The organism is Diaphorobacter sp. B2A2W2 (genome assembly GCF_056730635.1).
Window position 1 is genome coordinate 112492 of the sequence record NZ_JBWZOR010000008.1, and the last position, 56799, is coordinate 169290.

A 56799-nucleotide genomic window follows, 5' to 3' on the forward strand; every position below is an offset into this window, starting at 1 on the left:
CAGGTCGGGCCGGGTCAGTCCCTGCGCCAGCAGCCAGCCGGGGCCGAGCAGGCCGCCGAACTCCTCGTCGTAGGTGAAGTGCAGCTCGATCGCGCCCTGCGTGGGCTTGGCCACCGCCTCCAGCGCGCGCACGGCGAAGGTGAAGGTGGAGAAGTCGCTCTTGCTCACCGCGGTGGCGCGGCCATACATGGCGCCGTCTTCGATCTGGGCGCCGTACGGGTCCCTGGTCCAGCCTTCGCCCGGCGGCACCACGTCGCCGTGGGCGTTGAGGGCGATGGTGCGGCCCGAACCCGCGGGCCCATAGGGCCGGCGCACGATCAGGTTGGTGATGGACTCCATGCCGTAATCCTTGACCTCCTGCGCGGGAACGGCGTGCTTCTCGGCCTCGAAGCCGAAGGCCTGGATCAGTTCCGCGGTGCGCTCGGCATGCGGTGCATTGTTGCCGGGCGGCGTGTCGGTGGGCACCTGCACCAGTGCTTGCAGAAAGCGCACCTGCTCGTCGAAGTGCTGGTCGATCCACGCATCCAGTGCGGCGTAGGTGGCTTGGCGGTCTTGGTTCATGGCGGAGCGTTCCATGGAGGGGTTATTCGGCGGCCAACTGCTGCAGCACATGGCTGAAGGCATCCACCGCCAACTGGATGTCGTCGGCGGTGCTGGATTCCAGCGGGTTGTGGCTGATGCCGCCGTGCAGGCCGCGCACGAACAGCATGGCCTGCGGCATGATTTCGTGCAGTTTCATGGCGTCATGGCCGGCGCCGCTGGGCATGCGGTAGACGGGGACGCCCAGGGCGTCGACGGCCTTCTCCCAGCGGTGCTGCCAGGCCGGGGCGCTAGGGGCTGCGGCGACCTTCATGGCCAGCTCGGCCTTGTACTGCAGGCCGCGGCGTTGGGCGATTTCCTCCAGCTGGGCCAGCACGTCGGCCACCATGGCATCGCGCTGCGCATCGGTGGGCGCGCGCATGTCCATGCTGAAACTGCACTTGCCCGGCACCACGTTGATGGAGCCGCCTGGCACCTGCAGCATGCCGATGGTGGCCACGCTGTCGCCATCGCGCGCGGCGCGCTGCTCCATGTACAGCGCCAGCTCGGCCACGCCCAGGGCGGCGTCGCGGCGGCGGTCCATGGGCGTGGTGCCCGCGTGGCTGGCCATGCCCAGCATCTCGCAGACGTAGCGCACGCCGCCGTTGATGGACGTGACCACGCCCAGCGGGATATCCAGTTCGTTGAGCACCGGGCCCTGCTCGATGTGCACCTCGATGAAGCCCAGGTAGCGGGCGGCATCGCGCCGCAGCTTGGGGATGTCGCCAATGCACAGACCGGCGTGTTGCATGGCCTCGCGCATGGTGATGCCGTCGGCGTCCTTCTGGTCCAGCCATTCGTTGCGGAAGTCGCCGATGAGCGCGCCCGAGCCCAGGAAGGTGGCCTTGTAGCGCTGGCCTTCCTCTTCGGCAAACGCCACCACCTCGATGCCGAACGGCAGGCGCCTGGCCTGGCGGTGCAGCTCGCGCACGCAGGCCATGGGCACGAAGATGCCCAGACGCCCGTCGTACTTGCCGCCGTTGCGCACGGTGTCGTAGTGGCTGCCGGTCATCAAATACTTGCCGTCGGGTGTGGCTGGCTTGTAGCGGCCGACCACGTTGCCCACGGCGTCGATCTCGACCTCGTCAAAGCCGCAGTCGCGCATCCAATGGCTGATGCGCTGGGCGCAGGCGCGGTGCGCATCGGTGAGGTAGGTGACGGTGAGCTGGCCTTTCTCGGCATAGCCCGGGTCGCTGTGCTGGGCCAGGCGCTCGTGCCAGTCCCAGACGTCGTTGCCCAGCACCGGCTCGGCGCCGAACTTGTCGTTCAGGCGGATCTCGGCAATGCGGTGGATGTTGCGCAGTGCCTCGGCGCGCTCGAAGTCGGGGTGGTTGGACAGGCGACGTGCGAACGTGGCGATGATCTCCTGCCTCGACAGTCCCGTGCCGCGCGGCCCGCGCACCGCCAGGATGAAGGGAAAGCCGAAGCGGGCGTTGTAGTCGGCATTCAGTTGCTGGATGCGCGCGAACTCCTCGGGCGTGCAGTGGGTCAGGCCCGCCTGGCTTTGCTCGTTCGTGGACTCGGTCGTCAGCGCCTGCGCCACCATGGCCTTGCCCGCCAGCTCGGGGTGGGCGCGGATCAGCTCCAACTGCCTTTCCATGCCGGCGCTGTTCAGTACCTGCACCATGGCGTACTTGAGCTGCGCCAGCGAGCGGAAGGGGCGCAACTGCAGCGCCGCCTCGGCGATCCAGGGCGAATGCTCGTACAGGCCGTCGAGCATCTGCAGGGCCTCGGGGGGGGAGGCGGCGTTGAGTTGTTCCAGGGTCCAGGCCATCGTGGCTCCTATAGCTATCAAAAAAAGAGCTGTTCGCGCTTATTGGATAAGCGTTGCAGCCCGATTTGGCTTAAATGGCGGGTACGGGAAAGCGCTGCGCCCAGTGGCGCGCGAGGTCGATGCGGCGGCACACCCAGACCTGGTCGTGGTGCTGGATGTGGTCCAGGAAGCGCTGCAGCGCCGTGATGCGGCCGGGACGGCCGAGCAGGCGGCAGTGCATGCCGATGCTCATCATCTTCGGCGCGTTGTCGCCGGCCGGGTCGCCCTCGGCGTAGAGCGCATCGAACGTGTCCTTCATGTACTGGAAGAACGGGTCGGCGTGCGAGTAGCCCTGCGGCAGCGCAAAGCGCATGTCGTTCACGTCCAGCGTATAGGGCACGACGAGCTGGTGGTGCGCGCTGCCGTCGCTCTTGGCCACCTTCATCCAGAACGGCAGGTCGTCGCCGTAGTAGTCGCTGTCGTAGGCAAAGCGCCCGTCGTCGGCTACCAGGCGGTGGGTGCGGGGGCTGTCGCGCCCGGTGTACCAGCCCAGGCCGTGGTCGCCGCCGTGGCCGTAGAGCGTGTTGAAGATCTCCAGGCACTGCGCCATGTGTGCGCGCTCCACGGCCTCGGGCACGTTCTGGTAGTGGATCCACTTCAGGCCGTGGCAGGCCACCTCGTGCCCCAGCTCGGCGAAGGCCTGGGCCACCTCGCGGTGGCGCTGCAGTGCCGTGGCCACGCCAAACACGGTGAGCGGCAGGCCGCGCCTTTCGAACTCGCGCAGGATGCGCCACACGCCGGCGCGCGCGCCGTATTCGTAGATGCCTTCCATGCTCATGTGGCGTTCGGGGTAGGCGGCCGGGTTGAACATCTCGGAAAGGAACTGCTCGCTGGCGGGGTCGCCGTGGAGCACGCAGTTCTCGCCGCCCTCCTCGTAGTTCAGCACGAACTGCACGGCCACGCGGGCGTTGCCCGGCCAGTGCGGGTGCGGGGGCGTGCGGCCGTAGCCGATCAGGTCGCGGGGGTAGGGCGCCGTCGTGTCGTAGGTCATGGCGATACGGAGGAAAGGGCCATCGAAAGGTCGTTGGTCGGCAGGTCGCGGTCGAAGGTCAGGCCCGCCTCCACGTTGTCCAGGTGCTGCTGCATCAGCTGCACGGCCTGCGCCGCGTCGCCCGCGGCCAGTGCCGCGACGATGGCGGCGTGCTCCTCGTGCGAATGCTCGGCGGCGGTGGTGGACTGGTACATCAGCGTGATGAGGGCGCAGCGCGAGATCAGCTCGCCCAGCAACTGGGCCAGCACGTCGTTGCCCATGAGCTCGGCCATGCGCACGTGGAAGTCGCCCAGCAGCTCGGTGCGCTGGCCCACGTCGTTGCCCTCCATGGCCTTCTTCTCGGCCGCCACATGGGCCTTCAGCGCGCGGATTTTCGCGGGCGTGCTCTGCGCCAGGAAGGCACGCACCATCTCGGCCTCCAGCATGCGGCGCACGGCGAACACCTGGCGCGCTTCCTGGACCGAAGGCGCGGCCACGAAGGCGCCGCGCGCGGGCTCCAGGCGGATCAGGCGGTTCTGCGACAGCTGGAACAGCGCCTGGCGCACCAGCGTGCGCGACACGCCGAAATGGTCGGCGAGCTTCTGCTCGGCCAGCTTGGTGCCGGGCAGCAGGCGGTGCTCGACGATGGCGCGCGTGAGGCTTTCGACGATGAAGCCGGTGGTGGAGGTTTCCATGCGGCCATCATAGTCGTGAAAGACAATTTTTGTATACAGTTTCTGTGGACTGTCAGGTGCTCGCGCAGGCAGATCAGCATGTCGTTCGACACCGTCACGCCGGTGATCAAGGACGATACGGCGCGCTTTGCGCAACTGGTCAAGGAAGCCAAGGTTTCGCTGGATTGACGGTAGGGCTTGTGCTGGCCGCGTGCTTTGGATAATGCGCGGCGGAGACAACGACCCATGACCATGACAGCCCCAGACCCCTTGCGCGACCCTCAGGCCTTCCTGCTGCACCTCTACCGCGTGGCGGTGCAGCGCGCCCAGCCCTTGCACAGCATGGCGCAGCATCTGCCGCCGCCACCCAAGGGGCGCACCGTGGTACTGGGCGCGGGCAAGGCGGGGGCCTCCATGGCGCAGGCGCTGGAGGCGCTGTGGCCGCAGGATGCACCGCTGTCGGGGCTGGTGGTCACGCGCTACGGCCACATACCGCCGCGGCCCGAGGGGCTGGCGCAGCGCCTGGAAGTCGTCGAGGCCGCACACCCCGTGCCCGACGCGGCGGGCCTGGCCGCGGCTGAGCGCATCCTGGCGCTGACCCGCGGGCTGACCGAAGACGACCTGGTGCTGTGTCTCATCTCGGGCGGTGGCTCGGCGCTGCTCACGCTGCCGGCCGAAGGCATCACGCTGGAGGAGAAGCAACGCATCAACCGCGCACTGCTGGAAAGCGGCGCGGCCATCGGCGAGATGAACTGCGTGCGCAAGCACCTCTCGCGCATCAAGGGCGGTCGCCTGGCGGCAGCCTGCGCGCCGGCGCGCGTCGTCACGCTGACCATCAGCGATGTGCCGGGGGACGACCCCTCCGTGATCGCCAGCGGCCCCACGGTCCCCGACGCCAGCACCTGCGCTGACGCGCTGGACATCCTGGCGCGCTACCGCATCGACATTCCCGCCGCCGTGCACGCAGCGCTGCAGGCCGGTGCGCTGGAAACCCCCAAGCCCGGCGATGTCCGCTTTGCCGGCCATGCGGTGCACATGATCGCGACACCCCAGCAGTCGCTGCAGGCAGCGGCGGATGCGGCGCGCGCGGCGGGGGTGGCGGCGTACATCCTGTCCGACGAGATGGAGGGCGAGTCCCGCGAGGTGGGCAAGGTGCACGCCGCGCTGGCGCGTGCGGTGGCGCGCCACGGCCAGCCGTTTGCGCGGCCGTGCGTGATCCTTTCGGGCGGCGAGACCACGGTCACCGTGCGCCCGCGCGCCCCGGGCGCGCCGAAGGGGCGCGGCGGCCGCGCGGGCGAGTTCTGCATGGGCCTGGCGCAGGCACTGCAGGGCCAGGAAGGGGTGTGGGCGCTGGCGGCCGATACCGACGGCATCGACGGCGTGGAAGACAACGCCGGCGCACGCGTGGCACCCGACACGCTGGCGCGCGCGGCGGCGCAGGGCGCACGCATCGGCGACCATCTGGACCGCAACGACGCCTACGGCTACTTCGAGCGGCTGGGCGATCTGGTCGTCACCGGGCCCACGCACACCAATGTGAACGACTTTCGCGCGCTACTTGTTTTGTAGCTTGCCACGCCTGCTGTTGCTGGATTTCAGATACGAATGCATCCGAATGCGGCTTCAATAAAGCGCTGGAAGCTCACTTTTTTGATCTGCTGGCGCGGGCGCGCCCTGTCTGAGTGCGCGCGGCCTGCCGGCTGTTCCCCATCAGGCGATCCGCGCGGGAACTGTCCTGGATGGCGCACCACAGGACGTGGCGTTTATCGCGTACAGAAGTTGTATACACTTTGATCGTAGGGAGGGGAGCGTATCAATCGCCTGCCCATTCGCCAGCGCATTCCTCATCACCATCGGCGGGCCGCGGCTTGCCATTGCAGGAGACTTCACCATGGGCCTCAGCACCCACGTTCTTGACACCATGCACGGTTGCCCCGCGGCGGGCATGGTGGTGGCGCTGTATGCCACGCAGGGTGACCAGGCCACGCTGGTCAAGCGCCTGGTACTCAACCCCGATGGGCGCACCGATGCGCCGCTGTTCGACAACGCCAGCCTGCGCACCGGCACCTACCGGCTGACGTTTGATGTGGGGGCGTATTTCAAGGCGAAGGGCGTGATGCTGCCCGAGCCCTCATTCCTGGACCGCGTGAGCCTGGACTTCGGCATCGCCCACGCCGACCAGCATTACCACGTGCCGCTGCTGGTCAGCCCCTGGAGCTACTCCACCTACCGCGGGTCCTGATGCTGCAAGCCCGCGCCGTGTGCCGCGCGGCGCAGGGCAACGCGGAGCCAATTCTTGCGAGTCGCGTATGCCTGCTTTGGGCGGGCTGCGGCGGTGCAGGTGCTCGCAATCGCTACGGCTATTGCTGCGCTTCGCACCTTGCAAACCAGGGCGTGCGCCATCGCGGAAGCCTGTGCGGCGGCGTCTTAGAGCTGGCCCTCGGTCAGCGTGTCGAGCTGAAAATTCCCGGACTTGTCCCACAGCCAGGTGTCGGTGTAGGTCACGCGCGCCATGCGCGTGGGCACGGGGAAGGGCGCTGCCGCGCGCACTGTGCGTTCGATCTCGGCCACCACGTCGGGCGCATGGCGGGGCGCACGCATCCAGCGCAGCGAAGTCACGCGGCCCGCGCGGTCGATGTCCACCTCCAGCACGCCAATGGCATGCAGCAGCGGCGGCAGCTTGCCCTTGTAGATGCGCGCTGCATTCAGGCCATAAATGTGGCTGGCGGCATCCTGCCGGTAGGCGCGCGGGGTGGCCGCGGACGACGCGCGTGCCGAGCCCTGGGCGGCCGGCACCGGACCGGTGACGCGCGCGTCGCTGCCCGGTAGGCGCGAGTCCTGGGCGGAGGGCGCCTCGGGCCCCGACTTGCAGGCCGAGACGATCGCCGCGACCAATGCCATCACCCCGGCGGGCAGCCACCACGTTCGCCGCGCACGGGATGCACGCTGGGCAGAAGAGGACGGGGCAGAAGGCAGCTGTGGCATGGTGTTTGTCGCTATGCTGTACCGCGGCCACGACCAAGGCGGTGGCGCGCATGAATCAAGCTGGAGGAATCAGCGAGTGAAGGCATTGGACTGCCTGTTGGAGCGTATCAAGACCGCACCCGCCTGCCTGGTGACGGTGGAGTCTACCCAAGGCTCGGCGCCGCGGGAAGCCGGGGCATGGCTGGCGGTGTTCGCGGTGGGCGACGACTTCGTCGGCACCATCGGTGGCGGCCATCTGGAACTGCAGGCGCTGCGCGAAGCGCGTGAACGCCTGGCGGAGCACCTGGCTGGCAACCCTTCGGGCATGCCGCTCGTGCGACATGCGCTGGGCCCCAGCCTGGGGCAGTGCTGCGGCGGCGTGGTGCAGCTGCGGTTTGAATGCGTGGGGGCTGCTGACGCGCCGGCCTTGCGCGAGCGCCTGGCACCGCGGCTGCAGCCGGTGGCGCTTTTCGGCGGCGGCCATGTGGGGCATGCGCTGGTGCGGGTGCTGGCGCCGCTGCCGTTTGCGCTGCACTGGATCGACAGCCGCGATGGCGTGTTCCCGCCGCAGGGGGACGGCGCGTCCGTGGTCTGTGAGCAGTCCGACCCGGTACAGGCGGCCGTGCCGGGTGTGGCACCGCAGTCCTTCGTGCTCATCATGAGCTTCAGCCACGCGGAGGATCTGGACATCGTGGCGGCGTGCCTCGCACGGCAGCGGGCGCGCGGCGATCTGCCGTTCATCGGCCTGATCGGCAGCCGCACCAAGTGGGCCACCTTCCGGCACCGGCTGGCGGCGCGGGGGTTCTCGGATACCGAGCTGGCGCAGGTGACCTGCCCGATCGGCGTGCCCGGAATCGCCGGCAAGCAGCCCGAGGTGATCGCCGTGGCCGTGGCCGCGCAGTTGCTGCAGCGGCTGGCAGGAGAATGCGTATAAAAATGGCCGCTGGCGCTTATGGAGCGAGCGCCAGCAGCTATTAATACAGGAGTTGCGTGGGTCACGCCAGCGTATAGGCCGTCTTCACCGTCGTGAAGAACTCCTGCGCATAACGGCCTTGTTCCCGCGGGCCGTAGCTGGAGCCCTTGCGCCCGCCGAAGGGCACGTGGTAGTCCACCCCGGCCGTGGGCAGGTTCACCATCACCATGCCCGCCTGTGCATGGCGTTTGAAGTGCGTGGCGTATTTCAGGCTGGTGGTGGCAATGCCGGCGGACAGGCCGAATTCGGTGTCATTCGCCACGGCCAGGGCTTCGTCGTAGTCGCGCACGCGGATCACGCTGGCCACGGGGCCGAACACCTCTTCGCGGTTGATGCGCATCGCCGGCGCCGTATCCACGAACAGCGCGGGCGCCATGAAGAAGCCTTCGTTGCCGCTGCCCGTGTGGCAGGCCACGCGCAGGCCGCCGGCCGCCAGCACGCCGCCCTCGGCCTTGGCGATCTCCACGTACGACAGGTCTTGCTCCAGCTGCGCCTGGCTCACCACAGGGCCCACGTCGGTGCCCGTGGCCAGCGCATCGCCCACTTTGATTTTCGCCATGCGTGCCTGGAGCGCCTCGATGAACTTCGGGTAGATGCCCTGGGTGACGATCAGGCGGCTGGACGCCGTGCAGCGCTGGCCCGTGGAATAGAACGCGCTCTGTGCGGACAGCTCCACCGCCTGCGCGAGGTCGGCATCGTCCAGCACCACCTGCGGATTCTTGCCGCCCATCTCCAACTGCACCTTCTTGCCGTTCTGCACGCACGCCTGGGCGATGCCGCGGCCCACGCCGACCGATCCGGTGAAGCTGATGGCAGCTACGCCGGGGTGCTGCACCAGCGCCTCGCCGATCACGCGCCCGCGGCCCATCACCAGGTTGAACACGCCGGCGGGGATGCCCGAGCGGTGGATGATCTCGGCCAGCGCCCACGCGCTGCCGGGCACCAGGTCGGCGGGCTTCAACACCACGCAGTTGCCGAACGCCAGGGCCGGCGCGATCTTCCAGGCGGGGATGGCCATGGGGAAGTTCCACGGCGTGATCAGGCCCACGACGCCGATGGGCTCGCGCGTGACCTCCACGCCGATGCCGGGGCGCACCGAGGGCACGGTCTCGCCCGCCAGGCGCAGGCATTCGCCGGCGAAAAACTTGAAGATCTGCCCGGCGCGGGCGACTTCGCCGATGCCTTCTGCGCGGGTCTTGCCTTCCTCGCGCGCCAGCAGCGCGCCCAGCTCCTCGCGCCGCGCGAGGATTTCATTGCCGATCTTGTCCAGCGCATCGTGGCGCGCCTGGATGCCCGACGTGCTCCATGCGGGGAAGGCAGCGGTGGCGGCCGCCACGGCGGCGTCCACGTGCGAGGCGTCGCCCTGGGCGTATTCGCCCACCACATCGGCCAGGTTGCTGGGATTGGTGTTGGGTGCGGCCTGGGACGTGGAAACCCATTCGCCGTTGATGAGCAGGCCGTGGGGGGAGGAAGCAGACATGGGAATCCTTGGGAAGTGCGTGGACGGAGAAAAGGAGAGGCGGGCACGGCCGTGAAGGCGTGTCATTTGAAATATTGGAACACTAATATATTAGTGCACGAATGCGAGAATCCACGTATGCCCATACTGACCAAGTTCCGCCTTGACCGTTCGCGCCTGGCCGCCCCGCAGGTCTTCGAAAGCCTGCGCGAGGCCATTCTGACGCTGGAGCTGGTGCCCGGCGCGATGCTGGTGCGCAGCGACCTGGCCGGGCAATTCGGCGTGAGCCAGACGCCCATCCGCGAGGCGCTGCTGCGCCTGGAAGAGGAGGGCCTGGTGGAAGTCTTTCCCCAGCACGCCACGCTGGTCAGCCGCATCGACGTGGCGGCTGCGCGCGAAGCGCACTTCCTGCGCCGCTCCATCGAGCTGGAGATCGTGCGCACGCTGGCGCTGCAGCCGCCCCCCGGCCTGGTAGTGCAATTGCAGGCGCAGTGCGCACTGCAGGAATCGCTGGCCGCCGCGCAGCGCTATGACGACTTTCTGGGAGCGGACCATGGCTTTCACCGCCTGATGTATGAGGCGGCCGGCGTCATGGGCCTGTGGGCGCTGGTGCGCCGCTACTCCGGCCATGTGGATCGCTTGCGCCGCCTGCACCTGCCCACCGCAGGCAAGACGGGCGTCATCATGCGCCAGCACCGGGCCATCCTCGACGCCATTGACCGGCAGAACGCTCCCGCGGCCCAGGAGGCGTTGCGCGAGCACCTGTCGGGCACGCTCAGCGCGGTGGACGACGTATGCGCCCAGCATCCGGATTACATCCTGCAGGGTTAGGGACAATCCCTGGGCCATTCCAGCGGCCGTTGCCAGAAAAGTGCATACACTCCTGTTCACAAAACGGGTCGCAGCGGTGCCCCGGCAGCTTCCTGCCACGGTGCGCGGCCCCTCTTTTTCTGCTCAGAGCGCCCGCAGTGGTGAGCAGCTTGCAGGCGGCCCGCCGGGCCGCCGAGGTTGAAACACGATGGAAAGCTACTTCCTCGACTGGGCCAATCTGCTGCTGCGCTGGCTGCACGTCATCACTGCCATCGCCTGGGTAGGCTCCTCCTTCTACTTCGTCTTTCTGGACAGCAGCCTCACGCCGCCGGTCGACGAGGACCTGAAGCGCCAGGGCGTGAACGGCGAGCTTTGGGCTGTGCACGGCGGGGGCTTCTACCACCCGGTCAAGTTCAACGTGGCGCCCCCGAAGCTGCCGGACCATCTGCACTGGTTCTTCTGGGAGAGCTACACCACCTGGCTCAGCGGCTTTGCGCTGCTCACGGTTTCGTATCTGTGGAACGCGGGCATCTACCTGGTGCATCCGGCCGACCCGCTCATGTCGCCCGCCATGGCCATCGCGGCGGCACTGGCCTTTCTGGTGGTGTTCTGGCTGCTGTACGACGGCATCTGCCGCGTGTTCGGCCAAAAGGCCAACGGCGATGCCATCGTGGGGACGCTGGTGCTGGTCCTGGTGTGCATCGCCGCGTGGCTGGCCTGCCGCATTTTTCCCGGCCAGGCGGCCTTCCTGCTGATGGGCGCGATGCTCGCCACCTCGATGAGCGCCAACGTGTTCTTCTGGATCATTCCCGGCCAGCGCAAGGTGGTGGCGGCACTGAAGGCCGGCCAGCCGGTGGACCCGGTGCATGGCAAGCGCGGCAAGCAGCGCAGCGTGCACAACACGTACTTCACGCTGCCGGCGCTGTTCGCCATGCTCTCCAACCACTACGGCTGGCTCTACAACCATGGGCAGAACTGGCTGGTACTGATCCTCATGATGTTCGCAGGCGCGGCCATTCGCCAGTTCTTCGTGATGCGCCACGGCTACAAGCTGGGCCGCAACGGCCATCCCTGGCCCTATGCGGCCGTGGGCGTGGTGGTGCTGGTGGGCGTGGTGGTATGGCTCAAGCCGGCTGCGCCGGCCGTGTCCGCCGCCGTGCCGGCCGCCGCAGGCTACGAACAACTGCACGCCGTCATACAAAAACACTGCGTGGTGTGCCACAGCGCCAACACCATCGCGCAGAAGAACGTGAAGTTCGACACCCCGCAGGACGTGAAGAGCCACGCGCAGCAGATCTACCAACAGGTGGTGCAGCTGCGCAAGATGCCATTTGGCAACCCGGGCGCACTGTCCGACGAAGAGCGCGAAACCTTCAAACGCTGGTACGAAAACGGCGCCAGCATCGCGCCCTGACGCCCCCCGGTATTGCGGGCATCATCCGGGGCCATGCACCTTTACCGATCTGCGCTCCTGCGCTTTGCCGACGACGGCACGGCCCTGTACGAAGAAGACGGCCTGTTGGCCACCGCGCCCGATGACCGGGGCGTGCAGCGCGTGCACGCCGCCGGCGCGTGGCGCGCGCTGGCGCCCCTCTATCTTCCTCAGGCCTCGCAGCCGGTGACCCACTGGCCCGGCCGCATCATTGCACCGGGCTTCGTGGACATGCATGTGCACTATCCGCAGCTGGACGTGATCGGCTCGCCCGCCGACGGCCTGCTGCCCTGGCTGGAGAACTACACCTTCCCGCACGAATCGCGCTTCGGCGACGCGGCCTATGCCGCCGAGGTGGCGTGCTTCTTCCTCGACGAGCTGCAGCGCAACGGCGTGACCACCGCGCTCACCTTCGCCACCTCGCATCCGGGCTCGGTGGATGCGCTGATGGCGCAGGCACAGGCGCGGCGGCTGCGCCTGATTGCCGGCAAGGTGCTGCAAGACCGCCACTCGCCCGACGGCGTGCGCGACGCGACCGAGCAATCCCTCATCGATACCGAAGCGCTCATCCAGCGCTGGCACGGCAAGGGGCGGCTGGGCTATGCGATCACGCCGCGTTTTGCCCCCACCAGCACGCCGCAGCAGCTGAGCGGCGCGGGTGCGCTGGCCGCGCGCTACCCCGACGTATGGGTGCAGTCCCATGTGGCGGAGAACCAGCAGGAGATCTGCTGGGCGCGGGAGCTGTTCCCCGACGCGCGGAGCTACCTGGATGTGTATGCCCGTGTCGGCCTGCTGCGTGAGCGCGCGGTGTACGCGCATTGCATCCATTTCGACGACGAGGACCGCGCCGCCATGCGCGAGAGCGGCGCGGTGGCTGCCGTGTGCCCCACGAGCAACCTGTTCCTGGGCAGTGGCCAGTTTGACTTTGCGGGCGCGGACCGCATGGGCTTCGGCTACGGCTTGGCCAGCGACGTGGGCGGCGGCACCAGCTTCAGCCCTTTCCACACGATGCTGGCCGCGTACTACGTAGGCCGGGAGGGGCAGACCAAGACGGGACTGAGCCTGGCGCCGCAACGGCTGTGGTGGCTGCATACCGCCGGTGCCGCGCGGGCGTTGGGGTTGGATGGCGTGGTGGGCAACCTGCAGCCGGGTTGCGAAGCCGACTTCGTGGTGCTGAATCCTGCAGCGACCCCGCTGCTGGCGCGGCGCACGGCGGGCGCAGCCCACCTGGACGAACTGCTGTTCGCGATGATCGTGCTCGGCGACGACCGTTTGATCGAGCGCACGGTCATTGCATGAAGTATTTGCCTCTGACGCTTATGTATCAAGCGCCAGCAGCTATCATTTAAGTAGCTTTCATTCACCTAGAATACGCGCCAGGAGTACCCCATGAGCATCAAGAGCGACAAATGGATCCGCCGCATGGCCGAGCAGCACGGCATGATCGAGCCGTTCGAGCCCGGCCAGATCCGGCAGCAGGACGGGCGCAAGATCATCAGCTACGGCACCAGCAGCTACGGCTACGACATTCGCTGCGCGCGTGAATTCAAGGTCTTTACCAACATCCACAGCACCGTGGTGGACCCGAAGAACTTCGACGAAAAGAGCTTCGTGGACTTCGAGGGCGACTACTGCATCATCCCGCCCAACAGCTTCGCGCTCGCGCGCACCGTCGAGTACTTCCGCATCCCGCGCGACGTGCTCACCGTCTGCCTGGGCAAGAGCACCTATGCGCGCTGCGGCATCATCGTCAATGTCACGCCCTTCGAGCCCGAGTGGGAAGGCTACGTGACGCTGGAGTTCTCCAACACCACGCCGCTGCCCGCCAAGATCTACGCGGGCGAGGGATGCGCGCAGGTGCTTTTCTTCCAGGGTGACGAGGAATGTGCCGTGAGCTACAAGGACCGCAACGGCAAATACCAGGGCCAGCACGGGGTGACGCTGCCCAAGGCCTGAAGGACCTGCCTAAAGGACCGCGGCCTGGACCGTGGGGTGCGCGCCGCCTCCTGCGTCGGCGCTTGCCGCCGTCCTACACGCGGGCTGGCCCTGCGCCGGTGGTGCGGTTGCGTGGCGCTGCCTAGGATGGCTGCAGTGTTTCAGGAGTACTGCATGTCCCGCCCCATCCATGATCCCGCCTCCCCCGCTGCGCCACGGCCATGGGATCCGCCCGTGAAGTCTGCGCCCACGCCCAGCCTCTGGATGTGGCTGGGTGCCGCCATCGTCATCCTTGCGCAGTTGTGGGTGCTGCAGGCGGTGGTGGAACGCCACACGCACCAAGCCCACGAACGGATGGCGAAGTACGTCAACCACACGCTGCAGCCGCGCCCGTCGCAGGACATGTTGCTGGCCGCGCAGCAGTAGTGCGCGGCGCGAAATCCCGAGGGTGGCGCCGCGGGGCGTAACATCGGTGGCTGGTGCGTCGTGCACGCAGGAGATACCCATGAGATGGGAAGGCAATCGCGAATCGGACAACGTGGAAGACCGGCGCAGCGGCGGCGGGGGCGGCTTCATCGGCGGACGCTCGATCGGCATTGGCACCATCGTTGTGGCGCTCATCGGCTGGGGTGTGTTTGGCATCAACCCGCTGACCACCATCGGCGTACTGTCGGGCGGGGGCGCGCCGCAGGTCCAACAGGGGCCGGCCCAGCGTCCGCCGCAGGGCGACCGTGAGGCTGCCTTCGTCTCCACCGTCCTGGCGTCCACGGAGGATGTGTGGGCGCAGGTGTTCCAGCAGGGTGGGGCGCAGTACCGCCAGCCCAAGCTGGTACTCTACCGCGGAGCCACGCCCACGGCCTGTGGCACGGGGCAGAGCGCGATGGGGCCGTTTTACTGCCCTGGGGACCAGAAGGTGTACCTGGACATGGATTTCTTCGACACCATGAGCCGCCAGCTGGGTGCGCCAGGCGAATTTGCCCGCGCCTACGTGATCGCGCACGAGGTCGGCCACCATGTGCAGACCCTGCTGGGCACCACCGGCAAGGTGGACGGCATGCGCGGGCGCGTGAGCCAGCGCGAACAGAACGCGCTGTCGGTTCGGCTGGAACTGCAGGCCGACTGTTACGCCGGCATTTGGGCCCACCATTCGCAACAGGCCAAGAACTGGCTGGAGCAAGGCGACATCGAATCCGCGGTGAACGCCGCCGAGCAGATCGGTGACGACGCGCTGCAGCGCCAGCAGACCGGCACCGTGCGGCCCGATGCATTCACCCACGGCTCCAGCGCGCAGCGCGTGCGGTGGTTCACGCAGGGGTTCAAGACCGGCAGTGTGCAAGGCTGCAACACTTTCAACGCACAGTCGCTTTGACACCGTGAACGCGCGCTAAGCCGTCGTTTTCGCGCCAAGCAGGAGACGCCCCGGTACAGGCCGTTGACAGGCTTGTTGGCCTTCGCCGCTGCTGCAATGCGACAATAGCGGCTTCATGACACAACCCTATTCCACTCTTGCGCTGGCCGAGCCGCTCAAGCGCGCCGTAGCCGAGATGGGCTACGAGAACATGACGCCGATCCAGGCGCAGGCGATCCCTGTCGTGCTGACCGGCAAGGACGTGATGGGTGCGGCGCAAACCGGCACCGGCAAGACGGCGGCCTTTTCGCTGCCGTTGCTGCAGCGCCTGCTCAAGCACGAGAACAGTTCAGCCTCCCCCGCGCGCCACCCTGTGCGCGCGCTCGTGCTGCTGCCCACGCGCGAGCTGGCGGACCAGGTGGCGCAGCAGATCGCGCTGTACGCCAAGTACACCAAGCTGCGCAGCACGGTGGTGTTTGGCGGCATGGACATGAAGCCGCAGACCATCGAGCTGAAAAAGGGCGTCGAGGTGCTGGTGGCCACGCCCGGCCGTCTGCTGGACCATATCGAGGCCAAGAACGCAGTGCTCAATCAGGTCGAGTACGTGGTGCTGGACGAGGCCGACCGCATGCTGGACATTGGCTTCTTGCCCGACCTGCAGCGCATCCTCTCCTACCTGCCCAAGCAGCGCACCACGCTGCTGTTCTCCGCCACCTTCTCGCCCGAGATCAAGCGCCTGGCCGGCAGCTATCTGCAGGACCCGATCACCATCGAGGTCGCGCGCCCCAACGAGACCGCCTCCACCGTGGAGCAGCGCTTCTTCGCGGTAGACGGCGACGACAAGCGCCGCGCCATCCGCCATGTGCTGAACGAGCGCGGCCTCAAGCAGGCCTTCATCTTCGTGAACAGCAAGCTGGGCTGCGCGCGCCTGGCCCGCAGCCTGGAGCGCGACGGTCTCAAGACCGCCGCGTTGCATGGCGACAAGAGCCAGGACGAGCGACTGAAGGCGCTGGAAGCCTTCAAGAGCGGCGAGGTGGACCTGCTGGTCTGCACCGACGTGGCGGCGCGGGGCTTGGATATCAAAGACGTGCCCGCGGTGTTCAACTACGACGTGCCCTTCAATGCAGAGGACTACGTGCACCGCATCGGCCGTACGGGCCGCGCCGGCGCATCGGGTCTGGCCGTCACGCTGGCGGCCAGCAGCGATACCCGCCTGGTGGCGGATATCGAGAAGCTCATCAAGAAGAAGATCGAGCTGGAACCGCTGGAATTGCAGGAAGATCGTCCGCGGGGCCGCTACAACGACGGCCGCCGCGCCTGGGGCGGCGACGATTCGGGCGAGGGCGCTCCAGCCGCCCCCCGCAGTCGTGAGCGCAGCGCGTACCGCTCCGCGCCTGCAGCGTCTCGCGATCCGTTCTTCGACAAGCCCTACGAGGCCAGCACCTCGGCCGGTGCGTCTGCGAGCTGGGAGGTGGCCCCCAAGGCATCGCCCGCGCGTGGCGGCATCTCCGCCAACATCAAGCCCAAGCGCAAATTACCCGCCTTGTTCAAGGCACCGCAGGCCTCTACGGCCGAGCCATCAACCCACTGAAAACACAGGCCGCCGTTCAGCGGCCTTTTCAATAAAAAGTGCCCCTAGCGCTTGCGGAATAAGCGCTGATAGCTATGTTTTTAATAGCGAGTGCTAGGGGTGATTGTGCCCGCCAGGGCCCGCCAACTGCGCGATCAGGGGTGCATCCACGGCGCCAAAGGCGAGCACTGTGCCGCCGCGCTGTGCGGCAAAGGCCTGCGCGGCCTCCCGTGTCGAGAACGCGGGCAGATTGCCGGCGCGCATCGGCCCCCGCGCCGACGAGCCGTGCACGTAATAGGCAGACAGCGCGTCCGTCCAGCGGGCGCCGCCCGCGGCCGCAGGCCGCGTGGTGTCGGTGACGTAGTGCGCCATGATGTCCCGTGCACTGCGGCCGGGGCTGTAGCGGGCCACGTCCTGCAGGTACATGAACAGCGACAGGGGCGAGTCGAAAAACTGTGCGTCGCCATTGCGAAAGATGACCTGCGCCGCCCAGTCGGGCGAACGGGCGGGGAACATGCCGCATACGGGACAGCGCGCATCCACCGGAATGGGGCGCGCTGCTGTGGGCGGCAGGCCCGACGCGGGGTCGTACGGCGTCGGGGGTGCGACGATGCAGACGTCCGGCTCCAGGGCGGGAGCCGGCTGAGGCCGCAGCGCGCTGCGCAGGCTCGGCACGCCCCAGAGCCCGCCCGCCGCGGCTGCAAACGCCAGCGTGCCCGCAACCAGCATGCGCCTGCGGCGTGGCTGGTGCGGCGGAGGACTCAGGGTGGATGCAGACATGGTGCAAGGGCTGTTACATGCGGGTGTCGTGCAGCGCACCGCCGCTCAGGTCCACCATGTCGAGCTTGATGTCCGCAAAGCGCAGCACCTTGCCGCCATGTTCACCGGCGAACTTGGCTGCATCGGCCTCCTGCGCGAAGCTGGCGATGGTGGGGCCCATGGAGCCATGCCGCTTGCTGCCCAGCACGTAGACGGCGGTCTTGGCGTCGATCCAGTGGCCCTTGGGTTCGTTCCAGTCGGCCTTGCCCATGTCCTGCACGTACACGGCGCGCACTGCACGCACTTGTTCGCCGGCGAGCAGGGTGTTGAACAGTTCGATGGTGTCGCAGAAGAAGGAGGGCTTTTCCTGGCCCGCGTAGTGGATCTGCGCCTTGGGGCCGGGGTAGTCTGCAAGCAGCATGCCGTCGAGCTCGCAACTTGTGGAACGGTCGATCTCCACGGGCGCAAGGGACTGCTGTTCGGCTGCCTTGTCGCCGCAGCCAGCCAGCAGGCTGCTGGTGGCCAGCGCCGTGAAGGCGGCCATGCACAGTGCACGGCGACGGGTGATGCAGGAACAGGTCATGGCTTGAATCTCCAGTTGGCGATGGCGAGCGGCAGGGCGATCCACGCCAGCATCACGCCACCCATGATTGCGGGGCTACCCAGCGACGAGGGAACGACGCTGGCGAGCCCGTAGAGCGTGCGCACGTCTTCGAGCGAGAACACGTTGAGGATGCGGAACACGTCGGCCGGGTTCAGCAGCAGCAGCCAGGCGAACGCATCGCCCGCGAACTGCCCGCCCGTGGCCACCAGCAGGCCCAGCAGCAGCAAATCGAACACCAGCACGAAGAAGAACCAGGTAGCGATGGCCAGGCCCGAGGCGCGCGTGCGGTCGCGAGCCAGCACCGACAGCATCACTGCCAGGCTCAGGAATGCGAGGCCCAGCAATACCGAGCTGATCATGAAGCCGCCGTAGTGGAATAGGGCATTGGCGCTCATGTGGCGCCACAGCAGCACCGCCACCAGCCCGAAGCCCGCCAGGGTGGAGAGCGCCAGCGCAGCCGCCAAGCCCAGGTATTTGCCCAGCAGCAATTCCAGCCGGGTGATGGGCAGGGCCAGCAGTAGATCAAGCGAGCCGCGCTCGCGCTCGCCCACGATGGCATCGAACCCCAGCAACAGCGCAATCAGCGGGATGAGGTAGATGACCAGGCTGACGAGGCTGGCGATGGTGAACTCGATGGAGCGAAAGCCCACCGTGCCCTGCTGCGCGCCGCCGAAGTAGGCGATGACGAGTGAGAACACGGTGAAGACGAGGGCCACCGCAAGCACCCAGCGATTGCGCATGCGATCGCGGAATTCCTTGGCGGCGATGGTGAAGATCTGGGTCAGTTCCATGGGGCGTCGTGGGCAGGGTGTCAGTCGGCGAAGCCGAAGAACACGTCTTCGAGCGAGGGCTCCAGCAGCTTGAGGTCGCGCACGCGCGCACCCAGTGGCGCGAGGGCGGCCAGCACGGCCATCTTCTGCTCGCGCGGGCAGTGCAGGCGCAAGCCTTCGGGCGTGTGCTCGGGGACGATGCCCGTCGCTTGCTCCAGCGCCTGTGCGGCGGCGGGCCGGTCGGCGGGTGCGATGTCCAGTTCGAACGACAGCGGCATGCGGGTTTGCTCGCGCAGCTGCTGCACGCTGCCCAGCGCCTGGATGCGGCCGGCCGAGAGAATGGCGAGCCGGTCCACGCGTTCTTGCAGTTCGGCGAGGATGTGCGAGGTGATGACCATGGTCACGCCCTCGGCCTGCAGGCCCCGCAGCGTGGCGTAGAAGTCGCGGATCGCCTGCGGGTCCAGGCCGTTGGTGGGTTCGTCCAGGAACAACACGCGCGGGCTGCCCAGCAATGCCTGCGCGAAGCCCAGGCGCTGGCGCATGCCCTTGGAATACTCGCGCACCGGGCGCTTGCCGGCGTGTGCCAGGCCCACGCGCTCCAGAATGTCCGCGCACTGCGCTAGCGGGGCAGATTTCAGCCGCGCGAAAAAGCGCAGCGTCTCCAACCCGTCCAGGTTGTCGTAGAGCACCACGTTCTCGGGCAGGTAGCCCAGTTGGCGGCGGGCGGCGCGGAATCCCCGCCCACCCACCTGGGCGCCTGCGATCAAAAGCGTGCCCTGCGTGGGCTTCACCAGGCCCAGCATCATCTTGAACAGCGTGCTCTTGCCTGCGCCGTTGTGCCCGATCAGGCCGAAGATCTCGCCCTTGGGGATGTCCAGGTCCACGCCGTCCACGGCGTGCAGCGCGCCGTAGTGCTTGCTGACGCCGCGCAGCGAGATGGCCACGTTGTCACTGGCCGGGGAAATGCTTGCCACGCCATTCACTCCATTGTTGATTGCTGGGCTGCATGCGCGGCTTCGGGTCCACGACCGATGGCACGCGCAGCACAGGGAACTGCCGGCCCACCAGGCGCAGGGCCTGCACGGCCGGGCTGGCCAGCAGCAGCTTGACGCTAGGGTGGCGCCAGGTCAGGCGGTCCACCATGTCGTTGGCCTCGTAGGGCACATCGCCGACACCGTCGCCATCGCGGTCCCAGCCCAGGTAGTTGCTCCAGTGGTTGCCGCTCTTGGCGCCCCAGCGCTCGTCGCGCGCACCCACGTAGCGTACCTGCTCGCGGTTGGAGATGAAGTCGTTGCCTTCGACTTCGTTGTTCTTCGAGCCCGCGGCCAGGTGCACGCCGACGGTGTTGTCCACCACCAGGTTGTTGTTGAGCTTGATGTACTCCACGTCGTAGATGAAGAAGCCCCGGCTGTTGCCGGCCACGACGTTGCCTTCGATCACCGAATCCTGCAGCGTGCGCAGCATGATGCCGTGGTCGGAGTTGCCCCAGGCGCGGTTGTTGCGCACGGTCTGCTCGCGCACTTCCATCAGGGCCAAGCCGCCACGGTTGTAGTAGGTGTCGTTGTCCTCCCACAGGTTGTAGTAGGAGTTCATGTAGTGCGTACCGTAGCGGCTGTGATGCAGCTGATTGCCCTTGAACAGCGCATGGTGCGAGACGTCCACGTAGAGCGCGTCGCGCACGAAGCTGATGTTGTTGTTCAGGATCTTTGCGCCTTTGGTGTTGTACAGCTGCACGCCGTTGCCACGCTGCGGCGAGGAGTATTCACGTTTGCCGGTGATGATGTTGTGCTCGATGAGCACGTCATTGGCCTTCTCGATCCACAGACCGAACAGGTTGTAGGTGAGGTCGCAGCGGCGTACGACGGCACGGTGGGCGCCAGGGTAGAGGTAGATGCCGGCGTTCTGATCCTTGAGGTCGTCACCCGAGTCGCGCACGATCAGGCCCTCGATCACCACGTCCGGAGCGGTGACGCGGATGGTGTCGCCCTGGTTGCCGCCGCTGATGGTGGGGCGGTCCACGCCGCGCAACGTGAGGGGCTTGTCGATCACCAGATTGGCGCGGTACGTGCCCCGCGCAATCTCCAGCACATCGCCTGCCTTGGCTTTGCGCACGGCGGCGGTCAGATCGTCGCCCGCTCGCACATGGAGGGTGGCTGCCTGGCAGGCCCCGGCGAGGGTCATCGCCAAGGCCAGCATTAAGTGGGTGACACCGCCCTTCATGGGGTGAACAGTCCCAGCGCCTGCAGCACCAGGAACAGTGCAGCACCGATCATCAGGTTCTTGAATCCTACGTAGCTCATCATGTCCATTACACCTGCAACGCGATAATTGTCGCGCCACCATGGGCCGTCCTTGACGTAACGGCGGCCCGACAGGCGAATCAGCACTTCGTACACGCTCCAGCCGAACCACCAGCCGATGATGGCGCCCGACGAGAGGTGGCCCATGGCCGCCATGATCCAGGCGATGGTGGCCGCCACCGCCAGCGACAGCCCGGCGATCTGCAGCGCGCGCTGGCTGCGCCAGCCTTCGGCGCTCCAGGGCCAGAGATGGTCGCGCAGTTCCAGCAGCAGCCAGCTCATGAAGCCTACGTTGCGCTTGTGCGCGGGCAGCGTGGGTTCGGTGGGCATGCGCGGATCGGGGCCCTGGGCGGCCTTGGCCGATATCTGGTCCTGCACGGTGGCGGGGTAGATGGGGATGAAGTAGCCATTCTTGCCGATAGGCGTCATCTCCAAGCCGTCCTTCTCACGGCGCTTGCGCTCCTTGGCCAGAGGCGGGCAGCCCTTGGTGTCGGTGTACAGGATCATGCAATCCAGGCAATGCAGGCATTCCCGGTGGTCGATGCGCCCGTCGGCGTCGATGGCCTGGGCTCCGCAACCCACCGCGCAGGCCTTGCAGCTGTTGCAGTCCTGCTTGCGCTTCAACCCGAACCAGCGGAAGGTGCTGGGCATGGCCAGCGAGGCGCCCAGCGGGCAGATGTACTTGCAGTAGGGGCGCTCGATGAAGATCGACACGCCGAGGATGGCGGCGACGAACAGGCCATAGGGCCATGCCCGGTTCATCACGCCGACCAGGAACGTGGTCTTGAAGGGTTCGACCTCGGCCAGCTTCTCGGCCAGACCCATGGAGAACATCGACACCGCCAGCAGGACGAAGAAGACGGCGTATTTGATCCACTTGAGCCGGTCATGCCACTTTTGGGGCAGCTGTGTCTGGAAGCGCTTCAGCCCGAGGGCCTTGGCGATCTTGAAGATCGCCTCCTGCAGCGAGCCGAACGGACACATCCAGCCGCAGAACAGCCCGCGCCCGAACAAGAAGGCGGTCACGATGATGAAGATCCAGAACAGGAAGATGAACGGATCGGACAGGAACAGCGACCAGGTCCACTGGAACAGGACGGAGTGGAACCAGGTCAGCACCTGGGTGATGGACGGCTGGGCCATGTAGCCAAAGCCGATCCAGAAGATGCTGATGGCCCAGAAGGTGTACTTGAAGCCATTGACCGGCCACTTGTTCTTGTGCGTGGACAGGCGGGTGAGCCTTTCGCGGAAGGCGTACACCACGGTGACTGCGATCAGCAGCAGGGCGAACAGGCTGATGGGCAGGGCCTGCGATTTCCAGATGCGTACCCAGGGGGCATCGGGTTCTTGCACCTTGGGGCGGCCGCCTTCAAGCAGATCTGCCGGCAACCAGTACTTGGACTCGAAGACGGCAAAGCTGCGATGGCCTGTGGCCCGATCGACCCGGTTGCCCAGGAAGGCGAATTTCCACGGATAGGCCGCAGAAAAGGCCTGCGAGCGGATGATGAAGATGGACGACTCGGTGTAGCGGGGTGCGCCGGCGGCCTCCAGGCCGTACAGATTAAGGGAGTCCAGGTCGCGGAAGGTGAAGGAGTCGGCACCTTGCTTGACCTGCACACGGTCAAAAATGCCGCCGCGGACGAAACCTGATCCCTTGAAGGACTCCTGCCCGCCGGTCTTGATGACGAACATGGCGCTCTCGCCTTCCTTGAGGCGTGAACGCAGGCTTTCGAAACTGTTCTTGCCCAGCAGGCTGCGGCCCACGTCGGGCTGGTTCAGGTCGCCGAACCACATTTCAATGAAGGGCTCGGGGCCGCGCGGCAGGCCCACCTGTTCGGGCTTGACCAGCAATTGCTGCACCGCGCCCATCTTGACGAGTTGGGTCCAATCGTAGGTTTGTCCGGTGGTGACAAAGCGCGGCTGCTCGCGCACCGTGGGAGCAATGATGCCGGTCTGGCGTGCCACGGCCGAGCCCGAGGCCATGACCACCTGGTTTTGAGCCACCACGGTGACGGTGGCGCCGGAGATGGCGTCGACGCCGATGACGTTCTCATCGGGGCGGGAAGGGCCGACTTCGATGGTGTCGGTGACCGACTTGCCGATGTACTGGTTGTTGAAATTGATGAGTGCCGACTCGGGGATGCCCAGCAGCAGGATGGGCTCGGAGTGCTTGAGCACCTTCATGCCGACGAAGCGGCCCTGCGTGTCCATACCGATGAGCGTGACCACCGGCTTGCCCGAGTAAGCGGGCGTGTCGGTGATGTCGGTCGACAGCATGACGTAGCCCAGAAGCTTCTTCTGGGCCGAGTCGTTGTCATACGCCTCGACATAGGGCGGCTGGCCCTTGCGCGGCGAAAAATGCGTAGCGCCCGGAAATACTTCGGTGCACGGCAGCAGCGCGCACATGTCGGGCGTGGTAGCCAGGTTCGCAGGCAGTTCCGCCTCGTAGGCACCTGCGTGCGCCCGCGGCACCCAAAGCGGGGCGGCGAGGACCAGAGCAAGACAGAAAGCGGCTAACCGTGAACCTAGGGAAAACATTGCACTATCCAACTAATAGCAGGCGCCGCTTGCTGCGTCTGCGAAAGAAGCCAATTTGATTTGCAACCCTCCCAGGCCAGGCCCAGGAGGGTTGCGCGTCATCAGGCTTCGACGATCATGCGCGTGCGCATTTCCAGGTGCAGCGCATGGCAGAACGTGGAGCAGTAAGCCCAGAACACACCGGGCTTGTCGGCGATGAAGGTCACCGACTTCGTCTCCAACGGGTTGATCACGAACTGGATGTTGTACTTGGGCACCGCGAAGCCGTGCGTCAAATCTTCGATCTTGTCGAGGTTCGTGAGGATCAGCGTGACTTCATCGCCCTTCTTGACGGTGAATTCACGCAGGCTGAAGGCAGGGGCCTGCGACGTGAGCTTCACCGTGACCTTCTTGCCGTTGCGGAAGACGCCGGATTCCTTGGCGTCCTTGACGGCCAGCGGGAACTCGTCCAGGTCGTAGACCTGCTTGGGCTTCACGATGTCACGCTTGAAGATGATGAAGTCGTGGGGCTCGCCGCGCACCGGGTGGTCGGCCAGCAGCACCATCTTGTCGCCCGAGATGTCGATCAGCTGCTCGTTCTCGGGGTGGAAGGGGCCCACCGGCAGGAAACGGTCCTTGGAGAACTTGCAACCCACGGCGAGGAACTTGCCGTCAGCGGCCACGGTCTCGGAGTGCGTGGCATTGATGTGCCCAGGCTGGTAATGCACGTCCAGGCGGTCCACGACGTAGGTGGCGTTCTTGTCACCCTTGTGGAAGGCGATGGCCTTGTCGATGTTCCACTTGACGATCTGGCTGTCCAGGAACAGCGTGGTGTAGGCGTTGCCGCGGCCGTCGAAGGCGGTGTGCAGCGGGCCCAGGCCGATTTCCACCTCGGCGACGATGGCGTCGTCGAGCTTCTCGCTCTTGCCGTCGAACCAGTCCAGCACCTTGGCCAGCTCGATCACGGTGGCCGTGGGCGACAGCTTGCCGGCGCAGATGAAGTACTTCTGGTCGGGGCTGGCGTTCACGCCGTGCGGGTTCTTGGGAACGCTCACATAGGCGGTGAGGGCGGTCTTGGCATCCTTGTTGGCTTCGCGGGTGCCGTCCACCACGGGCACCTTGGACGTGCCGTAGGTCTTGAATTTGCCGGCCTTCACGGCTTCTTCGATGCGGGCAATGTTGAAGAACAGGCAGGCGTCGCGCTCGGCCGACATCATGTCTTCGTAGTGCACACCGTTCTCGGTGTTGTACTGGTTGGTCGCTGCCAGCTTGCCGTCGAACGACGTGGCCGTCAGGTCGCAGTTGCCGTCGATCAGGACCTGCCAGCGCACTTCCATGGTCTCGGCATCCACGCAGGTGAACATCGAGCGGTACTTCTCGGTAGCGTTCACATCTTTGCCGTCGTTGGGCAGGGGAATGCCGAATTCAGCGCCGCAGAACACGCGCGTGGTGTAGTTGATGTTGGGGTCGACCGGATCGCGCTTGTCGGGGAAGATGCCGTGGAAGCCCTGCACGTTGGGCAGCTCGGTGATCTTGTCGCAGATGAAGTAGTCCAGGCGGATGCGCGCGATGCGGCTGTTGATCTTGTCGTTGACCCAGGCGTAACGGCCGTCGTAGTTGCCGTCCTTGTACGAGCCGTGCAAGTGGTGGGTGTCCGCCACGGTGTAGCGCAGGCTGCCGTCGGGCTTGGTGCCCATCACGGCCTTGGATTCATTGGTGATGCCCCAGCCCACGAGTGCGTCAGGCACGAAGCAGGGAATGCGCAGAAGTTCACGACCGGAGGGCAGGCCCAGCACGCGAACGTCGCCGTTGTGGCCGCCGCTCCAAAGACCGTAGTAGGTATCGAGCTCACCGGGCTTGAGGTGCACATTGGCGCCGGCGTGGGCGGCAGCAGCGGGGGCGGGTGCCGGCGCGGGGGTGCCGGATGCTGCAGGGGCGGCTGCGGGCTTGTCGTTGCACGCGGCAACGCCCACGGTCAGTCCCGCCAAAGCAGCGGTATTGATGAACCGGCGGCGTCCCATGCCGACGGTTTCAGGGTTCAGGCTCTCTCTCTTGTCGCTCATGATGTCCTCTTTCAGGTAGTGCAAGCGGAAAATGGGGGCGCGCGCGCAGGTGGTGGCGCGGCCGTGGGGGCAACGGCCACCACACGAGGCGGTGGCAGGGGTACGGAATGGGTGATGGGCCAGCCCGGCACGGTCAGTACGGCGGGTTGCGGCGGTTCCATGCTGGGCAGGCACAGCGAGCAGTCCATGCCCAGGATGTCGAGCACGGCATTGCTACCGGCATGGTGAACCACCAAGGTGGCGCCGCTGGCACTGGAACAGACGAGTTCCATGGTGCGCGGCTGAATGAGGGGGGAGGCTAGTGCCGCCCCAAAACCAAGGACGAACCACGCCACTGCCCACCAGCGTAGGAGGTTCAGGGAGCGGAGTTTATCCATGGCGGAAGTATGGGCTCTAACGGCGCGTGTTGGAAGCCACCTCTGTGGTGACAGTGCCTAAATGTTCACTTTGAATGTTTCTTTCGATGTTGATTTACATCAAATGAATGATTCTGGAAACTACCAAACTGACGACCCATTGAAGGGCAGGCTCGTTGCATGGGGCGCAGGCTAAGATGCCCTTTTGGTTTTGGACGTCAACAAGAAAGGCTTTCATGAAAAAGACATCTCTCACGATGGCGCTGGCCGCCGCAACCCTGCTGCTCGCCGCCTGTGGCAAAAACGACGCTCCGGCGCCCGCGCCTGCTCCTGCACCCGCTGCGCAAGCACCGGCTCCCGCGCCTACCCCTGCTCCCGCGCCAGCCGCTCAAGCACCTGCCGCCGCCCCCGCGACGGCGGAGAACACCGTCGGTAAGAGCGTGTACGGCAAAACCTGCGCGATGTGCCATGCGGCCGGCGTTGCAGGGGCTCCCAAGCCTGGCGATAAGGCCGATTGGGCGCCGCGTATTGCCCAGGGCAAGGACACGCTCTACAAGCACGCCATCGAAGGCTTCACCGGCAGCAAGGGCATGATGCCCGCGCGCGGCGGCGCGGCTTCGTTGAGCGACGACGAAGTGAAGGCTGCCGTGGATTTCATGGCTGACCAGTCGATGTAAGGACCGGAGGGGCTCGCGATGAATTCAGATCGGTGCATGCCGGCGGTAGGCAACCGGTGGACGCGGCGGCGCTTCGCCCTTGCGCTGCCGTTGCTGGGCGCGCTGGCGTACCTCGACCCGCGCCAGGCTTTGGCTGGCATGGTGGAGGGCGCGCAGCCCCTGGTGCGCGCGAGCCGTACCCTCATGGGCACACGCGTGGACATCGCGGCTGCCGTTGGCAATGGCCGCGATGCCGACGCTGTGCAGCAGGTGATGCTGCACGCGTTCGCGGAAATGGAGCGCCTGGAGGCGCTCATGAGCCGTTACCGGGAGGGCAGCGACGTGGCGCGCCTCGGCGCGGCCGCCGGCCGGCATGCCGTGCACGTGGCCCCGGAAGTGATGCAGGTGCTGCGCACGGCGCGTCGCCTGCACCAAGAAAGTGCTGGCGCCTTCGATCCCACCATCGGTGCACTGCGGGGCTGGCATTTTGAACCCGGCCACGAAGCCGCGCCGGCACCTGAGGAGATCGCTCAGGCGCTGCGTTTGGTGAACGCGCGCCACCTCGTGCTGGACGAGCGCGCAGGAACGGCCTACCTTGCGCGGACGGGCATGGGGTTGGATCTGGGCGGCGTGGCGAAGTTACCCATTCTGCAAGCGGGCTTGCAAGTGCTGGAACGCGCCGGTGTCACGGATGCTCTGGTCAACGGCGGTGGCGATGTCCTGGTCATGGGCCGGCAGCACGACCGTCCCTGGCGTGTGGGCGTGCGCAATCCCTCCGCTCCGGCGCAGCTGCTGGGCGTACTGGAGCTGCAAGGGCGCGGCGTGGTGGCATCGTCCGGCGATTACGAGCGAGGCTTCTTGCGTGCAGGACGCCGCCTGCACCATGTGCTCAACCCCCGCACGGGTTGGCCCACGGAAGGTGTGCGTGGCGTGGCGCTCCTGGCCGAGCGTGTTGAAGACGTCAACGGCTGGGGCACGGCGCTGATGGTCCAAGGACCTGCAGCAGCACCTGCATGGCATGCAGGCCACGCACATGTCGAAGCCCTCGTGGCGAGCGCGGATGGCACGCGCTGGAGTTCCCCTGGAATGCTCGCCGCGCTGCGGCCAGTGCCTGCGCGCGCAGCATGAAAACGCTTTCTTCGCGGGCCAGCGGTGCCGCGAAGAAGGCTTTTGGCGATTTGCGGCTCAACTGACGGAACAGCAAGCGCTCCAAGCTATATTGTTGATAGCGTGCCTAGGCACCGGGCATTTGCGCCTGCGGGCATTCCACGTGGTAGCGCTCGCGGTCGGCCAGCGTCGTGCCGAAACGCACCGCGCTCAGGCAGCCGCCCCACACGCACCCGGTGTCCAGCCCGAGGACGTCCGCCCGATTCAGCCAGCCCAACGTGGACCAGTGGCCAAAGGCGATCAGTGTGTTCTGCGTGCGACGTCCGGGTGCGTCAAACCACGGCACCAGCCCTGGAGGCGCCTCGGAGGCGCTTTCGGTGCTCTCGAAATCCATACGGCCCTCGGGTGAGCAAAAGCGCATGCGCGTGAGCGCATTCACGATCACGCGCAGGCGGTCCGTTCCCTGAAGCTCCGGGCTCCACAGGTCGGGAGAATTCCCGTACATCTGCTGCAGAAAACCGGCGAACTCCCGGCTTTGCAGGACGGCTTCGACTTCGCCGGCATATGCCAGCGTCTCATCTGCCGTCCATTGTGGCAACACGCCGGCATGCACCATCAGCAGGTCGCCGCCACCATGGTGTACACGCCGCGCCAGCGGCTGGTGCCTCAGCCATTCGAGCATCTCGTCCCGATCCGGCGCCAGCAGGATGCCCTGCAGCGTGTCGCGCCGCGACGGTCGGCGCGTGCCGTAGGCGGCAGCGAGCAGGTGCAAATCATGGTTGCCGAGTAGGGGCCGCACGCTGTCTCCGAGGGTGATGCAGCGGCGCAGCACTGCGGCGGAGTCCGGGCCGCGGTTCACCAGATCACCCAGCACGTACAACGTGTCCCGGCTGGGCGAGAAACCAATGGTGGCGAGCAGGCGTTCAAAGGCGTTGTCGCAACCCTGGATGTCGCCCACACAATATAGAGCCATATTCTTAGAACAGAGTCAGGAGAAGCGGCGATTGTGCGCGCCAACTGGGTGGAATCGGTGGTTATTTGAAGGGCTATGCGATGCTGGGAAAGTGCTGCGCAAACCAGAAGCGTTAGTAACTAGTTGAATCAAATCACCATTTTGGTGCAAGCAATGATACGGATGCATTTGTGCACCTGCGCGAGAAAAGGTTCCTTGAGGGTGTCCATGAGAGGTAGTGATCCGGGCTGGGGTTGTTGGTTGCTTTTTTATGCGGCCAATTGCCATGAACTTGTAACGGGATTGGGTTTGGGACTTTATAATCCGCGTGCCCATTAATCCTTAACGCTCCATACCTCCATGACCGTCAGCTACAAAGAACTGTTGAAACAGCGTGAAGCCCTTGAGCAGCAAATCACCGAGGCGCGACGCCGTGAATTGACGGCTGCTATCTCGCAAGTGCGAGAACTGGTGGCGGAATATGGCCTGACGCAGCAGGATGTGTTCCCGGCAGGCCGCACGGGCCGCGTTTCTGCAACCAGTGGAACCAAGGTCGCGCCCAAATACCGCGACCCCGCCACGGGCCAGACCTGGACGGGCCGCGGCAAGGCGCCGAAATGGATTCAAAACGAAGACCGCGAGAAGTTCGCTATTTGAACACCACGTGGCGGCGCGGCTCGGCGCAATTCTCCGGGCCGACCTAACCGCTGTTTTGCGTGTGATTTGAAGAACCCGCTGGGGCGTGGCCTTGGCGGGTTTTGTCGCTTATGAGGGGTGCAGTATTCGTGGCGCGGTGCGCGGCAATATGGTGGGTGCGTCAAAGGACCCGCTGATGTCAGACACTCGGCAAAGTGGCCCACGCACCGATTAACGGATACGGTGCAGGAGCGCTGTACCGGTGCTTTCTGGCCGCGCCGCGACCGCAGAACGCGTATTCATTTAAATCCGATTGCCCCCAGCGTGGGGTAAAGGTATTTCGCGATGCGTTGGCTCTGCAGTGCGGCGCTGCCAAAATGGGCTCTGTCGTTACCCACAGGAGTTCTTGTATGGCAGCCTCCCGCAACCCCGGTCACGCTTTTGCTTCCACGCTCGCTACGTTTGCCACGGCAGCGGGAAAGAGCGGCAAGTTCTATTCGCTGCCTGCGCTGGCGCGCCAGTTTCCGGGGGTGAACCGGCTGCCGGTGTCCCTGCGCATCGTGCTGGAATCCGTACTGCGCAATTGCGATGGCCGCCGCATCACTGCAGAGCATGTGGAGCAGTTGGCTCGCTGGGCGCCCAATGCGCCGCGCAAGGACGAGATTCCGTTCGTGGTGTCGCGCGTCGTGCTGCAGGATTTCACGGGCGTGCCGCTGCTGGCCGATTTGGCCGCGATGCGCAGCGTGGCCCAGCGCCTGGGCCACAACCCCCGCAAGATCGAACCGCTGGTGCCTGTGGACCTGGTAGTGGACCACTCCATCATGGTGGACTACTACGGCACGAAGAAGGCCCTCGACCTGAACATGAAGCTGGAATTCCAGCGCAACCGCGAGCGCTATGAGTTCATGAAGTGGGGCATGCAGGCCTTCAGCACTTTTGGTGTGGTGCCTCCGGGCTTTGGCATCGTGCACCAGGTGAACCTGGAATACCTCGCACGCGGCGTGCACAAGGGCAACGACGGCGTGTACTACCCCGACACGCTGGTGGGCACCGACAGCCACACCACCATGATCAACGGCATTGGCGTCGTGGGCTGGGGCGTGGGCGGCATCGAGGCCGAGGCCGCCATGCTGGGCCAGCCGGTGTACTTCCTCACGCCCGACGTGGTGGGCTTCGAACTCTCGGGCCAACTGCGCGAGGGTGTCACCGCCACCGACCTGGTGCTCACCGTGACCGAGATCCTGCGCCGCGAGAAGGTGGTGGGCAAGTTCGTGGAGTTCTTTGGAGAAGGCACGCGGACCCTGGCGCTGCCCGACCGCGCCACCATCGGCAACATGGCACCGGAATATGGGGCCACCATGGGGTTCTTCCCGGTGGACGAGAAGACCATCGACTACTTCCGCGGCACGGGGCGCACCAAGGCGGAGATCGATGCGTTTGAAGCGTACTTTCGCGCACAGGGCCTGTTCGGTGTGCCGCGCGCGGGGGAGATCAACTACTCGCAGGTGGTGCGTCTGGATCTGGGGGATGTCACCCCCAGCCTGGCTGGCCCCAAGCGCCCGCAGGACCGCATCGAACTGGGCAACGTGTGCCGCCAGTTTGCCGAGCTGTTCAGCAAACCGGTGGCCGAGTCGGGTTTCAACCAGCCCGCTGAGCTGCTGCACACGCGCCACCATATCCACCGGCGCATGGCGCCCGTGACCGAGGGGGCCCCCAGCGAAAAACCCGCACCCGAAGGGGCGCCGCGCTTCCTGGTCGAGATGGAGCAGAACAAGCCGCGCCTGGAGGTGCAGCACGAAGACGCGGCGATCCATTTGCCCGCCAAGGGGGCGGACCCGACCATCGGCAACGGCGACGTGCTGATCGCGGCGATCACCAGCTGTACCAACACCTCCAACCCCAGCGTACTGCTGGCTGCGGGGCTGCTGGCCAAGAAAGCAGTGGAGGCAGGGTTGCGGGTCGCGCCGCACATCAAGACCTCGCTGGCGCCGGGCTCGCGCATCGTGACCGAATACCTCACGCAGACCGGGCTGCTGCCCTATCTGGAAAAGCTGGGCTTTGCCCTGGCGGGCTATGGCTGCACGACCTGCATCGGCAATGCGGGCGATTTGGCGCCCGAGCTCAACGAGGTCATCACGAGCAATGACCTGGTGTGTGCCGCGGTGTTGTCGGGCAACCGCAATTTCGAGGCGCGCATCCACCCCAACCTCAAAGCCAACTTCCTGGCCAGCCCGCCGCTGGTGGTGGCCTATGCGATCGCGGGCACGGTGCTCAAGGATCTCATGACCGAGCCGGTCGGCAAGGGCAAGGGCGGGCGCGACGTGTATCTGGGCGACATCTGGCCCACCAGCGACGAGATCCATGCGCTCATGAAGTACGCCATGAACGGCAAGGCCTTCAAGGAGAACTACGCCAAGGTCAAGACCGACCCCGGAGCCCTGTGGAACAAGATCCGCGGGGTGGACGGAGACGTCTATGTGTGGCCCGGCAGCACCTATATCGCGGAGCCGCCATTCTTCGCGGATTTTGCTCTCGATTCAGTAGCTGTCAGCGCTGATAAACAGGGCGTTACGGGCCAAAAAACCTCTGAATCCGTGATGGGTGCCCGCATCATGGCGCTGTTCGGCGACTCCATCACCACGGACCACATCTCTCCCGCAGGCTCCATCAAGGAAACCTCTCCCGCCGGCCAGTGGCTGCTGCAGCACGGCGTGGCCAAGCCCGACTTCAACAGCTACGGCGCGCGCCGCGGCAACCACGACGTGATGATGCGTGGCACCTTTGCCAATGTGCGCATCAAGAACCTCATGATCCCGCCGCTGGCCGACGGCTCGCGCGAGGAGGGGGGCGTCACCCTCTTCCAGGGCGAGGGGCCGATGCAGGGCCAGAAGATGTTCATCTTCGACGCCGCGATGCACTACATCGCCAACAAGACGCCCACGGTGATCTTCGCGGGGGAGGAATACGGCACCGGCTCCAGCCGCGACTGGGCGGCCAAGGGCACCCAGTTGCTGGGCATCAAGGCGGTGGTGGCGCGCAGCTTCGAGCGCATCCACCGCTCCAACCTCGTGGGCATGGGCGTGCTGCCGCTGCAGCTGCGCGGCAACGACTCGTGGCAGAGCCTGGGCCTGCAAGGCGACGAGGTGATCGACGTGATTCCAGACCCCGCGCTCACACCGCAAAGCGAGGCGCGCCTTGTCATTCGCCGTGCGGATGGTTCCTGCCAGGAAGTGATCGTCACCCTGCGCATCGATACACCCATCGAGGTGGACTATTACCGTGCGGGCGGCATCCTGCCGTATGTACTGCGGCAGTTGCTGAGCGCGTGATTCCATCTCTTAGGACGCGGTGCTGCGGCCCCAGGCGGTGCGATCTGGTCTGCGTGCCATGGGCTTGCGCCATGCCTGGTGCGCCGCTGATAGCAGGGTGGCTGCCGGTGGGCGGACAATCGGCCCATGCAGAAACAAGTCTTGATCGCAGGCGGTGGCATTGGAGGATTGGCTGCCGCCCTGGGTAGCTCGCGTGCCGGGTGGGAAGTGCGCCTCTTCGAGCGTGCCGCGGAGTTCACCGAGGTGGGCGCCGGTGTGCAGATCGGCCCGAACGTGGTGCGCCGACTGCAGGCCTGGGGCCTGCAGGGCGCGCTGCAGGCCGTGGCCGCCTTCCCCGAGCGTCTGCAGGTGCGCAGTGCGCTCACCGGTGCTGAGTTGGCGGCGCTGCGCCTGGGCAACACCGCCATCGAGCGCTACGGCGCCGCCTACGCCACCATCCACCGTGCTGACCTGCACGGCCTGCTGCTCGATGCATTGCGCGAGCGCACCGGTGTGCACCTGAACCTGGGTCATGCCATCGTGCACCATGCGCAAGACGGTGGCGTGGTCACCGTGCGCGTAGCGCGCCACGGCCCGGGAAGCGACAGCGAGGGCGGTGCGCAAGATCTGCTGATCGAAGGCGATGCGCTTATCGGCGCCGACGGCCTGCGCAGCGGCACGCGCATGCGTTTGCTGGGCGAGACGCCCACGCGAGTCTCCGGCCACCTGGCCTACCGCGCCGTGGTGCGCCAGGACGCGCTGCCCCAGGCGCTGCGCAGCCAGCAGGTGACCGCCTGGCTGGGGCCGCGTCTGCACGTGGTGCAGTACCCGCTGCGCCGTGGCGAATTGCTGAACGTGGTGGCCATCCGCCACGGGCAGCCGCCGGCCGACCTCGATTCCTGGGACCATGGCGCCAACGCGGCCGATCTGGAGGCCGCGCTGGCCCGCACCTGCACGCCGCTGCAGGACTTGATTCGCGCCGTGCCGCAGGCGGGCAGCGGCTGGCGCCTGTGGCCGCTGCTGGACCGCCCGCCCGTCGCCGGCCCGCAAGAGATGGCGCAGGGCTTGGTGGCATTGCTGGGCGACGCGGCACACCCCATGCGGCCCTACCTGGCGCAAGGCGCCGGCATGGCCATCGAGGACGCGGCCGAGCTGCAGCGCGCCCTGGCCATGCACGACCTGGAAGTGCCGCTGCGCCTGCGCCGTTACGCGCTCAACCGCTGGCAGCGCAACGCGCGCGTGCAGGAGCGCTCGCGGCGCAACGGGCGCATCTTCCATGCCACGGGCCTCGTGCGCTGGGGGCGCGACACGGCGTTGCGGCTGCTGGGAGAGCGGCTGCTGGACGTGCCCTGGCTCTACCGGGGCGACGGCTCCAGCGCCAGCTCGCTGTGAAAGTGCGCTGGGGCAGTTGGCATGTGACGCTATTTAATTGATAGCTATTTGCGCTTATCCTGTAAGCGATAACGGCAGATTTGACTGCTATCTTTCACCCTGCGGCGGATGCGGCAGCAGCCGAAACGCCAGCGCCGCCAACGCGAGCAGCACGGCGATGCTGGCCATCACTGCCAGGTAAGGGTCCGTCCCCCCGCGCTTGGCAAGGGACGCCACCAGCCCCGTGAGCCACTGCATGGCCGCCACACCCAGGAACATGGCCATGGTGAACACCGCCATGGCCCGCCCGGTGAGCGCCGCCGGGTAGGCCGCGCGCACGTCCGCGTACTGCAGCACGATGAAGCCTGACAGCAGCCCCACGGCCAGCATGCAGGCCACGTCCAGCAGGGCGGAGTGCGGCAGCACCATGGCCGCGAACAGGACCGCCATGGCCAGGGTGCAGGTCACGATCCAGCGGCGACGCCGGGCGGGGCCGGGGTCGATGCGGCCGAACAGCATCGGCCCGCACAGCGCCACCACCGACAGGGCCAACGCCACGTTGCCGCTTTGCACCAGCGAGAAACCGTGGCGCTCGATCAGCATGGGCCCCAGCCACAGGCCGCGCAGGGAGATGAGCGCCGCATAGGTCACCGCGCCCAGCACCACGATGCCCCAGGTGTGCGGCACGGTGAACAGCGCGGCGAAGCGCAGCACCGCCTCGCGCACGGATTCGCGCGGGGCCTCCTGCTGCGCCGGCGCGGCGACGGGCTCATGCACGCTGCGCCAGATCCACAGCCAAGCCGCCAGCGCCAGCGCCGCCAGCACCACGAAGCCCGCGCGCCAGGACCACTGCTGCACCAGCCAGGCCAGAGGCGTGCCAGTGAACAGCATGCCCAGCGTACCCAGCGCCATCGCCATGCCCGACATCGCCGCGAAGCGCTGCGGCGCGAAATGCCGTGCAATGAACACCGTGCACACCAGGAAGGCCGGCGCGCAGCCCACGCCGATCAGCGCCTGGCCCACCAGCAGCGCGCCGTAGCCCGGTGCCAGCGCCGACAGCAGCGCCCCCGCGATACACAGCGGAAACGCCGCCAGGATCGTGCGGCGCACGCCATACAGATCGATGCCGATGCCCATGAAGAGCTGCATGGCGCCAAAGGCGAAATGGAAGGTGCCCGCGAACACTCCCAGCGCTTGCGGCGACAGCCCGAAGTCCGCCTGCAGCGGCGCGGCCATGATGGCGGCCACGGTGCGAAAGGCCGAGCTCAACGCGAAGCCCGAGGTCAGCGCCACCAGCATCAGCAGGGCGGCGCGTGATGCCATGGCGATGGGGGCGGGTGGAAGCGGCGCGGCGGAGGGGGCGTTGGGCATGGGGCCCGAGGCTACACCGGACGCGGCGCGCGTGCAGGCGCCGTGCGCACCGGCCCGCGCTTACATGGCCTTGAACAGCGGCGCATACAGCCGGCTCACCGCCAGCCGCTCAGGCCTGCCCCGCAGCTGCAGATGCATCCGGCCCGCTTCGTCGCGTATGGCGCTGGCGATGGCGGCGGCACGTACCAGCGTGCCCCGGTGCACCTGCCAGAAGTCGGCCGGATCGAGCTGCCCGGCCAGTTCCTTGAGTGGCGTGCGGATCAGGTATTCACGCTCGGCGGTGAGCACACGCACGTACTTGTCGGCCGCCTCGAAGTACACGACCTCCTGCACAGGCACGAGGTGGATCTGCGTGCCGCTGCTGGCCTGGATCATGCGCAGCGGCGCGCCGCCGCCCGCTGGGGGCTGCACCGATCCGCCCAGCCCTGGGGCCTGCGCCAAAGCGCGCAACTGGGTCAGCGCTTGCTCCAGCGCCGGCAGCGCGCCAGGGGCGCCGCGCTGTGCCAGCAGTTGCTGCAGCCGCTGCACCGTCTGGCGCAGCCGCGCGGGCTGCACGGGTTTGAGCAGGTAGTCCACCGCCTGGGCTTCAAAGGCCTGTACGGCGTATTGGTCGTAGGCGGTGACGAAGACCAGCGCGGGAAAGGCTGCGGTATCGGGCCAGGCATCGGCCAGCTCTGCCGCCGCCTCCAGGCCGCTCTGGCCGGGCATGCGGATGTCCAGCAGCAGCACGTCGGGGCGCAGTGCCAGCGCCTCACGCACGGCGCTCAGACCGTCGCCCACGCTCGCAGCGATCTCCAGGGCGGGCCAGGCCTGCTGCAGCTCGTGGCGCAGGGCCGCGGCCAGCAGCGGCTCATCCTCGGCAATCAGGGCTCGGGGGAACGTCGAGTGCATGGTGCTTCAAGGGAAAAGTGATGATGCAGGCCGTGCCCTGTGCGCTAGCAGCTATCAATTCGAGAGTGCCAGCGTCGCCGTACAGGGTGGCGAGGCGCTCGCGCACCTGCTGCAGGCCAAAGCGCGCGGTGGTCGTGCCCGCGGTGCCCGTGGGTGGTGTGTAGCGCAGGCCCGCGCCCGTGTCACGCACGGCCAGCTGCACGCGCGCCGCCGGGGTGCCGCCCTGCAGCAGCGCGGCCTGTACGTGGATGTGGCCACCCTGCACCTGTGGCTCCAGGCCGTGGCGGATGGCGTTCTCCACCAGCGGCTGCAGCAGCAGGGGCGGGACGGGCACGTTGCGCAAAGCCTCGGGCAGTTCCAGGGTGTAGTCCAGGCGCGGGCCCATGCGCACGGCCATGAGGGCCAGGTAGTCCTGCAGCCGCTCGAACTCGTCGGCCAATGGGTGCAGCGCGGCGCGCGATGCGCCCAGGGTGGCGCGCAGGTAGGCGATGAAGTGGTCCAGCATCTCCTGAGCGCGCGGCGGATCCGTGGCCACCAGCACGCGCAGGTTGGCCAGGGTGTTGAACATCATGTGCGGCTCCAGCTGCGTTTCCAGCAGTTTCAGGCGTGCCTCGGCCGCGTCACGCTGTACCTGGGCCACGCGCGCCTGCAGAAAGCGCGCCTTACCCCGGCTGTGGAAGAAAAACGAGATGGATGCGCTGGCCGCGATGGTGACGACCAGGGTGGACACGGCCTCGTGCCCGCGCAGCCAGGCCAGGTCGCCCAGTGCGCCGCCGTTGTACAGGTGTCCCACCACCGAGCCGGAGACAAAGCCCATGGCCGTGCCCGCAAAGATGAGTACCGCTCCCCATGGCCGCCGCGGCCACGGAATGGCGCTGTGGCGTGTGAGCGCCATGCGCCCCAGGTCCACCGTGAACCAGCTCACCAGGCCGATGGTGAGCGAATACACCAGGTTCGCATCCCAGGGCGTGGATCTCGCCAGTGTGACGCCCAGCGCCACCAGGCAGCAGAACGCCGCCGTGGTCAGCAGCCGGCAGAGGAAGGCGATGGGGTGGTTGACGCTCATGGAACAGGCGGGGTACGGGCCATTGTGCTGCAGGGCCGGCCCGTCATTGCGGTGCCGAGTCGTTGTGGCCGCTGCGCTCGCGTGCCAGCGCCGCCCGCTCGCGTGCGACAAGCGCTTCGCGCCAGTGGGCTCCGGGCAGGGCCAGCCACACGACCGCCCCATGCAGCAGCAGGCCCAGACCCCAACCGAGAGCGGGGTAGGGCGTCCAAGTCCGCCCCTGCATCAGCGCCAGGCCCGCCAGCGCCAGCTGAACGGTGAGGTAGACGCCCGCGTGCAACAGCCAGCCCAGCTTGGCACCCGCGCGCCGCCGGGCCAGGCGGTCGAGGGTATCCGGGTGGTTCGGGGAACGAAGAGAGTGATGCATGGCGCGTCTCCAGACGGGGTACTGCACCCCGTTGCCGTACTGTGCAAGGAGAGGGGGCCCACCAAACAGTGCATTGCGACGAACGGCAGCCGCGTGGCGCGGGCGGTTGCCTGGCGGGCGCGAGCGGAGCCGTTCTGGCGTATGGCCCGGCAGGACACAGGGCGTGACACCCGTGTCACGCCGCACGGGGCTGATAATCCGCGCTTTGCTTTTTCGCTGTCAGGACGCTTGCGTGGACACTCTCTTGCTGCTCAAGGCCGCCATCATGGGCGTGGTCGAAGGGCTGACCGAATTCCTCCCCATCTCTTCCACCGGCCACCTGATCCTGGCCGGGTCGCTGCTCGGGTTTGACGATGCCAAGGCCAAGGTCTTCGACATCGCCATCCAGACCGGCGCCATTTTCGCGGTCATTCTGGTCTATTGGCAGCGCATCCGCGCGACGCTGGTGGCGCTGCCCACCGAGCGGCAGGCGCGTCGTTTCGCCTTGAACGTGCTGATCGGCTTTCTTCCGGCCGTGCTGCTGGGTCTGTTGCTGGGCAAGGCCATCAAGGCGCATCTGTTCACGCCGGTGGTGGTGGCTAGCACCTTCATCCTGGGCGGCTTCGTCATCCTCTGGGCCGAGCGGCGCCAGCAGGCCGCCGTGCGCATCCATGCCGTGGACGACATGACGCCGCTGGACGCGCTGAAGGTCGGCCTGGTGCAGTGCCTGGCCATGGTGCCCGGCACCAGCCGCAGCGGTGCCACCATCATCGGCGGCATGCTGCTGGGGCTGTCGCGCAAGGCGGCCACCGACTATTCGTTCTTTCTCGCCATCCCCACGCTGATCGGCGCAGGCGTCTACAGCCTCTACAAGGAGCGCGCGCTGCTGTCGGCGGCCGACATTCCGCTGTTTGCCGTGGGACTGGTGTTTTCGTTCATCAGCGCCTGGCTGTGCGTGCGCTGGCTGCTGCGCTACATCAGCTCGCACAGCTTCGTGCCGTTCGCGTGGTATCGCATCGCGTTTGGCCTGGTGGTGCTGGTCACGGCATGGAGCGGCCTGGTGACCTGGGCCGAATAGCCGCGTCAGGACGACGCCAGCGCCAGGTCGCCCTTGTTGCGGCGCACGCAGAACTTGCCCTGCTGCTTGCCGCTGTACATGGCGGCGTCCGCCAGGCGGATGAGGGTGCAGGCGTCGCAGGCGTCGTCCGGCGCGAGTGCGTAGCCGATCGTCAACCCCACGCGGATCTCGACGCCCTGCACGTAAAACGGCTTCAGGAAGGATTCCAGCAGTGCGATCCCGAGATCGTGCGCCTGCATCACGCTGGGCAGCTGCTGCGCCATGACGACGAATTCGTCCCCGCCCACCCGTGCGATCAGGTCGGCGTGGCGCAACTGGGCGCGCAGCCGCTGCGCCACGGCCACCAGCAGCCGGTCGCCCACGGCGTGCCCATGCTGATCGTTGACGGGTTTGAAGCCGTCCAGGTCCAGCATAAATACGGCCAGCAGCCGGTCGGCTTGTGCGTGGGGCAGCGCGGCGCCCAGGGCTGCGTCCAGGCCGCGCCGGTTGGGCAGGCCGGTGAGGGGGTCGGTGCGGGCCAGCGACATGAGCGCGTCGCGCTCCCGGCTGGCGTCTTGCACTGCGTCACGCAGGCGTGCGTGGCGCAGGCCCAGCATGCGCATGAACAGCAGCATGTTGACCACGGCTGCGATCTGGAAGAGGTGCATGGGCCAGAACCGGGCGGGGAGCACCCCATGCACCAGCAGAGCGAGCGCGACGGCAGTGCCGATATAGGCCGGCCATGCGAGCAGCAGCGTGTGCCCCACGGGGTCGTTCTCGTGCATGCGCCGCGCGGCCACGGGCAGGCTGACCAACGCCGGCAGCGGCCCCAGAAGTGCCAGCGTGGCGAGGGTCGCGGGCGTGTTCAAAACGTTTGACAGGAACGCGGCGCAGAGCAGGACGGACAGCGCGGCTCCTCCCTGCATGGTGCGCAGAAATCGACCGGGCCGGTTGTCGCGCGCCAGCGAGTGCCCCATGAACAGGAAGGCGCCGATCACCGCAATGCAGACGAACAGCGGGCCGGCGTGCTGCTGCATCCAGGGGTGGTGCCCCCAGATGAACAGGCTGCCGATGCCAAAGAAGTGGATGGAAAACCCCGTGCTGCCCAGCACCAGCAGCGCGTAGTAGGCGAACACCTTTTCTCGTAGCGCGACGGCCTGCAGCAGACCGTAGATGAACAGGCACAGCGCCAGGCCCACGAACAGGCCCTGCAGCATCTGCTCGCGCAGCATGGGCGCAGCCATGTCTCGCCAGGTGCCGATGCGCAGCGGGACAATCATTCCGCCCAGCGTGCGCACGCGCACCAGCAGCTCGTAAGTGCGTTCGTGCTCCAGCGCCAGAACCACCGCGGGGGTGCGCCAATCCAGCGCGTGGGGGCTGGGCTGCTGCAGGTTGCCCAGGGCGTGATGCTGCAGCACCTCGCCGTCCGCCACCAGATAGACGTCGAGTTCGTTCAGCAGCGGGAAGTCCACATTGATGACCCAGGGCCCTGCGCGCGCCTGGGGGACCAGTGTCGCCTTCAGCCACACGGCATCCGGGCGCACGCCCAGTGAACCGCCGCGCGTCACAGGTGCCGCGAACTCCGTGGGCGTGGCCAGCATCTCCTGCACCGTGCGTGCCAGCGTGGGGTCAGAGCGCATGCACAGGTGGGCCCACAGATCCACGGGGCCCCTGCCCGGCTCCAGCACTGTGGCTCTGCAGGCCTGCGCCGGGCCGGGGTGCAGCGCGCCGAGCAGGCACAGCATTCCGCCCAGCACCGCGCGCAGCCGCACGCCGCCAGGCAAGATTCCGCACCAGAGCAACAGCAAAAGCCGCATCGCACCCTCCGCAGGAGGTTCAAATGTATCACCGCGTAACGACTGCGGTGTGAGCGGATAGAGGGCAAGTCGCCGCGGGCTGCCGCGGGCTGTTGCGGACTGCGCGTGTCAGGAATCCGCGATGTGGGCCAGGTTCAGCAGCGCGGCTTCGATCGCCGCGGCCGTGGCGCGGGGCTGCTCCATGGGAAAGAGGTGACTGCCGTCCAGCATCGTCACGCGGCCCTGGGTGATGCGCTGGGTCATCGCCATGCCCACCTGGCGCATCTCGGCGGAATCGCGCCCGCCGATGAAGGCGGCCGGGCAGCGCAGCGGATGCGCGTGCAGCAGCCGGGCCAGGTTGTGGGGCAGGGTGTTGTAGATCTGGGTTTCCACCGCGCGGTCAAAGGCCAGCACGCGCTTGCCGTCCTGGTCCTGCAGGCCGTGCGCCACGTAGTCCCGCAGCACGCGCGGGTCCCAGTGGGCGAAGGCCTTCTTGCGGCGAAAGTGCTCCAGCGCCTCTTCAGTGCTGGCCCAGCTGTTGCGCCGCGCGCGGCTCACGCGTCCGGGCGAGACGGCGCCCACCACTTGCGTCTGCTTGGCCACCCCCAGGGCACTGGCGCGCCAGCCGCCGATGAGGGGCGAGTCGATCAGCACCACGCCCCGTGCCAGCTCGGGGTGGCGCGCTGCGGCCATCACGCTCAGGAAGCCCCCGAGCGAATGGCCCACCAGAAAGGCCTGCTCTCCGCTGCGCTGCTGCTGCTCGGCGGCAAAATCCGCCAGGTGCTGCACCAGGTGGGGCCAGTTGTTGCTGACGGGGTATTTCTCGTCATGGCCATAGCGCTCGATGGCGCTGACGCGAAAGCCGCGCTCGCGCAGTTCATCGAACAGCACGCGGTAGGTGCCGGCGGGAAAGCTGTTGGCGTGGGAGAAGACGATGCAGGCCATGGAACGGTTCACACGAGCTTGTCGCGCGGTGTGGTGATCTTCTTGATGGGCCGGCTGCGCAGGGGCTCCACGCGGATGGGCACTTCGGTCACGCCGCCGTTCCATGCCGGATCCTCGATGCTGTCGAACACCTGGCGCAGCTTCTCGCCCCAGCTGTCGTGCAGCATGCGGAAGTAGGGGTTGTGCTCGTCGATGCACACGATCTTGTCGGTGGCGAGGCGCCCCTCCTCGTACACCACGAGGTCCAGCGGCAGGCCGACCGAGAGGTTGGACTTGAGCGTGCTGTCCATGGACACCAGCGCGCACTTGGCTGCCTCGCTCAGCGGCGTGTGGGGCGTGATCACGCGGTCCAGCACGGGCTTGCCGTACTTGGATTCGCCCACCTGAAAGTACGGCGTCTCGGCCGTGGCTTCGATGAAGTTGCCTGCCGAATACACCTGGAACAGGCGCATGCCCTCGCCCTTGATTTGGCCGCCCAGTAGCAGGGAGACGTTGAAGTCCACCCCCGCGCGCTGCAGTGCGGCGCCGTCGCGCTCGTACACGCGTCGCACCGCCGCGCCCAGCACGCGCGCCACGTCGAACATGCTGGTGGCGTTCCACAGCGTGATAGGCGTGCTGTCGCCGGGCTCCTGGATCTGCTCGACCTGCAGGATTTCGCGCACCGACTGCGAGATGCTCAGGTTGCCGGCCGACAGCAGCACCATGAAGCGGTCGCCGGCCTGCTCGTAGACCATCATCTTGCGAAAGGAACTGATCTGGTCCAGCCCGGCGTTGGTGCGCGAATCGGACAGGAACACCAGGCCGGCGTTGAGCTTGATGGCGACGCAGTACGTCATGGGATGGGCTGTGAAGGCGAAGAGGGCGAGTGTAGGGCGCTTTGCCGGGCGGCCGTGTCGCGGCTGCGGCGCTGCGGCGGGCGCAGGGCGGGCATGCTCATGAGGTTTTTTGCTACCATAAACATAGCTGCTAGCGCTTTACTGGTAAGCGCTAGAGCCTTATTTTATTCAAAACCGGGCGTGCTCAGCCGCTTGAGCTGGTAGAGCGCGTCCAGCGCCTCGCGGGGCGACAGCTGGTCCGGGTGGATCTGCGCCAGGGCGGACTCCACGGGGCTCACGGTCGCCACCTCGGGCGCGGGCGGCGGAGCGAACAGGTCCACCTGCAGCTCATCCTCGCCCGCGCGTTCTTCCAGCGCGGCGAGCGTGTGGCGCGCGTGGTGCAGCACGGCGGCGGGCACCCCCGCCAGCTTCGCCACCTGGATGCCGTAGCTGCGGCTGGCGGGGCCGGGCTGGATCTCGTGCAGGAAGACGATGTCGTGGCCGGACTCGGTGGCGCCCACGTGCACGTTCACCGCGTGCGGGTGGCGCGCCGCCAGTTCGGTCAGCTCGAAGTAATGCGTGGCGAACAGCGTGAACGCGCGGGTCTTGTCATGCAGATGGGTGGCGATGCCGCTGGCCAGCGCCAACCCGTCGAAGGTGCTGGTGCCGCGGCCGATCTCGTCCATCAGCACCAGGCTGTGCGGCGTGGCGGCGTGCAGGATCTGCGCCGCCTCGGTCATCTCCAGCATGAAGGTGGACTGGGCATTGGCCAGGTCGTCGGCCGCGCCGATACGGGTGTGGATCGCGTCGATGGGGCCCAGTCGGCAGGCCGCGGCCGGCACGTGGCTGCCCATGCTGGCCAGCAGCACGATCAGGGCGACCTGCCGCATGTAGGTGGACTTACCGCCCATGTTGGGGCCGGTGATGATCTGCATGCGCGCGTTGGCGTGCAGGCGCGTGTGGTTGGGGATGAAGGCGCCGCTTGATGTTTCGGCCAGCCGGGCCTCCACCACGGGGTGGCGGCCCGCCTCGATGTCGATGCAGGGCTCGTTGACGAATTGCGGTGCGCACCAGTTGAGCGTGAGCGAGCGCTCGGCCAGCGTGCACAGCACGTCCAGCGTGGCCAGCGCCTGCGCCAGCCGCGTGAGCTGGGGCACATGGGGCTGCAGCTGGTCCAGCACCTGCTCGTACAGCCACTTCTCGCGTGCGAGGCCGCGTTCCTGGGCCGACAGTGCCTTGTCCTCGAACGTCTTCAGCTCGGGCGTGATGAAGCGTTCCGCGTTCTTCAGTGTCTGGCGGCGGCGGTAGTCCTCGGGCACCTTGTCCGCGTGGCTGCTGGTGACCTCGATGTAGAAGCCATGCACCTTGTTGAACTGCACACGCAGGTTGGGGATGCCGGTGCGAGCCTTCTCGCGCGTCTCCAGATCGAGCAGGAAGTCGTCGCAGTTGTTCTGGATGCCGCGCAGCTCGTCCAGCTCGGCATCGAAGCCCGGCGCGATCACGCCGCCGTCGCGCACCAGGGCGGCGGGCTCCTCCAGAATGGCGGCACGCAGCAGTGCCGCGCAGTCGACGGGGGGCTGCAGGTGGCTGAAGACCTGGGCCAAAAACGGCTCTGGCGCTTGACTGTTAAGCGCGAGCAGCTCTGCTTTTTGTAGCGTCTTGCACAGCGCCACCAGCTCGCGCGGGCGCACCTGCCGCAGCGCGATGCGCGCGGTGATGCGCTCCACGTCGCTCACGCCGCGCAGTTCGCTGCGCAGGAGCTGCCACGGGCCCTGGCCGCTGCCGGCGCCGCGCAGCGCTGCCGTGGCCGCCAGGCGCTGGCGCGCGTCGCTGCGGTCGCGGCGCGGCTCCAGCAGCCAGGTCTTGAGCAGGCGGCTGCCCATGCCGGTCATGCAGGTGTCCAGCAGCGAGAACAGCGTGGGCGCGTCCTCGCCGCGCAGGGTCTTCACCAGCTCCAGGTTGCGCCGCGTGGCCAGGGGCAGGTGGATCAGTTCGTCGCTTTGCTGTACGCGCACGCTGTGCACATGGGTGAGTGCGCGGCCTTGCGTGTGTTCGGCGTACTGCAGCAGCGCGGCGGCGGCGGCATGGGCGTGGGGCAGGGCCTCGGCATTCCAGGCCTGCAGGCTGGCCGCGCCGAGCTGTTCCAGCAGCTTGCGCTCGCCCAGGGCACCATCGAACTGCCAGTCGGGCCGCAGGCTCATGGGGCAGGTGAACACGCCGCCCTGGCGCAACTGGGTCAGTTGTTCTTCAAAGCGCTGGGTGATGCCCGCGCTGTAGATCACCTCGCTGGGGGCAATGCGTGCGAGCCAGGTGCCCACGTCGGCCTGTGCGCATTCGGCCAGCTGCACCACACCCTGGGTGACGGAGAGCCACGCCAGGCCACAGCGCGCGCGCGCGCCCTGGTGCACGGCCAGCAGCATGGACTCGCTCTTGTCAGACAACAGTTCGCTATCGGTGAGCGTGCCGGGGGTGACCACGCGCACCACCTTGCGCTCCACGGGGCCCTTGGCGGCGCCCACTTCGCCCACCTGCTCGGCAATGGCGACCGACTCGCCCATCTTGATGAGGCGGCCCAGGTAGTTCTCCAGCGCATGAAAGGGCACGCCCGCCATGGTCACCGGCTGGCCGGCCGACTGGCCGCGTTGGGTGAGGGTGATGTCCAGCAGGCGCGCGGCCTTCTCGGCATCGGCGTAGAAAAGCTCGTAGAAGTCGCCCATGCGGTACAGCAGCAGCGTGTCGGGGTGCTGGGCCTTCAGGGCCAGGTACTGCGCCATCATGGGCGTGTGGTTCGAGAAGTCGGCCTCGTCGGGGCGCGGGGTGGGCGCGGGTTTCCCGGTCATCTGCGTGCGTGTTCCTTGGGTGCGGACGAAAGTGGCAAGGCGCGCGACGCGCCAGGATTGGTGCGGGCCCTAGGCCGGCTGCGGGCCGGGGCGGCCGTCTTCCACCACGAATCGGGCCAGAGTGTACGCGGCGCTGCCGGCATCCAGCGGGTCGCGCAGGGCGCGCAGCGTGGTGGTCCAGCGCGTGGGCGTGATGTCGCACAGGCCGTAGCCGCGCTCCTCACAGCGGGCCAGCAGTACATGGGGGTTGTGGCGGGCGATGGCATCCACCTTCTCCTGCGTGGTGCCGGCGCGCGAGGAGATCGAGGTGCCGCAGAACTCGCTGGCCAGGATGCGCGGCGCACCGTGGGCATGCGGCCCGTGTGGCGCCATCACGTTGCAAACATAGTTCTGGTGGATGTCGCCGCCCAGCAGCACCGTGTTGCGCGGCGGGTGCTGCGCCAGCGCCTGCAGCAGGCGGTCGCGTGCGGCGGGGTAGCCGTCCCAGCTGTCGGTGGACTGTAGGCCCGAGGGGTAGCGGCGTGGCGAGAACAGGGTCTGCTGCGCCAGTACGCTCCAGCGCGTAGCTTGGTTGCGCGCATCGGCTGCCAAGCCCGCGTGTAGCCACTGCTCCTGTTCCCAGCCGAGGAGGCTGCGGTGGCCGTCCAGGATTTCGGGGCAGGCGTCGGGCCGCACCGCGCCGGTCGCACCCTTGCCCGGCGTGCGGCAGGCCTGCAGGTCGCGGTACTGGCGTGTGTCCAGCATGTGCAGCCGCGCCAGGCGCCCCCAGTGCAGGCGGCGGTGGATCTGCAATTGATGGAAACCGGAGCCGGCCAGCGTGGATGCGCGCAGCGGCATGTGTTCATAGAAGGCCTGCCACGCTGCGCTGCGCAGCGGCAGCCATTCGGCGCGCTCGCCCCGGCCCTGGCCAGCGGCGTAATCGTTCTGTACCTCATGGTCGTCCCAGGTCACCGCCCACGGGGCGCAGGCGTGCGCGGCCTGCAGCGCGGGGTCGCTCTTGTGCAGGGCGTAGCGGTCACGGTAGTCCTGCAGGTTGCGAGGCAGGCGCAGCGCGTGCACGCGGGCCAGGCCCGTGGCGTCCTGCGGGCTGGGATATTCGTAGATGTAGTCGCCCAGGAACAGCACCAGGTCGGGCTGGTCCGCGCAGGCATGCCGCCAGGCCGCGTAATGGCCATGCTCCCACCGCTGGCAGGACGCGAACACCAGCCGCAGGCGCCCGGGCAGCGCATCCGGTGCGGGTGCGGTGCGGGTGCGGCCGACGGGGCTGGTGGCGTCACCCAGCATGAAGCGGTAGTGGTACCAGCGGTCGGGGCGCAGGCCGGCCACCTCCACATGCACGCTGTGGCCCAGTTCAGGCAGCGCCATCGCCGTGCCTTGCTGCACGATGTGGCGAAACTGCGCGTCGTCGGCCAGTTCCCAGCGTACGGTCAGGGGGCCGGCCCAGGGGGCGTGGGCGCCGGCCAGGTCCGCGGGCGGAAGCACGCGGGTCCAGAGGACCACGCCGTCGTGCGCTGGGTCGCCACTGGCCACACCCAGGCCAAAGGGGTCGTGCCGCACGGCGGCCTGGGCCCAGGCCCAGCGGGGCAACTGCGTGGCCATGCCGGCCCAGGCGGCCTGACGCAGCAGTGTGCGGCGCGAGATGTCAAGCGAAGGCGGGTGCACGGGACATCGCACAAGGGGTCCAGGCGTCAGGCAGCAACCACGCGGTTTTTGCCGGTGCGCTTGGCCAGGTACATGCCCTGGTCGGCGCGGCGGATTGCGTCGGCGCTGCCTTGTTCGCCCTCCACCTGGGCCACACCGGCGCTGAAGGTGATGAGCACCCGCTCCTGGTCTTTGAGGAAGTAGCGCGTGGTCAGCTCGCGTTGCAGGCGCTCCATGGCCTTCACGCCTTCCGCCAGTTCGGTGTCGGGCAGGATGATGACGAATTCCTCGCCGCCATAGCGCGCCAGCTGGTCCTGCGGCCGCATCACCTCGCGGGTGACCTGCGCCAGATGCACCAGGGCCGCGTCGCCGGCGGTGTGGCCCAGGCGGTCGTTGATGGACTTGAAGTTGTCCACATCCAGCAGCGCCACGCACAGCGGCGCGTCCTGGCGGCGCGCACGCGCGATCTCGCGCTCCATGGCCTCGGCAAAGCCTTTGCGGTTGAGCGAGCCCGTCAACGGGTCGTGGCGCGCCTGGGCGCTCGCGCGGTCCAGCTCCTGGCGCAGGTGGTCGATTTCGGCGTGCTTGGCCTCGGTGCGCTCGCGCAGTTCCTGCAGTTCGCCGCGCGTCACCCGGCTGCTCAGCGCCATGGCGCGCGTGGCGGCCATGACTTCTTCCAGCAGCGGCATGATGTCCTGCAGTTGCGTGGCCTGGCTGATGCGCTCGGCGCAATCCTCCATCTTGGTGTTGTAGGCGCTGCTGGATTCATCCATCTGCGCCAGGCGCTCGATGAATGTGGCCAGCAGTTCGCGCATCTGCATCTGGGCGTGAACGGTGCGTTCCTTGGCCTCAGTCTGCTTGAAGATGACGTCCTTGAGGCGTCGCTGCACGTCGTCCAGCCGGCGCAGCGTGAGCGGCGGGGTGGAGGCCGCAAGCAGCGCCTCGGCCTGGCCGTGCAGCCACTCGTCGTCCATGCTCAGGGCGGCAATGTTCTCGAACACCAGGCGCAGCAGGCTGAGCAAGCTCAGCCGGATGGCGGCTTGGTCTTCCGCCGCGAAAGACAGGCGGTAGCTGAAGTTGCCGAGCATCAGCTCAGCGGTGGAGACGGGTGGGTCGGGCTCGCGCAGGAAGGTGCTCAATTGCGCAGCCAGCTCATGCACGCGGACATCGTCCTCACCCAGCGCCGGCAGGGTGTTGTCCACCAGCCGCGCCAGATTCTGCGCCAGTGTCAGCGGCAGGTGGTCAATCCGGGTGCTCGCGGGCTCGGGCGCGGCCACGGGCGAGAGTCCCAGGTTGGCGTATCCCACCAACACGTTTTGCAAAACGCCCCAGTCCTGCTGGGTGATGGCGGTTTCCAACAGGCCCAGCAACCGCTTCTGCGCCGGGGTCTGGCCGGGGATCACCCGCGAGATCTGCCGCAGCTGGGCGCTGGGAAACGCCGGCGCGCTGGTGGTGCCGGCCACTTCGTCATAGAGGGCCTGGTAGTGGTCGGGCGTGGGAGGAAGCCGGCGCGTGGCGAGTAGCTTGAGCGTCTCGCGGGCAATTTCAGAAGGGGATTTGGCGGAGGCCATCTGCAGGGACGCAGGAAGATGCAAACAGCCAAAAGTGTGACAGAGTGCAGCCCGCTTGGATAGCAGGCCGGGTCAAGCCATGTGTAAATCGTGTCAGTTGACCAGAACCAGTTTGCCGATCACCGCACGTGCGCCCATGTGGGCAAACGCGGCGGGTAGCTGTGACATGGGCATGGTTCGGTCGATGGCGGGCCTGATCTTGCCCTGTGCATACCACTGGAGCAGGGTGCCCATCATCGAAGCATTGGCCTGGGGCTCGCGCTTGGCGAATTCGCCCCAGAACACGCCGACGACAGAAGCACCCTTGAGCAGTGGCAGATTCAACGGCAATGAAGGGATGGGGCCTGATGCGAAGCCGACCACCAGATAGCGGCCTCGCCAGGCGATGGAGCGAAATGCGGGCTCTGCCAGTGCGCCGCCCACCGGGTCGTAGATGACGTCCGGTCCCCGCCCGTCGGTCAGTGACTTGGCGGCGTCGCGCAGGTCCTCCACGCTGTAATTGATCACGGCATCGGCGCCCAGCTTCAGGCACACGTCGCATTTTTCGTCCGTGGAGGCGGCTGCGATCACGCGCGCTCCCTTGGCCTTGGCGATCTGAATCGCGGCAGTGCCCACGCCGCCGGCCGCGCCCAGCACCAGCACGGTCTCGCCAGCCTGGAGCTGGCCCCGGTCCAGCAGGGCGTGGTAGGAGGTTGCATAGGTCATGATGAATGCCGCCGCATCCACATGGCCAAAGCCGTCCGGCAGGGGTATACAGCGTGCGGCCGGGGCGATGGTGTGCGTGGCGAAGCCACCCGTGCCGCTAAGGCAGGCCACGTTTTGACCCACCTGCAGATGGGTGACGCCGTCGCCCACGGCCTGCACGACGCCCGCGAACTCCGAGCCGGGCACGAAAGGCAGGGGCGGTTTGATCTGGTACTTGTTCTGCACTATCAGCAGGTCGGGAAAATTCAGGCTTGCCGCGCGGATCTCGACGAGGACCTCGCCCGCCTTGGGAGCCGGGTCGGGCAGTTCTGTCCAGGCCAGGGCCTCGACGCCGATGGGGTTGGTGCAGAGCCAGGCGTGCATGAATGTCTCCTTGGTCGCTACGAATCTGTTGGGCGGGCATCATAGGGGTCGTCTCTGAGGCTGGGTTGTCCCTTGCGTGACCAGCGACAGCGTGTGTGCGCGCTCCTACAATGCCAGCCGTTCCGCCTTCCAGACCATGAAAATCCTCATCTCCAACGACGACGGCTACCAGGCGCCTGGCATCGTGGCGCTGCATGACGCCCTTAAGACCATTGCTGATGTGGAAGTGGTGGCTCCCGAACACAACAATAGCGCGAAGTCGAACGCCCTGACGCTGCATTCGCCGTTGTATGTGCAAACCGCGCACAACGGCTTTCGCTATGTCAATGGCACGCCTGCCGATTGCGTGCACATTGCGCTGACGGGCCTGCTGGGTTACCGGCCCGATCTGGTGGTCTCCGGCATCAACAACGGTGCCAACATGGGCGACGACACAATTTATTCCGGCACGGTGGGTGCTGCGATGGAAGGCTATCTTTTCGGGATCCCGTCCATCGCCTTTTCGCAGGTGGACAAGGGGTGGGGCGAGATCGAGTCGGCTGCGCGCAAGGCGCGCGAGATCGTTCAGCAGATGGATCGCCAAAACCTGGTCGGCGAAGCCCCCTGGCTGTTGAATGTCAACATTCCCAATATGCCGTATGACGCATTGCGGCCCTTGCGCATGTGCCGCCTGGGCCGGCGCCATGCGGCAGAGCGTGTCATTGAGCAGCAGAGCCCGCGTGGGGAGCTGATGTACTGGATCGGTGGCGCTGGCGCCGCCAAGGACGCGGCGGAGGGCACTGATTTTCATGCCACGGCCCACGGCCATGTATCCGTCACGCCATTGAAGGTGGACCTGACCGATTACGACGGACTGGGGTATTGGGCGCAGACTCTGGCCCGTCTCGTACCTGCGCAGGCGTCCGGCGAGGTGGCTTGATGCAGCGGCGGCCAGGTTTTCCTGCGCGGATCGACTGGCGCCAACCCGGTGCACCCACTGCGGCGCCACCGGTAGGCGCGCGCCGCGAGGTGCAGCCGCCCACGCCGCACGGCGTGGGGCTGGACTCCGCTGCCGTGCGCGCACGCATGGTGCAGCGACTCGCAGCCTCGGGCATCTCGGCGGGGGCGGTTCTTCAGGCCATGGGAATGATTGAGCGGCATCGTTTTGTCGACACCGCCTTGGCCAACCAAGCCTATGAGGACACCAGTCTGCCCATCGGACTGGGTCAGACCATTTCCAAACCCAGCGTGGTAGCACGCATGATCGAATTGTTGCTGGGGGCCGAGTGCGCGCGCGGAAATGGAATGGGCCGGGTACTGGAGATTGGCACGGGCTGCGGCTATCAGGCAGCGGTGCTGTCGCGTGTCTCGCGCGAGGTGTATACCGTTGAACGCTTGCGCGCGTTGCATGAAAAGGCGCGAGACCACTTGCGCCCCCTGCGCTTGGCCAATGTGCACCTGATCCTGGGCGACGGAATGCTGGGTTACCCCAGCGGCGCACCCTATGCGGGCATCATTGCCGCGGCGGGGGGCGATAGCCTTCCCGCCGCGTGGTGCGAGCAACTTGCCGTGGGTGGCCGGTTGGTCGCCCCACTGGCGGGCGCCGACGGCCAGCAGATGTTGCTGGTCGTTGATAAAACTGCGCAAGGCTTGAAGCAGGGCATTCTGGAAGCCGTGCATTTCGTCCCCCTAAAATCGGGGATCGCCTGAAGGATTTGCTTATGTTGGTATCGCGTAGTCTTGTGGTTTGGGGAGTTGCCGTGCTGGCTGGCGGTTTGCTGGCGGGGTGCAGCACCCCGATCAACAGGGCTCCCGTGGAAGATCGCGGCACCTTTGCCGCGAGCAGCGGCACGACGGGGCCCGCCGGCGCCGTGCCTGAGGTCAAGCCCTTGCCTGGTGCTGAAAACGCGGGCAAGCCTGGCTACTACACCGTGAAGCCAGGCGACACGCTGATTCGCATTGGCCTGGAAAACGGGCAAAGTTGGAAAGACATCGCGCGTTGGAACAACCTGGAAAACGCCAACCTGATCGAGGTGGGCCAGGTGCTGCGTGTGGTGCCCCCTGCTGCGGCTGCGGCGACTGCGGTGGCATCTGACACCGGTGTGGTCACCCGCCCCGTCACGTCTTCGCCCTTGGCTGCAGCATCGGCTGCGAGCGCACCCAAGCCATCGGCATCGGCGGCGTCTACACCGGCCGCGGTGGCGCCGGCAGCGGCACCCAGCGCGCCGGCGGTGGCCACCGCGTCGGTCGCTGCCGCGGCAACGGATGACGTCAACTTTATCTGGCCCTCGTCGGGCAGCCTGTTGGCGGGATTCGACGAGGTGCGTAACAAAGGCTACGACATCGGCGGTAAGGCAGGCGATCCGGTGCTCGCCGCTGCCGATGGACGGGTGGTGTACGCCGGCGCTGGGCTTCGCGGCTATGGCAACCTGGTGATCTTGAAACACAACAACACCTATCTCACGGCCTATGCGCACAACCAGACGCTGCTGGTGAAGGAAGACCAGAACGTGCGCCGGGGGCAAAAGATTGCCGAGATGGGAAGCACCGACGCGGATCGTGTGAAACTGCATTTCGAAATCCGGCGCCAAGGCAAGCCCGTGGACCCCGCCCGCTACCTCCCCTCCCGTTGAGCGCGCCGGCTTCCATGGGAGAGGCGTCCTGGCTGGAGGATGCTGATCCGGCAGAGACAGGTGGGAGTCAGGCGGACGAGTTTGAGGCGGAACTGCGGGAGGTCGTCGTGGGCGCCGAGCAGCATGCTCAGCGGCTGGACAAGGCACTCGCGGAACTGGTCCCAGAGTTTTCCCGCAGTTATCTGCAGCAGTTGCTGCTCCAGGGCTGCGTACGCCTGAATGGGCGGGAGGTGCAGAAGCCTGCGTCCAGGGTCAAGGTCGGGGATCGCATCGCGGTCGAGATGCGCCCTACGCAGCAGAGCCAGGCTTTTCGGCCCGAGCAATGGCCATTGGATGTGGTGTATGAGGATGAGCACATCCTCGTGATTCACAAGCCTGCGGGGCTGGTGGTGCATCCCGCGCCCGGCAATTGGAGCGGCACGTTGCTGAACGCCTTGCTTGGCCGGGATGCGCAGGCGATGCAGGTGCCGCGTGCGGGCATCGTCCATCGACTGGACAAGGACACCAGTGGCCTCATGGTCGTTGCGCGCAGCCGGTCGGCCATGGATGCACTCGTCCGCATGATCGCTGCGCGCGAGGTCAGCCGCCAGTATGTGGCGCTGGGGTGGGGCGGCTGGACGGGGGCCGCACATCGATCGGTGCATGCCCCGATCGGTCGTGACCCGCGCAATCGCCTGCGGATGGCGGTGGTCGATCTAGCACAGCATCCAGGCAAGGAAGCCCGCACCGATTTCGACCTGATAGATGCCAACGAGGAGGTGTGCCTCGTGCGTTGTACGCTGCACACGGGTCGAACGCACCAGATCCGCGTGCATATGGCATCCATACGTCATCCCTTGGTGGCAGATGCACTGTACGGCGGAGCGCTGGCCGGGCCCATGCATCGACAGGCGCTGCATGCATTCCGGCTGGCGTTTGTACACCCGGTCACTGGCGCTCCCCTGGAGTTCCACGCGCCGCTGCCGGAAGACATGACGCAGGCGCTGGATTTTTGGGGGCTGCGCTACAATCGCCCCTGACGGCTGTTCTGCCGTGAACCGCCGGTCAGCACGAGCTACCGGCCCCGTGAAGGCGCATTGCCACGCTCTGCTTTCTGCGCCGCAATATCTCCAACCCAAGGCGCAGCCTCCCGTTTGATGCGAGGCTGCCTTTCCAGGGACTGTTGGACCATGAATTCGGTGGACGCCAAACGGGTTCTTGAAACCGCGTTGATCTGTGCCCCGCAGCCTGTATCGATCCGTGACTTGCGGACATTGTTCGATGACGCGCTGGGTTCCGATACAGTAAAGATGCTGCTGCTGGAACTGCAGCAGGACTGGGCCTTGCGAGGGGTGGAGTTGGTACAAGTGGCCACAGGTTGGCGTTTCCAGAGCCGGCCCGAGCTGCGCGAATTTCTGGACCGGCTGCATCCTGAAAAGCCGCCCCGCTACACGCGAGCGACGCTGGAGACGCTGGCCATCATTGCGTACCGGCAGCCCGTGACCCGCGGGGACATCGAAGACATCCGTGGGGTGACGGTCAACAGCCTCATCATCAAACAACTGGAGGACCGCGGCTGGGTGGAGGTCATTGGCCACCGCGAGACAGTGGGCCGGCCTGCGTTGTTTGCTACCACACGGCAGTTCCTGGACGATTTAGGACTGCAATCACTGGATCAACTGCCTACGCTCGAAGACCCCGGCGTGCAGGTCAGCATGTTTGAAGCGCTGGGCGCCATTCAGGGGGCACCGCAGAGCGAAGACACTGCAGGGGTACCTGGGGACGGCGTGCAGGTGCCGGCGGCGGACGAAGTAGATATTGAAGATGCCCCTGATCTGGTAGTGGGCGCGACACACAGTGGTGCCGAAGAGGGGCCACGGGACATTGACATATGAATGATGAATCTCACAAGGATCCGGACTCCATGGGGGGGCGCTCGCCTTCGCCCGCATCGGAGGCTGCTGCGCCGCGCAGGCCCCGCAAGCGCAAGTCTGCGGAAGGCGCGCTTCAGGAGAATGTGACAGTACCGCAACTGAGTGCTGACGGTGCCCAATCGGACGTGAAAATGCAGGAAGTGCATGAGCAAGGCGCTGCTGTTGAGGTGCCACGACAGTCCAGCGGCCATGCTGCCAAGCGCGCGCCAAAGGGCGATGGCTATCAGTTTGCCGACGTGGTGTCGGGTCAGTTCGACGAGGATGAAGCCAACGCCGAGCTCGCCCCCGCCAAACGGGTGCTACTTCCCCAGCCAGAAACCCCCAAACTGCACAAGGTGCTTGCCCAGGCGGGCATGGGGTCTCGGCTGGAAATGGAGCAGCTCATCCTGGAAGGTCGTATTTCCGTCAACAACGAGCCGGCCCATATCGGGCAGCGCGTGCAGTTTGGGGACCAGATAAAGGTCAACGGCAAACCCATCCGCTTCCGTATTGCACCACCGCCGGTACGCGTGATTGCATACCACAAGCCGGTGGGCGAAGTGGTTACGCATGACGATCCACAAAACCGCCCCACGGTGTTTCGCAAACTACCCCGGCTGCAGCAGGGCAAATGGCAATCCGTCGGGCGTCTGGACCTGAATACCGAAGGTTTGTTGCTATTTACCAGTTCGGGGGAGCTTGCGAACAAGTTGATGCACCCCCGCTTCGGGCTGGAGCGTGAATATGCGGTCCGCGTGTTGGGTGCGTTGAGCACCGAGGAAAAGCAGCGCTTGCTCGAAGGCGTGCCGCTGGAGGATGGCATGGCTTCCTTTGGCTCCGTGGAAGACGGCGGCGGCGAGGGCGCCAACTGTTGGTACCGTGTCACCATCTCTGAAGGCCGTAACCGCGAGGTCCGCCGTATGTTCGAGGCGGTAGGACATGCGGTGAGCCGGCTGATTCGGATTCGCTACGGGGCCATGATGCTGCCGCGCGGGCTCAAGCGCGGGGCGTGGCTGGAGCTTGATGAGCGCGACATTCGTGCCCTGATGCAGGCGGCAGGGGCAACGCTGGATGGTGGTGGTGCGCGCCCCACTAGTGGCCAGGGCAGGGGCGCCCGCAAAGGCGATCGTCGATCCGCGGGGCCCGGCAAGGCATCTGGCAGTGGGCGTGACAAGACAGGGGGGCGTGCGGGGCGATCGCCCTCACCGAATGCCCAGCCGGACCCGATGAAGACGTCGCTCGGTTATATCGGGGCCGACAGTTTCTCGCGCCATCGCCAACAGCAACGCAACAATGGGCCGCGCCGCGGCGGCCGTTAGGGGATTGGCGTAAAGCTAAAATTGACGGTTTGCCTTCAGGGCAAAAATACCGCAACACCTCACTAGGAAAATCAACATGGCTATCGAACGCACCCTTTCCATCATCAAGCCGGACGCAGTTGCCAAGAACGTGATCGGCCAGATCTATGCGCGCTTTGAAGCCGCGGGCCTGAAGATTGCCGCTGCGCGCATGATCCACCTGTCGCGCGCCGAAGCCGAGCAGTTCTACGCAGTGCACAAGGAGCGCCCCTTCTTCAAGGATCTGGTGGACTTCATGATTTCCGGCCCCGTGATGGTGCAGGCCCTGGAGGGTGAGAACGCCGTCCTGAAGAACCGTGAACTCATGGGCGCGACCGACCCCAAGAAGGCGGCGCCCGGCACGATCCGCGCTGACTTCGCGGACAGCATCGACGCCAATGCGGTGCACGGCTCCGACGCTGCCGAAACCGCCCAGGTGGAAGTGGCCTTCTTCTTCCCCGGCCTGAACATCTACTCGCGCTAATGCAGTGGCTCCGCGTGCCGGGCGGTCCTGGTTTGGCCGCCCCCGCGCGGATGCGCTATGTGGGCGTGGACATCCGTGAACGTTATGACCACGAACCTTCTGGATTTTGACCTGGACGGCCTGGCTGCTTTTTGCGAGCGGCTGGGAGAAAAACGTTTTCGGGCCACGCAACTGTTTCGCTGGATCCACCAGCGCGGTGCCAGCGATTTTGACCAGATGAGCGACCTGGCGAAATCGTTGCGCGAGAAGCTCAGGGGCTGCGCCCATGTGGCAGGGCTGCAAGCCATCAGCGAACATGTCTCTGCGGACGGCACGGTGAAGTGGCTGTTCGACGTGGGCGACGGCAACGCCGTGGAGACAGTCTTTATTCCTGAGGACGATCGCGGCACCTTGTGCATCTCCTCGCAGGCTGGATGCGCCGTAGGCTGTCGTTTTTGCTCCACCGGTCACCAGGGGTTCAGCCGCAATCTCACTACTGGCGAAATCCTGGCCCAGCTCTGGTACGCCGAGCACGCACTACGGCAGCGCCGCGGTGACGGTGAACGCGTGATTTCCAACGTGGTGATGATGGGAATGGGCGAGCCGCTGCAGAACTATGCTGCACTGGTGCCTGCGCTGCGAGTCATGCTCGATGACCATGGTTACGGCTTGTCGCGGCGTCGCGTAACCGTGTCTACCTCAGGCGTCGTGCCCATGATGGACCGGCTGGCGCAGGATTGTCCTGTGGCGCTCGCTGTTTCGCTGCATGCTCCCAATGACGTGTTGCGCGACAACCTCGTTCCCCTGAACCGCAAGTACCCGCTGCATGAACTCCTGGCGGCGTGTCGGCGTTACTTGGACCACGCGCCGCGGGACTTCATCACTTTTGAATACTGCATGCTGGAAGGCGTGAACGATCAGCCAGAGCATGCGCGACAGTTGATTGACCTGGTGGGCCGCAAGGCGGCCGACGGCGGGGTGTCGTGCAAGTTCAATCTCATCCCCTTCAACCCGTTCCCGGCTTCCGGTCTGCGCCGATCTCCCCCGGCGGCTGTGACGGCTTTCGCACAATTGTTGAGTGACGCGGGTATCGTCACGACCGTTCGCAAGACGCGCGGTGACGATATTGATGCGGCATGCGGACAACTGGCTGGCGATGTGAAGG

Annotated in this window: 50 protein-coding genes (2 of these 50 cut by a window edge); 24 read left to right on the forward strand and 26 right to left on the reverse strand. The window is 66.6% G+C overall.

Annotated elements, in window-relative coordinates:
• The 4 genes from AC1PPL_RS13955 to AC1PPL_RS13970 form a co-directional block, all read right to left on the reverse strand.
• Window positions 1–576, reverse strand: partial view of a M20 family metallopeptidase gene (locus tag AC1PPL_RS13955; protein WP_479973538.1) — the start only. 714 nt of this gene lie to the left of the window's left edge; the window shows 576 of its 1290 coding nt (coding positions 1–576); it begins with the start codon at window positions 574–576; its stop codon lies beyond the left edge, outside the window.
• 7 nt (window positions 577–583) lie between these two features.
• The gene (gene uraD, locus AC1PPL_RS13960) at window positions 584–2353 is read right to left on the reverse strand and encodes a 2-oxo-4-hydroxy-4-carboxy-5-ureidoimidazoline decarboxylase (RefSeq protein WP_479973539.1); all 1770 of its coding nucleotides are present in this window, start codon (window positions 2351–2353) and stop codon (window positions 584–586) included.
• A gap of 70 nt (window positions 2354–2423) precedes the next feature.
• Window positions 2424–3383: an allantoinase PuuE gene (gene puuE / locus AC1PPL_RS13965; RefSeq protein WP_479973540.1), complete on the reverse strand. Its 960-nt coding sequence runs from the start codon at window positions 3381–3383 to the stop codon at window positions 2424–2426.
• Window positions 3380–4057, reverse strand: a complete 678-nt coding sequence (locus AC1PPL_RS13970; RefSeq protein WP_011804551.1) for a GntR family transcriptional regulator — start codon at window positions 4055–4057, stop codon at window positions 3380–3382. The genes puuE and AC1PPL_RS13970 overlap by 4 nt, the downstream gene beginning before the upstream one ends.
• Window positions 4058–4282: 225 nt before the next feature.
• Here AC1PPL_RS13970 and AC1PPL_RS13975 point away from each other — a divergent pair, with 225 nt between their 5' ends.
• A complete protein-coding gene (locus AC1PPL_RS13975; RefSeq protein ID WP_479973541.1) occupies window positions 4283–5605 on the forward strand; it encodes a glycerate kinase type-2 family protein in 1323 nt (440 codons plus the stop codon).
• Between the two features lie 322 nt (window positions 5606–5927).
• Complete coding sequence (gene uraH, locus AC1PPL_RS13980; RefSeq protein ID WP_011804556.1) at window positions 5928–6278, forward strand: hydroxyisourate hydrolase; 351 nt, start codon at window positions 5928–5930, stop codon at window positions 6276–6278.
• 185 nt (window positions 6279–6463) lie between these two features.
• On the opposite strand, the gene AC1PPL_RS13985 is transcribed toward uraH, so the two are convergent.
• Window positions 6464–6937 (reverse strand): hypothetical protein, encoded by a 474-nt coding sequence (locus AC1PPL_RS13985; RefSeq protein ID WP_015912752.1) that lies wholly within the window; start codon window positions 6935–6937, stop codon window positions 6464–6466.
• 160 nt (window positions 6938–7097) lie between these two features.
• Between AC1PPL_RS13985 and xdhC the strand changes: the two genes are divergently transcribed.
• On the forward strand, window positions 7098–7934 hold the full coding sequence (gene xdhC, locus AC1PPL_RS13990; RefSeq protein ID WP_479973542.1) for a xanthine dehydrogenase accessory protein XdhC: 837 nt from the start codon (window positions 7098–7100) through the stop codon (window positions 7932–7934).
• Between the two features lie 61 nt (window positions 7935–7995).
• On the opposite strand, the gene AC1PPL_RS13995 is transcribed toward xdhC, so the two are convergent.
• A complete protein-coding gene (locus AC1PPL_RS13995) occupies window positions 7996–9453 on the reverse strand; it encodes an aldehyde dehydrogenase family protein (protein ID WP_270175102.1) in 1458 nt (485 codons plus the stop codon).
• 117 nt (window positions 9454–9570) lie between these two features.
• Between AC1PPL_RS13995 and AC1PPL_RS14000 the strand changes: the two genes are divergently transcribed.
• From AC1PPL_RS14000 to AC1PPL_RS14030, 7 genes are all read left to right on the forward strand, one after another.
• On the forward strand, window positions 9571–10263 hold the full coding sequence (locus AC1PPL_RS14000) for a GntR family transcriptional regulator (protein WP_041835929.1): 693 nt from the start codon (window positions 9571–9573) through the stop codon (window positions 10261–10263).
• 187 nt (window positions 10264–10450) lie between these two features.
• Window positions 10451–11656 carry a urate hydroxylase PuuD gene (locus tag AC1PPL_RS14005; RefSeq protein WP_479973543.1) on the forward strand — a complete coding sequence of 402 codons (1206 nt, stop codon included), beginning with the start codon at window positions 10451–10453 and terminating at the stop codon, window positions 11654–11656.
• Window positions 11657–11689: 33 nt separating this feature from the next.
• Window positions 11690–12973: a guanine deaminase gene (gene guaD, locus AC1PPL_RS14010; RefSeq protein WP_479973544.1), complete on the forward strand. Its 1284-nt coding sequence runs from the start codon at window positions 11690–11692 to the stop codon at window positions 12971–12973.
• A 90-nt stretch (window positions 12974–13063) separates the two neighbouring features.
• Window positions 13064–13630 (forward strand): dCTP deaminase, encoded by a 567-nt coding sequence (gene dcd / locus AC1PPL_RS14015; protein WP_011804563.1) that lies wholly within the window; start codon window positions 13064–13066, stop codon window positions 13628–13630.
• A gap of 153 nt (window positions 13631–13783) precedes the next feature.
• Complete coding sequence (locus AC1PPL_RS14020) at window positions 13784–14035, forward strand: hypothetical protein (RefSeq protein WP_312129707.1); 252 nt, start codon at window positions 13784–13786, stop codon at window positions 14033–14035.
• A gap of 79 nt (window positions 14036–14114) precedes the next feature.
• On the forward strand, window positions 14115–14978 hold the full coding sequence (ypfJ, locus tag AC1PPL_RS14025) for a KPN_02809 family neutral zinc metallopeptidase (protein ID WP_011804564.1): 864 nt from the start codon (window positions 14115–14117) through the stop codon (window positions 14976–14978).
• Window positions 14979–15093: 115 nt separating this feature from the next.
• Window positions 15094–16548 (forward strand): DEAD/DEAH box helicase, encoded by a 1455-nt coding sequence (locus AC1PPL_RS14030; RefSeq protein ID WP_088887388.1) that lies wholly within the window; start codon window positions 15094–15096, stop codon window positions 16546–16548.
• A 93-nt stretch (window positions 16549–16641) separates the two neighbouring features.
• Here AC1PPL_RS14030 and AC1PPL_RS14035 read toward each other — a convergent pair whose 3' ends face one another.
• The 8 genes from AC1PPL_RS14035 to AC1PPL_RS14070 all read right to left on the reverse strand — a co-directional run bounded on the left by AC1PPL_RS14035 (window position 16642) and on the right by AC1PPL_RS14070 (window position 25812).
• Window positions 16642–17256, reverse strand: coding sequence for a nitrous oxide reductase accessory protein NosL (locus AC1PPL_RS14035; protein ID WP_479973566.1), 615 nt, complete (start codon window positions 17254–17256; stop codon window positions 16642–16644).
• A 64-nt stretch (window positions 17257–17320) separates the two neighbouring features.
• Entirely contained in the window at window positions 17321–17869 is a 549-nt protein-coding gene (locus tag AC1PPL_RS14040) for a nitrous oxide reductase accessory protein NosL (RefSeq protein WP_287743030.1), read from the reverse strand.
• Window positions 17866–18681 carry an ABC transporter permease gene (locus tag AC1PPL_RS14045; RefSeq protein ID WP_011804568.1) on the reverse strand — a complete coding sequence of 272 codons (816 nt, stop codon included), beginning with the start codon at window positions 18679–18681 and terminating at the stop codon, window positions 17866–17868. Before AC1PPL_RS14045 ends, AC1PPL_RS14040 begins: the two co-directional genes overlap by 4 nt.
• A gap of 20 nt (window positions 18682–18701) precedes the next feature.
• Window positions 18702–19634, reverse strand: coding sequence for an ABC transporter ATP-binding protein (locus AC1PPL_RS14050; RefSeq protein WP_011804569.1), 933 nt, complete (start codon window positions 19632–19634; stop codon window positions 18702–18704).
• Complete coding sequence (locus AC1PPL_RS14055) at window positions 19609–20880, reverse strand: nitrous oxide reductase family maturation protein NosD (RefSeq protein WP_088887386.1); 1272 nt, start codon at window positions 20878–20880, stop codon at window positions 19609–19611. The genes AC1PPL_RS14050 and AC1PPL_RS14055 overlap by 26 nt, the downstream gene beginning before the upstream one ends.
• On the reverse strand, window positions 20877–23498 hold the full coding sequence (locus AC1PPL_RS14060; RefSeq protein ID WP_479973545.1) for a 4Fe-4S binding protein: 2622 nt from the start codon (window positions 23496–23498) through the stop codon (window positions 20877–20879). Before AC1PPL_RS14060 ends, AC1PPL_RS14055 begins: the two co-directional genes overlap by 4 nt.
• 101 nt (window positions 23499–23599) lie before the next feature.
• A complete protein-coding gene (gene nosZ, locus AC1PPL_RS14065) occupies window positions 23600–25540 on the reverse strand; it encodes a TAT-dependent nitrous-oxide reductase (RefSeq protein ID WP_011804572.1) in 1941 nt (646 codons plus the stop codon).
• Window positions 25541–25551: 11 nt separating this feature from the next.
• On the reverse strand, window positions 25552–25812 hold the full coding sequence (locus tag AC1PPL_RS14070; protein ID WP_228403558.1) for a hypothetical protein: 261 nt from the start codon (window positions 25810–25812) through the stop codon (window positions 25552–25554).
• Between the two features lie 320 nt (window positions 25813–26132).
• Between AC1PPL_RS14070 and AC1PPL_RS14075 the strand changes: the two genes are divergently transcribed.
• Window positions 26133–26573 carry a c-type cytochrome gene (locus tag AC1PPL_RS14075; RefSeq protein ID WP_041835930.1) on the forward strand — a complete coding sequence of 147 codons (441 nt, stop codon included), beginning with the start codon at window positions 26133–26135 and terminating at the stop codon, window positions 26571–26573.
• 18 nt (window positions 26574–26591) lie between these two features.
• A complete protein-coding gene (locus AC1PPL_RS14080) occupies window positions 26592–27680 on the forward strand; it encodes an FAD:protein FMN transferase (protein WP_479973546.1) in 1089 nt (362 codons plus the stop codon).
• Between the two features lie 106 nt (window positions 27681–27786).
• Here AC1PPL_RS14080 and AC1PPL_RS14085 read toward each other — a convergent pair whose 3' ends face one another.
• Window positions 27787–28632 (reverse strand): symmetrical bis(5'-nucleosyl)-tetraphosphatase, encoded by an 846-nt coding sequence (locus AC1PPL_RS14085; protein ID WP_479973547.1) that lies wholly within the window; start codon window positions 28630–28632, stop codon window positions 27787–27789.
• Between the two features lie 339 nt (window positions 28633–28971).
• Here AC1PPL_RS14085 and AC1PPL_RS14090 point away from each other — a divergent pair, with 339 nt between their 5' ends.
• From AC1PPL_RS14090 to AC1PPL_RS14100, 3 genes are all read left to right on the forward strand, one after another.
• Window positions 28972–29268 carry an H-NS histone family protein gene (locus AC1PPL_RS14090; RefSeq protein WP_011804577.1) on the forward strand — a complete coding sequence of 99 codons (297 nt, stop codon included), beginning with the start codon at window positions 28972–28974 and terminating at the stop codon, window positions 29266–29268.
• Window positions 29269–29657: 389 nt separating this feature from the next.
• Window positions 29658–32576, forward strand: coding sequence for an aconitate hydratase (locus AC1PPL_RS14095; protein ID WP_479973548.1), 2919 nt, complete (start codon window positions 29658–29660; stop codon window positions 32574–32576).
• 126 nt (window positions 32577–32702) lie between these two features.
• Window positions 32703–33947 (forward strand): FAD-dependent monooxygenase, encoded by a 1245-nt coding sequence (locus AC1PPL_RS14100; RefSeq protein WP_479973549.1) that lies wholly within the window; start codon window positions 32703–32705, stop codon window positions 33945–33947.
• Window positions 33948–34034: 87 nt separating this feature from the next.
• Here the strand turns inward: AC1PPL_RS14100 and AC1PPL_RS14105 are convergent, their stop codons facing one another.
• The 4 genes from AC1PPL_RS14105 to AC1PPL_RS14120 are packed head-to-tail and all read right to left on the reverse strand — an operon-like array spanning window position 34035 to window position 37618.
• Window positions 34035–35297, reverse strand: coding sequence for an MFS transporter (locus AC1PPL_RS14105; protein WP_479973550.1), 1263 nt, complete (start codon window positions 35295–35297; stop codon window positions 34035–34037).
• Window positions 35298–35357: 60 nt separating this feature from the next.
• Window positions 35358–36188, reverse strand: coding sequence for a LytR/AlgR family response regulator transcription factor (locus tag AC1PPL_RS14110; protein ID WP_123675202.1), 831 nt, complete (start codon window positions 36186–36188; stop codon window positions 35358–35360).
• Window positions 36148–37254 carry a sensor histidine kinase gene (locus tag AC1PPL_RS14115; protein WP_479973551.1) on the reverse strand — a complete coding sequence of 369 codons (1107 nt, stop codon included), beginning with the start codon at window positions 37252–37254 and terminating at the stop codon, window positions 36148–36150. Before AC1PPL_RS14115 ends, AC1PPL_RS14110 begins: the two co-directional genes overlap by 41 nt.
• Window positions 37255–37297: 43 nt before the next feature.
• A complete protein-coding gene (locus AC1PPL_RS14120) occupies window positions 37298–37618 on the reverse strand; it encodes a 2TM domain-containing protein (RefSeq protein WP_479973552.1) in 321 nt (106 codons plus the stop codon).
• A gap of 232 nt (window positions 37619–37850) precedes the next feature.
• Here AC1PPL_RS14120 and AC1PPL_RS14125 point away from each other — a divergent pair, with 232 nt between their 5' ends.
• Window positions 37851–38675 carry an undecaprenyl-diphosphate phosphatase gene (locus AC1PPL_RS14125; RefSeq protein WP_015912772.1) on the forward strand — a complete coding sequence of 275 codons (825 nt, stop codon included), beginning with the start codon at window positions 37851–37853 and terminating at the stop codon, window positions 38673–38675.
• Window positions 38676–38680: 5 nt separating this feature from the next.
• Here the strand turns inward: AC1PPL_RS14125 and AC1PPL_RS14130 are convergent, their stop codons facing one another.
• The 7 genes from AC1PPL_RS14130 to AC1PPL_RS14160 form a co-directional block, all read right to left on the reverse strand.
• On the reverse strand, window positions 38681–40471 hold the full coding sequence (locus tag AC1PPL_RS14130; RefSeq protein ID WP_479973553.1) for a diguanylate cyclase domain-containing protein: 1791 nt from the start codon (window positions 40469–40471) through the stop codon (window positions 38681–38683).
• Window positions 40472–40579: 108 nt separating this feature from the next.
• The gene (locus AC1PPL_RS14135; RefSeq protein ID WP_479973567.1) at window positions 40580–41395 is read right to left on the reverse strand and encodes an alpha/beta fold hydrolase; all 816 of its coding nucleotides are present in this window, start codon (window positions 41393–41395) and stop codon (window positions 40580–40582) included.
• An 8-nt stretch (window positions 41396–41403) separates the two neighbouring features.
• On the reverse strand, window positions 41404–42231 hold the full coding sequence (locus AC1PPL_RS14140; protein ID WP_015912775.1) for a proteasome-type protease: 828 nt from the start codon (window positions 42229–42231) through the stop codon (window positions 41404–41406).
• Window positions 42232–42395: 164 nt separating this feature from the next.
• Window positions 42396–45050 (reverse strand): DNA mismatch repair protein MutS, encoded by a 2655-nt coding sequence (gene mutS / locus AC1PPL_RS14145; protein WP_479973554.1) that lies wholly within the window; start codon window positions 45048–45050, stop codon window positions 42396–42398.
• 69 nt (window positions 45051–45119) lie between these two features.
• Entirely contained in the window at window positions 45120–46724 is a 1605-nt protein-coding gene (locus AC1PPL_RS14150; RefSeq protein WP_479973555.1) for an alkaline phosphatase D family protein, read from the reverse strand.
• Window positions 46725–46738: 14 nt separating this feature from the next.
• The gene (locus AC1PPL_RS14155; protein ID WP_479973556.1) at window positions 46739–48262 is read right to left on the reverse strand and encodes a GGDEF domain-containing protein; all 1524 of its coding nucleotides are present in this window, start codon (window positions 48260–48262) and stop codon (window positions 46739–46741) included.
• Window positions 48263–48355: 93 nt separating this feature from the next.
• On the reverse strand, window positions 48356–49330 hold the full coding sequence (locus AC1PPL_RS14160; RefSeq protein WP_287802881.1) for an NADPH:quinone oxidoreductase family protein: 975 nt from the start codon (window positions 49328–49330) through the stop codon (window positions 48356–48358).
• A 136-nt stretch (window positions 49331–49466) separates the two neighbouring features.
• Between AC1PPL_RS14160 and surE the strand changes: the two genes are divergently transcribed.
• The 8 genes from surE to rlmN form a co-directional block, all read left to right on the forward strand.
• Window positions 49467–50249 (forward strand): 5'/3'-nucleotidase SurE, encoded by a 783-nt coding sequence (surE, locus tag AC1PPL_RS14165; protein WP_047350873.1) that lies wholly within the window; start codon window positions 49467–49469, stop codon window positions 50247–50249.
• Window positions 50249–51019: a protein-L-isoaspartate(D-aspartate) O-methyltransferase gene (locus AC1PPL_RS14170; protein WP_015912781.1), complete on the forward strand. Its 771-nt coding sequence runs from the start codon at window positions 50249–50251 to the stop codon at window positions 51017–51019. Before surE ends, AC1PPL_RS14170 begins: the two co-directional genes overlap by 1 nt.
• An 11-nt stretch (window positions 51020–51030) precedes the next feature.
• Window positions 51031–51942, forward strand: coding sequence for a peptidoglycan DD-metalloendopeptidase family protein (locus tag AC1PPL_RS14175; protein WP_287966232.1), 912 nt, complete (start codon window positions 51031–51033; stop codon window positions 51940–51942).
• A gap of 14 nt (window positions 51943–51956) precedes the next feature.
• The gene (locus AC1PPL_RS14180; RefSeq protein WP_479973557.1) at window positions 51957–52961 is read left to right on the forward strand and encodes an RluA family pseudouridine synthase; all 1005 of its coding nucleotides are present in this window, start codon (window positions 51957–51959) and stop codon (window positions 52959–52961) included.
• Between the two features lie 150 nt (window positions 52962–53111).
• A complete protein-coding gene (gene scpB, locus AC1PPL_RS14185) occupies window positions 53112–53816 on the forward strand; it encodes an SMC-Scp complex subunit ScpB (protein ID WP_479973558.1) in 705 nt (234 codons plus the stop codon).
• Window positions 53813–55153 (forward strand): pseudouridine synthase, encoded by a 1341-nt coding sequence (locus AC1PPL_RS14190; protein ID WP_479973559.1) that lies wholly within the window; start codon window positions 53813–53815, stop codon window positions 55151–55153. The genes scpB and AC1PPL_RS14190 overlap by 4 nt, the downstream gene beginning before the upstream one ends.
• A gap of 76 nt (window positions 55154–55229) precedes the next feature.
• Window positions 55230–55655 (forward strand): nucleoside-diphosphate kinase, encoded by a 426-nt coding sequence (ndk, locus tag AC1PPL_RS14195; RefSeq protein WP_011804598.1) that lies wholly within the window; start codon window positions 55230–55232, stop codon window positions 55653–55655.
• Window positions 55656–55739: 84 nt separating this feature from the next.
• Window positions 55740–56799: the 5' portion of a dual-specificity RNA methyltransferase RlmN gene (gene rlmN / locus AC1PPL_RS14200; RefSeq protein WP_011804599.1), read on the forward strand. It continues 65 nt past the right edge of the window; only the first 1060 of its 1125 coding nucleotides appear in the window; its start codon is at window positions 55740–55742; its stop codon lies beyond the right edge, outside the window.

Coding starts and splice junctions, on each gene's coding strand:
- uraD (WP_479973539.1), bottom strand. CDS start 2,353: ATGGCCTGGACCCTGGAACAACTCAACGCCGCCTCCCCCCCCGAGGCC.
- puuE (WP_479973540.1), bottom strand. CDS start 3,383: ATGACCTACGACACGACGGCGCCCTACCCCCGCGACCTGATCGGCTAC.
- AC1PPL_RS13970 (WP_011804551.1), bottom strand. CDS start 4,057: ATGGAAACCTCCACCACCGGCTTCATCGTCGAAAGCCTCACGCGCGCC.
- AC1PPL_RS13975 (WP_479973541.1), top strand. CDS start 4,283: ATGACCATGACAGCCCCAGACCCCTTGCGCGACCCTCAGGCCTTCCTG.
- uraH (WP_011804556.1), top strand. CDS start 5,928: ATGGGCCTCAGCACCCACGTTCTTGACACCATGCACGGTTGCCCCGCG.
- AC1PPL_RS13985 (WP_015912752.1), bottom strand. CDS start 6,937: ATGGCATTGGTCGCGGCGATCGTCTCGGCCTGCAAGTCGGGGCCCGAG.
- AC1PPL_RS13995 (WP_270175102.1), bottom strand. CDS start 9,453: ATGTCTGCTTCCTCCCCCCACGGCCTGCTCATCAACGGCGAATGGGTT.
- AC1PPL_RS14000 (WP_041835929.1), top strand. CDS start 9,571: ATGCCCATACTGACCAAGTTCCGCCTTGACCGTTCGCGCCTGGCCGCC.
- AC1PPL_RS14005 (WP_479973543.1), top strand. CDS start 10,451: ATGGAAAGCTACTTCCTCGACTGGGCCAATCTGCTGCTGCGCTGGCTG.
- guaD (WP_479973544.1), top strand. CDS start 11,690: ATGCACCTTTACCGATCTGCGCTCCTGCGCTTTGCCGACGACGGCACG.
- dcd (WP_011804563.1), top strand. CDS start 13,064: ATGAGCATCAAGAGCGACAAATGGATCCGCCGCATGGCCGAGCAGCAC.
- AC1PPL_RS14020 (WP_312129707.1), top strand. CDS start 13,784: ATGTCCCGCCCCATCCATGATCCCGCCTCCCCCGCTGCGCCACGGCCA.
- ypfJ (WP_011804564.1), top strand. CDS start 14,115: ATGAGATGGGAAGGCAATCGCGAATCGGACAACGTGGAAGACCGGCGC.
- AC1PPL_RS14030 (WP_088887388.1), top strand. CDS start 15,094: ATGACACAACCCTATTCCACTCTTGCGCTGGCCGAGCCGCTCAAGCGC.
- AC1PPL_RS14035 (WP_479973566.1), bottom strand. CDS start 17,256: ATGCTGGTTGCGGGCACGCTGGCGTTTGCAGCCGCGGCGGGCGGGCTC.
- AC1PPL_RS14040 (WP_287743030.1), bottom strand. CDS start 17,869: ATGACCTGTTCCTGCATCACCCGTCGCCGTGCACTGTGCATGGCCGCC.
- AC1PPL_RS14045 (WP_011804568.1), bottom strand. CDS start 18,681: ATGGAACTGACCCAGATCTTCACCATCGCCGCCAAGGAATTCCGCGAT.
- AC1PPL_RS14055 (WP_088887386.1), bottom strand. CDS start 20,880: ATGAAGGGCGGTGTCACCCACTTAATGCTGGCCTTGGCGATGACCCTC.
- AC1PPL_RS14060 (WP_479973545.1), bottom strand. CDS start 23,498: ATGTTTTCCCTAGGTTCACGGTTAGCCGCTTTCTGTCTTGCTCTGGTC.
- nosZ (WP_011804572.1), bottom strand. CDS start 25,540: ATGAGCGACAAGAGAGAGAGCCTGAACCCTGAAACCGTCGGCATGGGA.
- AC1PPL_RS14070 (WP_228403558.1), bottom strand. CDS start 25,812: ATGGAACTCGTCTGTTCCAGTGCCAGCGGCGCCACCTTGGTGGTTCAC.
- AC1PPL_RS14075 (WP_041835930.1), top strand. CDS start 26,133: ATGAAAAAGACATCTCTCACGATGGCGCTGGCCGCCGCAACCCTGCTG.
- AC1PPL_RS14080 (WP_479973546.1), top strand. CDS start 26,592: ATGAATTCAGATCGGTGCATGCCGGCGGTAGGCAACCGGTGGACGCGG.
- AC1PPL_RS14085 (WP_479973547.1), bottom strand. CDS start 28,632: ATGGCTCTATATTGTGTGGGCGACATCCAGGGTTGCGACAACGCCTTT.
- AC1PPL_RS14090 (WP_011804577.1), top strand. CDS start 28,972: ATGACCGTCAGCTACAAAGAACTGTTGAAACAGCGTGAAGCCCTTGAG.
- AC1PPL_RS14095 (WP_479973548.1), top strand. CDS start 29,658: ATGGCAGCCTCCCGCAACCCCGGTCACGCTTTTGCTTCCACGCTCGCT.
- AC1PPL_RS14100 (WP_479973549.1), top strand. CDS start 32,703: ATGCAGAAACAAGTCTTGATCGCAGGCGGTGGCATTGGAGGATTGGCT.
- AC1PPL_RS14105 (WP_479973550.1), bottom strand. CDS start 35,297: ATGCCCAACGCCCCCTCCGCCGCGCCGCTTCCACCCGCCCCCATCGCC.
- AC1PPL_RS14110 (WP_123675202.1), bottom strand. CDS start 36,188: ATGCACTCGACGTTCCCCCGAGCCCTGATTGCCGAGGATGAGCCGCTG.
- AC1PPL_RS14115 (WP_479973551.1), bottom strand. CDS start 37,254: ATGAGCGTCAACCACCCCATCGCCTTCCTCTGCCGGCTGCTGACCACG.
- AC1PPL_RS14120 (WP_479973552.1), bottom strand. CDS start 37,618: ATGCATCACTCTCTTCGTTCCCCGAACCACCCGGATACCCTCGACCGC.
- AC1PPL_RS14130 (WP_479973553.1), bottom strand. CDS start 40,471: ATGCGGCTTTTGCTGTTGCTCTGGTGCGGAATCTTGCCTGGCGGCGTG.
- AC1PPL_RS14135 (WP_479973567.1), bottom strand. CDS start 41,395: ATGGCCTGCATCGTCTTCTCCCACGCCAACAGCTTTCCCGCCGGCACC.
- AC1PPL_RS14140 (WP_015912775.1), bottom strand. CDS start 42,231: ATGACGTACTGCGTCGCCATCAAGCTCAACGCCGGCCTGGTGTTCCTG.
- mutS (WP_479973554.1), bottom strand. CDS start 45,050: ATGACCGGGAAACCCGCGCCCACCCCGCGCCCCGACGAGGCCGACTTC.
- AC1PPL_RS14155 (WP_479973556.1), bottom strand. CDS start 48,262: ATGGCCTCCGCCAAATCCCCTTCTGAAATTGCCCGCGAGACGCTCAAG.
- AC1PPL_RS14160 (WP_287802881.1), bottom strand. CDS start 49,330: ATGCACGCCTGGCTCTGCACCAACCCCATCGGCGTCGAGGCCCTGGCC.
- surE (WP_047350873.1), top strand. CDS start 49,467: ATGAAAATCCTCATCTCCAACGACGACGGCTACCAGGCGCCTGGCATC.
- AC1PPL_RS14170 (WP_015912781.1), top strand. CDS start 50,249: ATGCAGCGGCGGCCAGGTTTTCCTGCGCGGATCGACTGGCGCCAACCC.
- AC1PPL_RS14175 (WP_287966232.1), top strand. CDS start 51,031: ATGTTGGTATCGCGTAGTCTTGTGGTTTGGGGAGTTGCCGTGCTGGCT.
- AC1PPL_RS14180 (WP_479973557.1), top strand. CDS start 51,957: ATGGGAGAGGCGTCCTGGCTGGAGGATGCTGATCCGGCAGAGACAGGT.
- scpB (WP_479973558.1), top strand. CDS start 53,112: ATGAATTCGGTGGACGCCAAACGGGTTCTTGAAACCGCGTTGATCTGT.
- AC1PPL_RS14190 (WP_479973559.1), top strand. CDS start 53,813: ATGAATGATGAATCTCACAAGGATCCGGACTCCATGGGGGGGCGCTCG.
- ndk (WP_011804598.1), top strand. CDS start 55,230: ATGGCTATCGAACGCACCCTTTCCATCATCAAGCCGGACGCAGTTGCC.